Here is a 55,668-nt window from a genome sequence, read left to right as displayed (position 1 = left end):
GTGCTGATGGGGTCGGCGCTGGCCAACTGGCCGCTCTTCGGCTCCAACTGCGCCGTCCGCCGGTCGGCGTGGGAGGAGATCGCGGAGGAGATGCACCGGCACGACGCCTACGTGCACGACGACGTCGAGATCAGCGTGCACCTGGGACTCCGGCACCGGATCGTGCTCGACCGCCACCTCGAGGTCGGCATCTCGGCCCGCCCCTTCGGCGCCTTCGCCGACATGCTCCGCCGGTTCGACCGCGCTCTGCACACGCTGGCGCGGCACCCCGGGATGGGGTCGTCCCTGCAGCGCTGGACGCACCGGGTGCGCCGCACCCACCGCGACCGCCTGCGAGCGACGGCCGCGGCGCGCCGCTCCGGCTGACGACGAGAACCGACGGCGCCGCCTGACGGCTAGGGCTGGGCCGCGTCCGGCCGGGCCGCGTCGGGCTCGGCCTCCGCCGCCCGATCCTCTCCGGGCGCGGTGCGCCCCTCCTTCGGCATCGCCCAGACCGCGGCGAGCATGCCCACGGCGAGGACCGTGAGCGCGATGCAGACGAAGCGGGTGCCCTCGGCGAGGTCCGCCGGTGCGGGGACGCCGCCGCCCGCCTTCGCGTTCACGATCGCGCCGAACACGGCCACGGCGACGGCGCTGCCGATGTTCCGGGCGAAGAAGTTGGTCGAGGAGACCACTCCGCGCTCGTTCCAGTCGACGCTCGACTGCGCCCGGATCAGCGTCGGAGTCGCCACGAGCCCCATGCCGGCGCCGATCAGCACGCAGAAGCCGGCGATCTCCCACAGCGTCGAGGAGGCGCCGAGCAGGACGGTCAGCGCCGTGCCGATCACGACGAGCCCCGCTCCGAGGAAGCCCGTGTTGCGGAAGCCGATGCGCAGGTAGAGCCGGCCCGACAGGCTCGCCGCGACCGGCCAGCCGAGCGTCATCGCCGCTACGGCGAAGCCCGCGCCGAGGGCGGAGCTGCCGAGCACGCCCTGCGCGAAGGTCGGGAAGTACGAGGTGACGCCGAACGTGATCGCGCCGACGGTCACCGAGACCAGGCTGGTCGAGATCAGCACGCGCCGCGTGAGGACCCAGAGGGGGAGCACCGGGGCGGCCGCGCGCCGCTCGATCGCGACGAAGCCGGCGAACGCGAGGGCCGAGACGACGAACACGCCGACTCCGGCGGGGGAGAGCCACGGCCAGGCGCTGCCGCCCTCGAGCAGCCCGAGGATGAGCAGCGCGGTGCCCACGGCGAGCACGGAGGCGCCCGCCACGTCGATCCGCTGCTTCTCGCCCCGCGTGGTCTCGCGGAAGCTGCGGATCAGGAGGAACGCCGCCAGGAGGCACAGGGGGATGTTGACGAGGAAGATGCCGCGCCAGGCGCCCAGGTCCGAGAGCACGCCGCCGAGGGTCGGCCCGACGACCGAGGAGATGCCCCAGACGCTCGCGAGGTAGCCCTGGGTCTTCGCACGCTCGGCGACCGTGTAGATGTCGCCGGCGATGGTGATGCCCATCGGCTGGATCGCTCCGGCCCCCAGGCCCTGCAGGGCGCGGAACGCGATCAGCGCGGGCATGCTCCAGGCGAGGCCGCACAGGAGCGAGCCGACCAGGAACAGGGCGATGCCGATCAGCATGATGGGCTTGCGCCCGATCACGTCCGCGAGCTTGCCGTAGAGGGGGACCGAGACCGCCTGGGCCAGCAGGTAGATCGAGAACAGCCAGGGGAACTGCTCGAAGCCCCCCAGGTCGGCGACGATGGACGGCACGGCCGTCGAGAGGATCGTGGCGTCGAGGGCGACCAGAGCGGTCGAGATCATCAGGGACAGCAGGATCGGGCCGCGCTCCGAGCGCAGTCCGACACTCGCGCGGGTGGGGGCGTCGGTCACTCTGCCCAGGCTATTCCATAGCCGGGGGATGGAAGCGGGGCGGAGAGGATCCGCTCCGGGGCTCGGTAGACTGGCGGCATGGAACTCGTTCTCTGGCTCGTCGTGTCCGCCATCGCCGGTGTCGGCCTCGTCTCCGGAGTCGCGGCTCTCATCGCCATGACGCGGGCGCCCTGGTCGGCCGACAAGTAGCCGCCCGGCCGGCCTGGCGCCGGCACTACTCGTAGATCCGCACCACGCTCCACTGCGGCTCCGTCGACGCGACCACGTCGAGCACGAACGCTCCGCCGGTCGCGAGGTCCGTCGCCTGGAATCGCCAGCCGCCGATGCTCACCGGCGTGCGCCCGAACGTCGGCGGGAACCCCTCGAGGGGCGCCCACCACTCGCTCGTGCAGATCCACACCGTCGGCCGGTCGGTCACCCGGTAGCTCCCGCCCCGCCACTCGAGCGCGATCGGCACTCCCTCGCCGTCGGTCGAGACCAGCGCTGTCTCGTCGATCACCGCCATCGTCGTGCTCCCGTTCACTCGCCGGACCCGGTTGGCCGTTCGAACATGTGTTCGATAGTCTGCGAGTGTACGCCGCGGCGCTCGTGCTCGCCACGGCCGCGGATCGACCGGTGGGAGGCGCGATGATCGAGTGGAGTCCGCTCCAGATGCTGCGCAGCAGCGGGCAGGACGAGTGGGTGATGGTCGACGCCCTGCGCACCGGCCGGATCGGCCTGGTGCGCCGCATCGAGACCGGCCCGTACCGCGAGACCTGGTTCCGCGCGGTGACTTGGGCGGCCGAGCCGGAGAGGCGGACGCTCGTGGGCTACTCCCGCTCGATGGACACCATCGCGGCCGCCCTGTGGGCCCATCAGCCGCCGACGGCGCAGGAGAAGCCCTTCCCCGGCTACCCGCCCTCGCGGCCGTCGCCGTGACTCCTTCAGCGAGAGGGGGCCCTGCCGTCCCCGCGACGGCGGCCTCCGTGTCCGCCACGGGGGAGAATGGCCCGATGCTCCTCGCACTCGTCGGCGGCCCCACGGGGGCGTGGCGGGCGGTAGACCCCGTCGGCGGCGCCGAGGCCGGGAGCGGCAGGGGGCCGGCCGAGCTGGGGGCGTTCGTCCGGGAGCGGGAGCCGGAGCGCCCGCGCTGGGTCTGGGACGACACCGCGCGCTGGTACCCCGCACTGCTGTCGGCCGGGGTGGTCGTCGCCCGGTGCCACGACCTCCGGCTGGCCCGCGCGATCCTCCGCCGCTCGGTCTCCGCCGCCGCATCGGCTCTCGCGCGCTCGCCCCTCGACCCGTGGGACGCGGGAGCCGCGGCCCCCGCCGCGCAGGACACGCTGATCGGGTTCGAGGAGGCGGCGGGCGGCTCCGACGAGCTCGACCCCGTCCTCGAGCTGGCCCGGCAGGAGGAGGCGCTCTCCGGCGCCGCCGAGGCCGGCCGGCTCCGCCTGCTGCTCGCCGCCGAGTCCGTCGGCGCCCTGATCGCTCGCGAGATCGCCCACGCGGGGCTGCCGTGGCGCGCCGATGTGCACGACCGGGTGCTCACCGGGATGCTCGGCCCCCGCCCGCTCTTCGGCGGCCGCCCGGCCCTGCTGGAGGCGCTGGCCGTCCGTCTGCGCGACGAGCTCGGCGCGCCCGAGCTCAATCCCGACTCGCCGGCCGAGCTCCTCAAGGCGCTGCGGCGCGCGGGGCTGCCGGTCGAATCGACGCGCTCCTGGGAGCTGCAGTCCCTCGAGCACCCCGCGGTGCCGCCCCTCCTGGAGTACAAGAAGCTCTCCCGGCTGCTCACCGCCAACGGCTGGGCCTGGCTCGACGCGTGGGTGCGCGACGGACGGTTCCGGCCGGAGTACGTGGTGGGCGGCGTCGTCACCGGCCGCTGGGCGACCTCGGGCGGAGGGGCGTTGCAGCTGCCGCGGCAGATCCGCGCCGCGGTCACCGCGGATCCGGGCTGGAGCCTCGTGGTCGCGGATGCCGCGCAGCTCGAGCCGCGCATCCTCGCCGCGCTCTCGGGCGACTCGGCCATGGCCGCCGCCGGGCGGGGCCGCGACCTCTACCAGGGCATCGTCGACGCCGGCGTGATCCCCGATCGGCCGCGGGCGAAGGTCGCGATGCTGGGGGCGATGTACGGGGCGACGAGCGGCGAGGCCGGGCGGCTGCTCCCGAGGCTCGCCCGTGCCTACCCGCGCTCGGTCGCGCACGTCGAGGCGGCGGCTCGGGCGGGGGAGCGCGGCGAGAGCGTCTCGACGTGGCTCGGGCGCAGCTCGCCTCCCGGACCCGAGGGGCTCTCGGCGGATGCGGCGCGAGCGCGCGAGTGGGGACGCTTCACCCGCAACTTCGTGGTGCAGGGGACCGCGGCCGAGTGGGCGCTCTGCTGGATGGGCGAGCTGCGGGCGCGACTGCGCGCCGAGGGCGGCGCGGTCGGCCGGGCGCACCTCGTCTACTTCCTGCACGACGAGGTGATCGTGCACGCTCCCGCCGACGTCGGCGAGCGGGTCGCCGCGATCGTCCGCGAGGCGGCGGTGCGCGCCGGACGCTCGCTCTTCGGAGAGGGCGAGGTCGACTTCCCGGTCACCGTCGCCGTCGTCGACTCCTACGACCAGGCGAAGTGAGGCGCGGGATCAGTACCAGTGCGGCGAGCGGTTGTTCCAGCTCGACCACGCGTTGCAGGGCGAGCCGTAGGCGCTCTTGATGTACGAGAGACCCCAGTCGACCTGCGTCGCCGCGTTCGTCTGGTAGTCGGCTCCCGAGTTGGCCATCTTGCTCGCCGGGAGGGCCTGGGGGATGCCGTAGGCACCGGAGGAGCGGTTCAGCGCGTTCCAGCGCCATCCCGACTCGCCGTTCCACAGCGGGATGAGGCACCGGTCGACCTGGTCGGCGCCCCAGCCGAAGCGGCCGACAGCGGTGCGGGCGTAGGCCTGGGCCTGCGCGGGGGAGAGGCCGTCCGTGCGTCCGGCGTAGGTGCCGAGGGCGGCGATGGTCTTGGCGGAGCTGTTGCGCGCGCCGGTCGGGTCGTCGTCGCCGAGTTCGACCGGGCCGCCTCCGCCGCCTCCGCTGTTGGAGGGCGCTGCCGGAGCAGCGGCCGCGGCGGGAGCCGACGCGGCGCGCTGGCGGGCGGCCTCGGCCTCGGCGGCGAGGCGGGAGAGGCGCTGCTGCTCCTCGAAGGCCGACTTCGCGTCCTGGCCGTCGGCGTACTCCCGCTCGATCTCGGCGGTGGTGTTCTTGAGCGAGGCGAGCTGGGTGTAGAGCTCCTGGCTGTACTTCTCCTGGTCGGCGACCTTGGCGTCGGCCTCGGCCTGCGCGGAGCGGGCGGCCGAGAGCGCGTCGGCCGCGGCGGTGGCGAGGGAGACGCGCTCGCCCCGGGCCTGCTCGGCCTGCGCGGCGAGGGAGACGGCCTGGTTCTCGGTCGACTGCGCCGCGGTCTGGAGCCGGCTGGTCTGCTGGGTGAGCTGCGTCATGGTGCCGAGGCGGTAGAGCAGCTCGCTCGACTCGTCGCCGCCGATGAGGAGGTTGAGCGTCGCATCGGTCCCGCCGTTGCGGTAGAGCTGCGCGGCGAGACGGCCGGCCTGCTCCTTCGCGGCGTCGGCGTCCGAGCGGGCGGCGGAGGCGCGCTCCTCCAGGGCGCTCACGCGCTGAGTCGCCTCGTCGAGAGCGCTCTGCGCGGCGTCCGCCTCGGCGGCCCGGCTGATGGCGGCGTCGGTGAGGGCGGCGGCCTGGTCGCGCAGGTCGGCGAGGAAGGCGGTGATGCGGTCGACCTCGGCGGCGGTGGCGCTCTCGCTCGACTTCGCGGCCTCCACATCGGACCACGAGGGGTAGTCGGACGGGTCGTAGGCGGCGGACGCGGAGAGCGGAGCGGCGAGGGCGGCGCACAGGACGAGGACCGTGCCCGCTCCGGCGGCGACGAGGCGCCGGCGCGCCCGGGAGGGGACGCGGAGACCGAGGGGGGTGCGGGACATGCGAACCACCCTAGGCGACGGCACCCGCGCCTGTCTCGTCCTAGCTCGAGGCTCGACGGCCCCGACGGGGACGCTCGAGAGCGTATCCGCGGACGCCCCGTCCCGGCCCGTCGCCCGTGAGTTCGTCGCGGGCCGCCTCGAGGAGGCGCCGCAGGGCCTCCTCCCGCACGCCGGCGGCGATCGCGGCGAGGCGGCGCTGCGGGTGCGCGTCCTCCTCTTCCGCATGCTCGTCGGCGGTGGCGGGCAGCGAGCTCTCGTACGCGTCGAGGACGGCGGCGAGGTCGGCGCCGGACAGGCTCGAGGCCAGCAGCACGCGGTCGAGGACGTCGTCCCAGTCCTCCTCCGGGGACGCTCCGTCACCCGTCAGCCAGGCGGCCGCCTCCGCGCGGCCCTCGCTGGTGAGCGCGTGCAGGGGGAGGCCGTCGTCGGTGGACCCGGCCGAGACGACGAGGCCCCGCTCGCGCAGGCGCTCGAGCGTCGAGTAGATCTGGCCGACGTTGACCCGGGGCCGGTGCGCGGCACGGTCGAGGAGCTCGGCGTGCAGCTGGAGGCCGTAGGCGGGGCCGAGCGTGAGCAGGGCGAGCAGGCCGTCGCGGACGGACACGGTGCTCCTCCCGGCGGGCGTCTGGCGGTGTGCGGCGTCCGGCGGCGCGGACGACCCGAGTATAGGCAGGAGCCGCCCACGGCCGGTCGAGCAGGCGCGGCGAGCCGCCTTGACGGAGGTCCGCCGCTCCTGCATGATCGGGCGTGGTGGCACGTCCACCGTCATAATCGAAGAAGGCGCACCGCAGAGTGTTCCGTGGTCCGGGTCGTTGGGGAAGACGCACCGGGACGAACGGAGGACACCATGGTGGCGCAGCAGACTCGGGGTGTGCTCTTCGTGCACTCCGCCCCCCGCGCGCTCTGCCCCCACCTCGAGTGGGGGACAGGTCGCGCCCTTGGTCGTGCCGTGAACTTCGCCTGGATCGAGCAGCCCGTGCTCCGCAGCACACTGCGCGCCGAATTCGCCTGGGAGGGCCCGGTCGGAACCGGTGCCGTCATCGCGTCCGCTCTCCGCGGCTGGGCCGACGTCCGTTACGAGGTCACCGAGGAGCCCTCGCCCGGCGTCGACGGAGGCCGCTGGATGCACACGCCCGAGCTCGGCATCTTCTACGCCCAGACCGACAGCGCGGGCAACACCGTCGTGCCCGAGGACCGCATCCGCTCCGCCATGGAGCTCGCCGGCGCCGACCCCATCGAGCTGCACCGCGAGCTGCGCCTCGCCCTCGGCCAGGCCTGGGAGGACGAGCTCGAGCCCTTCCGCTACGGCGGCGACTTCGCCCCCGTCGTCTGGATGCACGGGGTCGGCTGAGTTCATTCGACGCCGCTCCTCGCGCGGCGTCGCGCAGTCGGCTCGGTCGGCTGGTCGGCTTCCGTGGAGCGGCTTGCGTCCGGCGACGCCGATCCGCTGGCACGCGGATCGGCGGATACGCCTCGCGGCAATCGTTCGCTCCCGCCTCCCTGAACCAGGCGGCCAGCGGACCCCCGTTTCGGCAGAGGCCCGCCTCGAAGTCGCGTCGTCACCTCGCGGTTGCCGCTCGCTGGCACGTCGACCAGACGGTCGGCGGAGCACCGCGTTCCGGCGGAGGGCGTCGGAAGACTCGTGGACCCGCCCGCACCTCTGTCGCGCACGACGCCGACGGCCCGAGTAATGGCGAGTCGCACGCTCCCCACGAGCGCAGCCGTCCTGATCCGAGCATCCGACCCGAGTCGCGGCGGAGCCCGCGCTCCCCTCGAGCACAGCTGCTTGAACCGAAGCTTTCTACCCGAGCCGCGGCGAAGCCCGCCGTCCCACCCGGACAGCTTCCGCAATCGGAGTATCCGACCCGAGTCGCGGCGAAGCCCGCGCTCCCCACCAGCACGGCGTGTTCACCAGCCCGCACCAGACGGCGGCGCAGATCCCTCGCGGCACGAGGCGTATCCGGGGATCCGCGTTCCAGCGGATCACCGTCGCCGCACCGCACCGGCCCTCGGGAACCCCGCCCCCCTCCCCAGCGGACGCGCCTGCGCCGCGCAAGGAGCGGCGCAGCCCGCTTTCCGCACGGTGGAGCGGGGCTACGCCCCGCTACACCGTCCGGAAAGCGGCAACAGCATTGTGCCCCCCGAACCCGAACGAGTTCGAGATGGCGACCAGCGGTCCGTCGCCGAGGGCGCGGGGGCTGGTGACGACGTCGAGGGGGATCTGGGGGTCCTGCTCGAAGAGGTTGATGGTGGGGGGTGCGGTGCGCTCGTGGAGGGCGAGCACGGTGAAGATGGCCTCGAGCGCGCCGGTGCCGCCGAGGAGGTGACCGGTGGACGCCTTGGTCGCGGACACGGCGATGTTCGGGAGGTGGTCGCCGAAGACGCGCAGCAGGGCGCGGTACTCGGCGATGTCGCCGACGGGGGTGCTCGTCGCGTGAGCGTTGACGTGGGTGACGTCGGTGAGCGCGGCTCCGGCCTGCTCGAGGGCGCCGATCATGGCGCGGGCGGCGGCGGAGCCCTCGGGGTCCGGCGCCGTGATGTGGTACGAGTCGCTGGTGACGGCGCCGCCGGCGAGCTCCGCGTAGATGCGGGCTCCGCGGGCGAGGGCGTGCTCCTCGGTCTCGAGGATGAGTGTCGCGGCGCCTTCTCCGAGGACGAAGCCGTCGCGGGAGACGTCGTAGGGGCGTGAGGCCGTCGCCGGGTCGTCGTTGCGGCGCGAGAGGGCCTGCATCGACGCGAAGGCGGCGATCGGGAGCGGGTGGACGACCGACTCCGTGCCGCCGGCGACGACCACGTCGGCGAGGCCGAGCTGCATGTGCTCGTAGGCGTTCGCGAGGGCCTCGGTGCTGGAGGCGCAGGCCGACACGTCGGTGCGGGCGTAGGCGCGGGAGGGGATGGCCATGCTGATCGCGGCGGCGGCCGCGTTGGGCATGAGCATCGGGATGGTCATCGGGAGGACCCGGCGGGGTCCGCGCTCGCGGAGGGTGTCCCACGCGTCGACGAGGGTCCAGAGGCCGCCGATGCCGGTCGAGTAGTCGACGCCCACGCGGAGCGGGTCGACGTCAGTGATGCCGGAGTCGGCCCAGGCCTCGCGGGCCGAAATGAGCGCGAACTGGCTGGAGGGGTCGAGGCGCTTCGCCTCGGGGCGGGAGAGCACCTCCTCCGGGCGGACCTTGGCCTGGGCGGCGAAGGTGACCGGGATGTCGTACTGAGCGACCCAGTCCTGCTCGAGGGAGCGGACGCCTGATTCGCCGGCGAGGAGTGCGTTCCAGGACTCCCGGGCGGTCCCGCCGAGGGGAGTGCTGGCACCGATTCCGGTGACGACGATCTTCTTGGTCATGACGAGCTTCTCTGTTCCGTGTGGGTGGGTGCCGGGCTCACCCCGGCCGACGATCGCCGGCCGGGGTGTCCGCCACGAGGACGGGGTGCGCGGGCGACGACTACTCGGACGCCTTGACGATGAAGCGGACCGCGTCGCCGACCGTCTTGAGGTTCTTGACCTCGTCGTCGGGGATCTTCACGTCGAACTTCTCCTCGGCGTTGACGACGATGGTCATCATCGAGATGGAGTCGATGTCGAGGTCGTCGGTGAACGACTTGTCCATCTCGACGGAGTCGGTGGCGATGCCCGTCTCGTCGTTGACAAGCTCGGCCAGGCCGGCGAGGACTTCTTCGTTGGACAGTGCCATGGTTCTCTCCTTGGGGGTTCTTCGGGTGTTCGTCAGTGACCGTAGGTCAGTTTAGGGGTGGGGTCGCGCCGGTCACGGGAGCACCACGACCTGCGCGCCGAACACCAGTCCGGCGCCGAAGCCGATCTGCAGCGCGAGTCCGCCGTGCAGCTCCGGGTGCTCCTCGAGCAGGCGGTGGGTGGCGAGCGGGATCGACGCGGCGGAGGTGTTGCCGGTGGTCTCGATGTCGCGGCCGATAGCGACGGTCTCGGGCAGCTTCAGCTGCTTCGCGAGCTCGTCGATGATGCGCATGTTCGCCTGGTGGGGGATGAACGCGGCGAGGTCCTCGGGCTGGACGCCCGCCTCCGCGAGCGCCTGCTTGGCGACCTTGGCCATCTCCCAGACCGCCCAGCGGAAGACCGACGGGCCGTCCTGGCGGAGGGTGGGCCATTCGGCGGTGCCGTCGCGGTAGGCCGCGAGCGGGTTGTCCATGCCGACGGTGTCCCACTTGGAGCCGTCGGATCCCCACACGGTCTTCGAGATGCCGGCGGTGTCGCTGGGGCCGACGACCGCGGCGCCCGCGCCGTCGCCGAGGAGGAAGGAGATGCTGCGGTCGGTCGACTTGACCAGCTCGGACAGCTTCTCGGCTCCGACGACGAGCACGTACTCGGCCAGGCCGGAGCGGATGAAGGAATCGGCCTGGGCGATGCCGTAGGTGTAGCCGGCGCAGGCCGCCGAGATGTCGTACGCCGGGGCGGGGTTCGCCCCGATGCGGTCCGCGAGGAGCGCGGCCAGCGACGGGGTCTGCACGGTGTTGCTGATCGTGGAGACGAGCACGACGCTGATCTGGTCCGGGCGGATGCCCGCCTTCTCGATCGCCTCGAGGGAGGCGGTGGTCGCGAGGTCGACCGCGTGGATGTCGGCGGAGGCGCGGCGGCGCTCGATGATGCCGGTGCGCTGGCGGATCCACTCGTCGGAGGAGTTGATCGGCTCGATCAGGTCGTCGTTCGGGACGACGAGGTCGCCGCGTGCCGCGCCGATGCCGAGGATCCGGGTGTACGCGCTGCCGCTGGACTGGGTGAGGGAAGGGGTCGTCATGGGGTCTCTCCTGCTAGGCGGCGTGCTCGTCGAGGAAGGCGCGGGCGGCGTCCACGTCGTCGGGGGTCGTGATGGCGATGCTCGGCACGCCCTTGAGGCCGCGCTTGGCGAGGCCGACCAGCGCGCCGGCGGGTGCCAGCTCGATGATCCCGGTGACGCCCGCGTCGGCGAAGGCCGCCATGCAGAGGTCCCAGCGGACGGGGGAGGCGACCTGGCCGACGAGCAGCTCGAGGAACGCGGCACCGGAGTCGACGACCGACCCGTCGCGGTTCGTCCAGAGACGGAGCGTCGGGTCGGAGGGGGTCAGCCCGGCGGCGACGCCGGCGAGGGAGTCGCGGGCGGGCGCCATGTAGCGGGTGTGGAAGGCGCCGGCCACCTGCAGGGGGATCACGCGGGTCCCGCGGAGCGGCTCCGCCTTGAGCGCCTCGAGCGCGTCGACCGCGCCGGCGACGACGATCTGCCCGCCGCCGTTGTAGTTGGCCGGCTCGAGGCCGAGCTCGTCGAGACGGGCGATCAGGGCCTGCTCGTCGCCGCCGAGGACCGCGCTCATCGCGGTCGGCTCGGCGGCGGCCGCAGCGGCCATGGCACGGGCGCGCTCGCGGACGAACACCAGCGCGTCGGCCTCGGTGAGGACCCCGGCTCCGGCGGCCGCGGTGATCTCGCCGACGGAGTGGCCGGCGATGCCCGCGATGCGCTCGCGCCGTCCGCCCTCGAGGAGGGCGGCGAGGCTCACGAGTCCCGCGGAGACGATCAGGGGCTGGGCGACCGCGGTGTCGCGGATGGTGTCCGCGTCCGAGACGGTGCCGTGCGCGGCGAGGTCGATGCCGACCGCCTCCGAGTGCGCGGCGACCTGCTCGGCCACGGAGGGGATCTCGAGCCAGGGGGCGAGGAATCCGGGGGTCTGGGAGCCCTGACCCGGGGCGACGACGACGATCACGGTATCCAGTCTTCCGATCTGCGCTCGCACGTGCGGCGCGTGGAGCCACTGACAAAGCACAAAGAGCTTGTCGCGGGTCTACAAGTGTTCAGGGGCGGGAGGGGTTCGGCGAGCGGAGGGCCTCAGCGTCGGGACGGCTTCCGGCGGACGGCGCCGTCCGGGTCGCTCATGGAGCCGAGGATGAGGGCGGACTGGAGGATGAGCGCCTCGCGGGCGCCCGTCGCGTCCCAGCCGATCACCTCGGCGACCCGCTTGAGGCGGTAGCGCACCGTGTTCGGGTGCACGAACAGCTCGCGGGCGGTCGCCTCGAGGGAGCGGCCGTTGTCGAGGTAGGCCCACAGCGTGGTCAGCAGCTCGGTCGAGTGCTTCTGCAGGGGCCGGTAGATCTGCGTGATGAGGCTCTGGCGGGCGAGCGGGTCGCCGGCGAGGGCGCGCTCGGGAAGGAGGTCGTCGGCGTTGACCGGTCGCGGCGCGTTCCGCCAGGAGCGGGCGACCGCGAAGCCGGCGAGGGCCGCGCGGGCGCTGCGGGACGCCTCGACCAGGGTCGGCACCTCGTGGCCGAGGACGAGGTGGCCCGTCCCGAAGCCGGGCTCGAGCGCCTCCGCGATCTCGAGGAACGCGACCGGCGGGCCGGTTTCCTCCGTGGCGTTCTCGCTCGGCTCGGCGCGGCCGATGACCAGGACGAGCCGGCTGCCCTGCACGCCGATCAGCACGTCGGCGTCCATGTGCCGCGCCGTGCGGCGCAGCTGGTCGACGTCGAGCATCTTGGGGGCGGTGCCCACCAGGACGGCGACCTCGCCGTGGCCGTGCCAGCCGAGGGCGGCGATCCGGCTGGGCAGCTCGTCGTCGGCCTCGCCCGTGAGGATCGAGTCGACGACCAGCGCCTCCAGGCGCGCGTCCCAGAGGCCTCGGGCCTCGGCGGCGCGCGCGTAGACGTCGGCCGCGGCGAAGGCGATCTCGCGCGAGTAGAGGAGGATCGCCTCGCGGAGGTCCTCCCCGCCGTTCTTGATCCGGTCCTCGACGACCTCGACCGTCACCTTGATCAGCTGCAGCGTCTGCGTCAGCGAGACGGAGCGCAGCAGCTCGCGGGGAGCGGCTCCGAACACGTCCGCCGCGATCCACGGCGTGGCCGACGGGTCGTCGAACCACGAGATGAACGAGGTGATGCCGGCCTGGGCGACGAGGCCGACCGCCGAGCGCCGACCGGGGGGCATGCTGCCGTACCAGGGCAGCGTGTCCTCGAGCCGCTTGATCGTCTGCGTCGAGAGCTCACCGGCGAGGGTGCGCAGCCAGGCGAGGGTCTGCTCCTTCGTGCGGGGAGCGCCCGGCCGGGTGGCCGGACGCTCCGCCGCAGGAGCAGGACCCCGCGCACTCGACGGTGCGGGTTCCTGCGAGAGCACGGACTCGTCCGTCAGCTCTCGCCGCCCGCGTTGCCGGTGGTGCCGGCGTTGACGTCGAGGAGGCGGTACTTCTCGATCGCCTGGACGGCGAGCGAGGGGTCGACCTCGCCGCGCTTGGCGAGCAGCTGCAGCGTCCGCACGACGACCGAGGGGCCGTCGATCTGGAAGTAGCGCCGCGCCGCCGCACGGGTGTCCGAGAAGCCGAAGTCGTCCGCGCCGAGCGTCGCGAAGTCGCCCGGGATGAACTGGCGCAGCTGGTCGGGGACCTGGTGCGAGAAGTCCGAGACGGCGACGAAGGGGCCCTTCGCGTCGGCCAGCTTCTGCGTCACGTACGGCACCTGCTCGGCGTCCTCGGGGTGGAGGAAGTTGTGCTGCTCGGCCTTGATGCCGTCGCGGCGCAGCTCGTTCCACGAGGTGACCGACCAGACGTCCGCCGAGACGCCCCAGTCCTCGGCGAGGAGCTTCTGCGCCTCGATCGCCCACGGCACCGCGACGCCCGAGGCGAGGAGCTGGGCCTTCGGCCCGTCCCACTGGCCCCAGGAGATGCGGTGGATGCCGCGGACGATGCCCTCGACGTCGACGTCCTCCGGCTCCTTCGGCTGCACGATCGGCTCGTTGTAGACCGTGATGTAGTACATGACGTTCGGGTCGGTGTGCTTCCCGCCGTACATGCGCTCGAGACCGGACTGCACGATGTGCGCGATCTCGTACCCGTAGGCCGGGTCGTAGCTCACGACGGCGGGGTTGGTCGCCGCGAGGATCGGGGAGTGCCCGTCCGCGTGCTGGAGCCCCTCGCCGGTCAGCGTGGTGCGTCCTGCGGTGGCGCCGATCATGAAGCCGCGCGACATCATGTCGCCGGCCGCCCAGATCGCGTCGCCCGTGCGCTGGAACCCGAACATCGAGTAGAAGACGTAGACCGGGATGAGCGGCTCGCCCTGCGTCGAGTACGAGGTGCCGATCGCGGTGAACGCCGCGAGGGCGCCCGCCTCGTTGATGCCGACGTGGAGGATCTGGCCCTGCGGGCTCTCCTTGTAGGCCAGGAGGAGCTCGCGGTCGACCGACGTGTAGTGCTGGCCGCGCGGGTTGTAGATCTTCGCGTTCGGGAAGAACGCGTCCATGCCGAAGGTGCGCGCCTCGTCCGGGATGATCGGGACGACGCGGTTGCCGAAGTCCTTCGAGCGGAGGATGTCCTTCAGGATGCGGACGAACGCCATGGTGGTGGCGATCTCCTGCGTCCCCGAGCCCTTCTTGCCGACCGCGTAGGCCGAGTCCTCGGGGAGGTTCAGCTGCGTGTACTTCGAGCGGCGCTCGGGGAGGTAGCCGCCGAGCGCGCGGCGGCGCTCCTGCAGGTACTCGATCGCCTCGTCGTTCTGACCGGGGTGGTAGTACGGCGGGAGGTAGGGGTTCTCCTCGAGCTGCGCGTCCGTGATCGGGATGCGCATGGTGTCGCGGAACGACTTGAGGTTGTCCAGCGTCATCTTCTTCATCTGGTGGGTCGCGTTGCGGCCCTCGAAGCTGCGGCCGAGACCGTAGCCCTTGATGGTGTGGGCGAGGATGACGGTGGGCTGGCCCTTGTGCTCCGTCGCGGCCTTCATGGCCGCGTAGATCTTGCGGTAGTCGTGGCCGCCGCGGCGCAGGCCCCAGATCTGCTCGTCGGAGTAGCCCTCGACGAGCTTCTTGGCGCGCGGGTCGCGGCCGAAGAAGTTCTCGCGGACGTAGGCGCCGTCCTCCGTCTTGTAGGTCTGGAAGTCGCCGTCGGGCGTCTTGTTCATCAGGTCGAGCAGCGCGCCCTCGGTGTCGCGGGCGAGCAGGTCGTCCCACTCGCGGCCCCAGATGAGCTTGATGACGTTCCAGCCCGCGCCGCGGAAGTACGACTCGAGCTCCTGCACGATCTTGCCGTTGCCGCGGACGGGTCCGTCGAGGCGCTGGAGGTTGCAGTTGACGATGAAGTTCAGGTTGTCGAGGCCGTCGTTCGCGGCGACCTGGAGCTGACCGCGCGACTCGACCTCGTCCATCTCGCCGTCGCCGAGGAACGCCCAGACCTGCTGGTCGGAGGCGTCCTTGATGCCGCGGTTGGTGAGGTACTTGTTCGCCTGCGCCTGGTAGATCGCGTTGATCGGGCCGAGGCCCATCGAGACGGTCGGGAACTGCCAGAACTCCGGCATGAGCCGCGGGTGCGGGTAGCTGGAGAGCCCGCCGCCCCGGTGCGACTTCTCCTGGCGGAAGCCGTCGAGCTGGTGCTCGCTCAGGCGTCCCTCGAGGAAGGCGCGCGCGTACGGGCCGGGGGAGGCGTGGCCCTGGATGAAGACCTGGTCGCCGCCGCCCGGGTGGTCCTGACCGCGGAAGAAGTGGTTGAAGCCCACCTCGTACAGCGAGGCGCTCGACGCGTACGTCGAGATGTGGCCGCCGACCCCGATGCCGGGACGCTGCGCGCGGTGCACGAGGATGGCCGCGTTCCAGCGGATCCACGCGCGGTAGCGGCGCTCGACGTCCTCGTCGCCCGGGAAGCCGGGCTCGTTCTCGGGCGCGATGGTGTTGATGTAGTCCGTGGTGGGCACCATCGGCACGCCGAGGTGGAGCTCCTTGGAGCGCTTGAGGAGGCTGAGCATGACGTCGCGCCCGCGACCCCGGCCCCGCTCCTCGACGAGCGCATCGAGCGACTCGTTCCACTCCGACGTTTCCTCGGGGTCCGAGTCCACGTGACCGACGGAATACGGGTCCTGATCGTTAACAGTCACCCTCGACCTCTCTCTGGGGGCAGATCGTGCCCGAGACATCACTCTCATGAAGCGGTGCGGATCCGCGGATCCGGGGCTCGGATGACGAGCCGCGCGCGGGCACCTCCGTCAGCCTAGCGATTCCCGTGCCCCGAACCTGGAATCGCACTGTGGTGATCCACGAGGAATGAGCGCCGACGACTGTAGGAGAGCGCCAGACGGGACGCGTCGACCGGCCCGTGATCGGGGGAGACGGGATGTTCCTTGGAGTCTGCGCGGACCGGGTCTAGCATTGCCCCTCGTGCTCGCGCGACTCTCGTGCGCACGGAAGGACATCGGACCGATGGCTCTCGAGAAGCTGACCCTGGCTCCCGACTTCGAACTCGCGAACCAGTACGGCGAGCGCATCCAGCTGGGCGACTTCCACGGGCGACGCAACGTCGCCCTGGTGTTCTTCCCCCTCGCCTTCTCCGGCACCTGCACGGGCGAGTTCTGCGCGCTGCGCGAGAACCTCTCCCTCTTCGAGCACGCCGACGTGGAGCTGATCGGCATCTCGGTCGACTCCAAGCACACGCTGCGCGCCTGGGGCGAGAAGCAGGGCTACGACTTCACGCTCCTCTCCGACTTCTGGCCGCACGGCGACGTCGCCAAGCAGTACGGCGTGTTCACCGAGGCGAAGGGCTACGCGACCCGCGCGACCTTCCTCATCGACAAGGCCGGCGTCATCCGGGACACGTTCATGACCGCCCCGGGCGAGCCTCGCTCGATCGACGCCTACCGCGCCGCGATCGACGCGCTCGCCCCCGCGCACGTCTGACCCTCCGGAGGCGGACCGCCCCGGTCGTCAGCTGAGGATGTTGACGGCCCGCGAGATCACGAGAGCCAGCAGGACGAATCCGGTGAACGCCTCGGCGATCATCAGGAGCTTCATCCGGCTCGACAGCGGCATCGTGTCGGTCGGGCTGAACGCCATGGTGTTCGTCGTCGACACCGAGAGGTAGTCGACGAAGCCGGGCCGCCAATCGGCGCGCTCGGAGGAGGTCGCGGCGACCTCGGGCGCGGTGTCGCCATAGGTGTCCTGTGGGAAGGCGAAGTCGGCCGCCGGCAGCTCCGTGCGGGGGAGTGTTCCGCGGGCGACCGGACCGCCGCGGTCGAGCTCCCAGAACAGCAGCGCGTACGCGACGACGTTGGTGACCCAGACCTGGAGCGCAGTGAGCAGCAGCGGAGGGCCGTCGGCCGTCCCGTCGACGAGGTCGATCACCACGGCGACCACGTTCACCTGGTTCGCCACGGCGAGCACGACCGCCAGGGCGATGGAGACCCCGCGCGACCAGCGCGTCTCGCTGTCGAGCCGGTGCGGGTTGACGACGGACAGCGGCACGAGCAGCGCGAGCGTGATGCCGGCGGCGACGAGGCGGACCACCGAGGTGTCGGCGCTGTGGCCGGCCACGTTCAGGGCGACGGCCACGAGGATCGCGGCGGAGGCGGGCCAGCGGCTCTCGGCGCGCCGCCTCGCCCGGGAGTCGCTGTCGGCGGTCATGTGCCGAGGCTAGTGCCCGCAGGGGGCCGCTCCGCCTGCCGTAGGATCGAGTCGATCGTCCGCGGGTGCTCCCGCGACGGGGGCCTTTAGCTCAGTTGGTAGAGCGCCACGTTTACACCGTGGATGTCATCGGTTCGAGCCCGGTAGGGCCCACCACATCCGACGATCGGACACTGCGCGTCAGCGGGACTGGCGGCGCTTGTAGGGCTTCGGCTGGCCCTTGACGATCGGGGCGCGCCCGGTCCCCTTGGAGGCCTTGGCCTTGCCTCCCGACTTCGGGGCCGCCTCCGGCTCGTCGCCGAGCGCGGCGAGCTCCTCGCGGGCCGAGGCGAGGCGCTGCCGCCCGGCCGCGGTGAGGGTCGTGGCGGCGGCACCGGGCTCGAAGAGCGGCTTGCCGAGGTCGAGCTCGACGGCGGCGACGGAGGAGTCGAGCTTCTGCCGCGAGATGCCGAGGCGCTCGGCGGCGCGCACGAAGTGCAGCTCCTCGGCGACCGCCACGAAGTGGCGCAGCTGGCTGATCTTCATCCCGAACCCTTCACGGCCGCTCCCTGCGGCACGACCACGGTACGCGGTCCGGGAGGGGGCGCCGACCGCCGGGAGCGCTACCAGGAGCAGCGGCGACCCGTCGATCCGCGCCAGAGGACCCGGCGGACATTGCCGGACGGAGGCGGGAGGCCTACGGTCGCGCCCGTGGGCGGTCCCGAAGCCGGCCACGGAGAGAGGCCGACGTGGGCGCGCTCATCTACAGCTCGATCGCGTCGCTCGACGGCTACGTGAACGACGCGGACGGCGGATTCGCCTGGGCGGAGCCGCGACCCGCCGTGCACCGCTTCATCACGGAGCGCGAGGGGCGGGTGCGCACGTACCTGTACGGGCGGCGCATGTACGAGGTCATGCGCGCGTGGGAGCAGACCTGGGCCCTCGCGGAGGAGTTCGCGTTCATCCGCGACTTCCAGGAGATGTGGCGGGCGGCCGACAAGGTCGTGTACTCGACGACACTGGAGTCGGCCGAGACCCGCCGTACCCGCGTCGAGGGCGGGTTCGACCCGGTCGTCGTCGCCGCGCAGGTCAGCGCCGCCGACCACGACGTCTCGATCGGCGGGCCGACCCTCGCCCGGCACGCGCTGCTCGCCGGGATCGTCGACGAGGTGCAGGTCTACACGGTGCCGGTGGCGGTGGGCGGCGGGACCCACTTCCTCCCGTGCGGGTTCCACGCGCGCCTCGACCTGCGCGAGGAGCACCGCTTCGCCGACGGCACGGTCTTCACGCGCTACAGCGTGCGGCGCTGAGACCGGCTACTCGGCGCCGACCAGCGCGGCGATCCGCGAGGCGAGCCGGGCGCCCTGAGCACGTCCGGCGCGGGCGGAGGCGGCGCGGACGGCCGGGTCGAGCGAGTTCGGGCCGAAGGCGCGCACCGACTCCTCGTCGGCGTAGACCACCTCGACCCGCGAGTCCGCGAGGGCGTCGAGCTCGCCGGTCGGGATCAGGCCCGCGCCGGGCGTGCCGACTCCCGGCAGCGGAGTGACGATCAGGACCCAGTCGGCTCCCGCGGCGAGGTCGGCGTTGCTGCCGGAGCGCACGCCGCCGTCCATGTAGCGGACGCCGTCGATGCTGACGGGAGGCCAGACCCCGGGGACGGCGCAGCTGGCGGAGATCGCGTCGACGAGGCCGACACCGCTCTCGCGGTCGAACACGCGCAGCTCGCCGGTGGCCGTGTCGACCGCGGTGATGAGCAGACGCTGCTCGGGCCAGTCGGCGTCGCCCACGCGGGCCGAGATGACGGCCCGGCGCGTGTCCTCGGGGAGCGTCTCGGCCTCGAGCGCGAGGGTGCCGATGCGGCGCCGCGCGTCCTGGGGCGAGGTCGCGCCCTCGACGGCCGCGGCGAAGAGGGCCTGGAGGCGCTCACCGTCGACGTCCGCTCCGATCTCGGCGGACTCCTCCTGGAGCTGGGCCTCGTACGACTCGTCGAGGCCGGTGCCGGTGCTCAGCTGCGCGGCGACCGCGGAGCCCGCGGAGGTGCCGATGAAGGTCGTCGACGGATCGAGCAGGAGGCGGGCCGCCTCGGGGGAGGCGTCTGCGAGGCCGCGGAGGACGCCGAGCTCCCAGGCGATTCCGGCGAGGCCGCCGCCGGCGAGGACGAGTGCACCAGGCATGGGGGAGGTCCTTTCGATCAGGATCAGGAGGGGGCGGGCGCTTTGGAGCGCCGCAGCACCAACGCTGTCACATCGTCGTGCGCGTCGTCTGCGAGAGCATGCAGACGCTCGAAGAGAGCGGGGTCGTCGTTGCTCCGCACCAGCTCGGCGAGACGGTCGAGCGCGTCGAGGCGCCCGCCGAAGACGTCGAGCAGGCCGTCGCTGCAGGAGAAGAGCGCGTCGCCGGGGGCGAGCACGCGCTGCTCCTCCTCCCAGGAGACGTCGGCGGCGATGCCGAGCGGGACGCCGGTGGAGGCGAGCCGCTCCGTGGTGCCGTCGGCGCGCAGCAGGAGGGTGAGGCCGTGGCCGCTGTCCACGAACGCGACGGCGCCGCTCGCGAGGTCGACCCGGGCGATCAGCGCGGTCGCGAACATCCCGGTCGCGGTCAGGTCGGGCAGGAGCTGGCGGTTGACGGCCTCGACGGCTGCCGCGGGAGGGAGCTCCGGCCGCGCCTGGAACGCGGAGCGGATCGCGGAGGCGACGATCGCCGCCGAGACCCCCTTGCCCATCACGTCGACCAGCTCGAGGGAGAGGTCGTCCCCGCTGCGGCGCCACGCCGTGTAGTCGCCGGCGACGTCGTGCAGCGGCGTGGTCAGCGAGTCGAGGCTCCACTCGCCGAGGTCGAGGCGCTGGGGCCGGAGCCGCTCCTGCGTCTCGCTCGCGCGTCCGGAGAAGGCGATCTCGCGCAGCTCCCGCTCGGCCCACCGGCCGAGGTCCTCGAGGATCTCGCGCTCCTCCTCCGAGAAGCCGCGCACCTCGCTGTCGATGATGCAGATCGTGCCGACGCGGAGGCCGTCCCCGACGACGAGCGGGCGGCCCGCGTAGAAGCGCACGTGAGGGGATCCGGTGACGACTCCGCGGTCGGCGAACCGCGGATCGGCGGTGGCGTCCTCGACGACGAGGATGTCGCCCTGCTGGACCGTGACGTCGCACATCGAGTCGGCGCGCAGCATCCTGCTCGCCCGCGCCGAGCGCTGGGGCGACTTCGTGAACTGCGTCGACTCCTCGAGGATGTTGATCTCGGCGAGGGGGACGCGCAGGAGTCGGCGGGCGACGCGGGTGATCCTGTCGAAGCGCTCCTGGGGGGTGCTCAGGCCGATCCCGAGCTCGGCGATCGCGGCGAGGCGGGCGCGCTCGGTCGGCTCGCTCACGTGCGGGTCCGGGCGAGTGCCCAGAGGTTCTGCCCGTCGACACGGCGGTAGGAGAACTCGGTGACGAGGGCGTGGATGAACGGGATCCCGCGGCCTGCCTCGTCCCACTCGTCCGGCATGTCGCGGGGGTCGGCGACCTCGGCGGGCGCCTCCTCGGCGGAGTCGTTGAGCGAGGCGCGCAGCTCGGTCGCGTCGACGCGGATCTCGACCAGGCAGATGATGTGCCGGTACGACCGGGCGTGCTGGACGATGTTCGAGGTCAGCTCGACCAGCGCGGTCTCGAACGACATCCGGTCGACCGGCGCGACGCCCGGCTCCTCGAGCCACAGCTCCTCGAGCGCCTCGTGGACGGCGGTGACGCCGTCCTCGGGCGGCGTGCGCACGACGAAGGAGCGCTCAGGCACGGTAGGCCTCCTCGACGGTCTCGGCGCTCCCGAGCAGGCGGTCGAGGTTGGACAGGCCGAGCACCATGGCGGGCTGCTCGCCGGCGGCGGCCACGCGCAGCTCGCCGCCCGCCTTCCGCGCCTCCTTGAGTCCGGCGACGAGGACGCCGAGCCCGGACGAGTCGAGGAACTCGACGGCCGCCAGGTCGACGACCACGCGGACCTCTCCCGCCTCGAGCGCGCGCAGGAGGACCGCTTCGAGCTCCCACGCCGTGGACAGGTCGAGCCGGCCGACGGGGCGGATCACCACGATGTCGGGCTCGATCCGCTCGGTGCTGATCCTCGAGCTGGGCTCCATGGTGTCCTCCTGACGGGACGGCACGCGGTTCCGCAGGGCTCGGAGACGTGGTGAGGACGCGGTCGGGGGCGCGACCGAGGGATTCCGGATCCGATGCGGGGGTGAATCGGGGAGTTCGTCCGCCTCCGACCGTACAAGGGAACGGGGCGCCCCGTGGGAGGCGTGACCGCATCCGCGCTGCGACGCGCGGTGCGCGGCCCCGGGAGGAGGCCCCGCTCAGCCCCTCGCGGCGGCGAGAGCGTCGGCGGCGAGCCGCACGGAGGCGTCCCGGCCGGTCAGCCAGAGCGGCACGGAGCGGGCGCGGAGGCCCGCCGACTCGAGCGCCGGGACCGCGTCCGCGTCCTCCTCGCCGACGAGCCAGGCGTCGAGGAGGCCGCCCCCGCTCCGGGCTCCGTAGTGCCGGCCGACGGCCTCGGCGGAGGTCTCGACGCCGATCGCTCTGAGGCAGGCGTCGGCCATGCCGCGCACCACCGCGCCTCCGATGACGGGGGAGACGCCCACGACGGGTGCGGAGGTCCGGCGGAGGGCGTCCGCGATCCCGGGCACTCCGAGGATCGTGCCGATCGAGACGACGGGATTGGAGGGGGCGACGAGCACCGCGTCGGTGTCGGCGATCGCCTCCAGCACGCCCGGGGCGGGGCGGGCGCTCTCCACCCCCTGCTGGACGAAGCGGCGCGCGGGCGCTGACGCCCGAAGCCGCACCCACCACTCCTCGAAGTGGAGGAGCCGCACGCCCTCGCCGGGAAGGTCGACCTCGACGTGGGTCTCGACGTCCTGGTCCGACATCGGCAGCAGGCGGACCCCCAGCGGCCAGCGGGCGGTGATCCGGGCGGTCGCCTCCGAGAGGGTGAGGCCGTCGCGCAGCATCGAGCTGCGGGCGATGTGGGTGCCGAGGTCGAGGTCGCCCAGGGTGAACCACGGCCAGCCGACGCCGAAGGCGGTGAGCTCGGCCGAGACCCGCTCGCTCTCGCCGGCCCGCCCCCAGCCGCGCTCCGTGTCGTTCACTCCGCCGAGCGCGTAGGTGATCGAGTCGAGGTCGGGGCAGACCTTGAGGCCGGTGAGCCACATGTCGTCGCCGGTGTTGACGACGACGGTGATCTCGCTCGCCTCGCCGCCGGCGGCCTCGAGATCGCGGAGGTGCTCGCGGACCGCCGAGGTGAAGCGGGCGCCGCCGACGCCTCCGGCCAGGATCGTGATGCGCATCCGCCCACGCTAGCGGCACCGACGGATTCCTCCCCCGGCGAGCCTTAATGCTGCGGATCCGCGCCGGAAACACCGGGGAAACGTCGAACCCCGACGATGAAGCCCTGTCCCCGGAGCCGGACGGTCCGTCATTGCCTTCGGGCCCGGCGGGGACCACAGTGGGTCCACGTCCCCGGCTCCGCACCGCCTGGTGGAGCACACCGGAGCCGGACAGGGACGCCCGAGCATGGAGGTACCGATGACCATCGTCCGCGCAGCGATCACCCAGACGACCTGGACCGGCGACAAGGAGTCGATGCTCGACAAGCACGAGCGGATGGCCCGGGACGCCGCAGCCGACGGCGCGCAGATCGTCTGCTTCCAGGAGCTGTTCTACGGCCCGTACTTCGGCATCACCCAGGACAAGAAGTACTACCGCTACGCCGAGCCCGCCGACGGGCCGATCGTGCAGCGCTTCGCGGCCCTCGCGAAGGAGCTGGGCGTGGTGATGATCCTCCCGATCTACGAGGAGGAGCAGACCGGCGTCTACTACAACACCGCGGTCGTGGTCGACGCCGACGGGACGATCCTCGGCAAGTACCGCAAGCACCACATCCCGCACCTGGACCGCTTCTGGGAGAAGTTCTACTTCCGGCCCGGGAACCTCGGCTTCCCGGTCTTCGACACCGCGGTCGGCAAGGTCGGCGTCCACATCTGCTACGACCGCCACTTCCCGGAGGGCTGGCGGGAGCTGGGCCTGAACGGCGCCCACCTCGTCTTCAACCCCAACGCCACCAAGCCCGGCCTGTCGAACCGCCTCTGGGAGGTCGAAGGCCCGGCGGCCGCGGTGGCGAACGGCTATTTCGTGCTGCAGCCCAACCGCGTCGGCCGGGAGGACAACGAGTACGGCGACCTCGCGGTCGACTTCTACGGCACAAGCCAGATCATCGATCCGCGCGGGGAGTTCGTCGGCGAGCGGGGCTCGGGCGAGGCCGAGGAGATCCTGATCCGCGACCTCGAGATGGACATGGTGCAGGAGATGCGCGACGACTGGCAGTTCTACCGGGACCGCCGGCCGGAGTCGTACACCAGCATCCCGAAGCCGTGACCGCAGACCGAGACGGGGAAGACCGATGAAGACCCTCATCACCGGCGGGACGGTCGTCAACGCGACCGGCACCGGAGCCGCAGACGTCCTGATCGACGGCGAGACCATCGCCGCCGTCCTCGCCCCCGGCTCCACGCTGCTGGGCTTCGATCTGGCGGCCCACGTCGACCGGGTGATCGACGCGAGCGGCAAGTACGTGATCCCGGGCGGGATCGACGCGCACACGCACATGGAGATGCCGTTCGGCGGCACCTCCGCCTCGGACACCTTCGAGACCGGCACGCGCGCCGCGGCCTGGGGCGGCACGACGTCGATCGTCGACTTCGTGGTGCAGTACCCGGGCGAGAGCGTCGTCGACCGGTTCCAGGCGTGGCAGGAGAAGGCGGCCGGCAACTGCGCGATCGACTACGGCTTCCACCAGATCCTCTCGGACGTGCAGGACTCCTCGCTCGTCGCGATGGACGAGCTGATGCGCGAGGGGGTGACCAGCTTCAAGCTGTTCATGGCCTACAAGGGCGTGTTCCTCTCGGACGACGGGCAGATCCTCCGGGCGTTCCAGAAGGGCGCGGAGAACGGCGCGATGATGATGATGCACGCCGAGAACGGCGCCCTCATCGACGAACTGGTGAAGCAGACCCTCGCCGCCGGGAACACCGCGCCGTACTTCCACGGCACCTCTCGACCCTGGCAGGCGGAGGAGGAGGCGACGCACCGGGCGATCATGATCGCCGACCTCACCGGCGCGCCGCTGTACGTGGTCCATGTCTCCGCGAAGCAGGCGGTGGAGCAGATCGCGCAGGCCCGCGACCGCGGCATGAACGTCTTCGGCGAGACCTGCCCGCAGTACCTCTACCTCTCGCTCGAGGAGCAGCTCGGCGCGCCGGGCTTCGAGGGCGCGAAGTGGGTGTGCTCCACGCCGCTGCGCTCGAAGGCGGAGGGGCATCAGCACCACATGTGGCAGTCGCTGCGCACCAACGACATCCAGATGGTCTCGACCGATCACTGCCCCTTCTGCATGAAGGGCCAGAAGGACATGGGGATCGGCGACTTCTCGAAGATCCCCAACGGCATCGGCTCGGTGGAGCACCGGATGGACCTGATGTACCAGGGCGTGGTGTCGGGGCAGATCTCCCTGCCGCGCTGGGTCGAGCTCACCTCGACCACCCCGGCGCGGATGTTCGGGATGTACGGGAGGAAGGGCGTCATCCAGCCCGGGGCCGACGGCGACGTCGTCGTCTACGACCCGAGCGGGCACACCTCGATCGGGATCGGCGAGGGCCGAAGCCACCACATGAACATGGACTACTCGGCCTGGGAGGGCTTCGAGATCGACGGCCACGTCGACACGGTGATCTCCCGCGGCAGGGTCGTCGTCGACGACGGCTCCTACGTCGGCACGAAGGGCGACGGGGCGTACATCCCGCGCGGTCTGAGCCAGTACCTGATCTGAGCCGGCACCCGATCCGAGCCAGCACCTGATCGAGCAGAAGGAACCCCATGGACTTCGGAGTCGTCCTCCAGACCAACCCGCCCGCCTCGCGCACCGTCGCGCTCGCCGTCCTCGCGGAGACGCACGGCTTCGACTACGCGTGGACCTTCGACTCGCACCTGCTCTGGCAGGAGCCCTACGTGATCTACTCGCAGATCCTCGAGAGGACGCACCGGATCACGGTCGGCCCGATGGTCACCAACCCCGCCACGCGCGACTGGACGGTCATCGCCTCGCTGCACGCGACGCTCAACGAGATGTACGGGAACCGCACGGTGTGCGGGATCGGACGCGGCGACTCGGCGGTGAGGGTGACCGGAGGAGCTCCGACGACGCTCAAGACGCTGCGGGAGTCGATCCACGTCATCCGCGAGCTCGCCAACAGCCGTCCGGTCGAGTACAACGGCCAGACGCTGCAGTTCCCGTGGAGCCGGGGCTCGTCCCTGGAGATGTGGGTGGCCGCCTACGGCCCGCTCGCCCTGAAGCTCGCGGGCGAGGTCGGCGACGGCTTCATCCTGCAGCTGGCCGACGTGGACATCGCGCGCTGGATGATCGGCGCCGTCAAGGAGGCGGCGGCGAACGCCGGCCGGGATCCCGAGTCGCTGCAGTTCTGCGTCGCGGCGCCGATGTACATCGGCACCGACCGGGAGCACATGCGCGACCAGTGCCGCTGGTTCGGCGGGATGGTCGGCAACCACGTGGCCGACATCGTGGGCCGCTACGGCGCCTCCGGAGCGGTGCCGCAGGCGCTGACGGACTACATCGCCGGGCGCGAGGGCTACGACTACAACGAGCACGGCCGCGCGGGCAACAGCCACACCGCCTTCGTGCCGGACGAGATCGTGGAGCGCTTCTGCGTGCTGGGCACGGCGGACGAGCACGTCGAGAAGCTCCGGGCGCTCGCCGACATCGGCGTGACGCAGTTCGCGGGCTACCTCCAGCACGACAACAAGGAGGAGACGCTGCGCGTGTACGGCGAGCGGATCATCCCGGAGCTGCGCGAGCACATCGTGGCCCGCGCATGAGACCGGCCCTCGCGCGCGGGCTCGTGCTCGGCGCCGCCGGGCTGCTCCTGCTCGCGCTGGTGTGGGAGGGCTGGAAGGCGCTCGGGCCCGAGGCCGGGGTGGTCGTCGGAGGAGTCACGGTGCTCCCGCGCACGAGCGCCATCGCGATGCCCCACCTCTGGGAGATCGCGGCCCGGCTCGGCGAGCCGGTCACCGGAGCGCGGAACGCCCCGGCGCTCTGGTCGGCCGTCGTGGGGGCGAGCGCCTTCTCGCTCGGGATCGCCGCGGTCGGCTGGGTCGTCGGCACGGTCGTGGGGCTGCTCCTGGCTCTCCTGATGCAGCGGTTCCGCACGGCGGAGTCGGCGGTGCTGCCCTGGATCGTGCTGAGCCAGACGGTGCCCCTGATCGCGATCGCCCCACTGGTGCGGCGCTGGGGGTCGCAGCTCGAGCTCGGACCGGTGACCTGGGAGAACTGGATGTCGGTGGCCCTGATCGCCTCCTACCTCGCGTTCTTCCCCGTCTCGATCGGGGCGCTCCGCGGGCTCGGCTCGCCGACGGCCCACCAGGTCGAGCTGATGCACGTCTACGGCGTCGGCTGGTGGAAGACGCTGGTGCGCCTGAGGCTGCCGGCGAGCGTGCCCTACCTGCTGCCGGCCCTCCGGCTCGGAGCGGTCAGCGCCGTCGTCGGCACGATCGTCGCCGAGGTCTCGATCGGCCTGCGCGGCGGGATCGGCCGCATGATCATCGAGTTCGCCTCCGCTGCCGGAGGCGACCCCGCCAAGCCCTGGGCGCCGATCCTCGGGGCGGTGCTGGTGGGCCTCGCGGCCGCCGGCTCCGTCGCTCTGCTCGGCACCCTCCTCCGTCCGTACCGCCGAGGGGAGCAGCCCGCATGAGTCCTGCAGGATCCGCGGTCGTCGTCGACTCCGTCACGAGGACCTTCACCACCGCCCGCGCCGCGAGCGTCACGGCGCTCCAGGACGTCTCGCTCGAGGTGGCCGCGGGAGAGTTCGTCTCGCTGATCGGCCCGTCCGGCTGCGGCAAGTCGACGCTGCTGCGGCTGATCGCCGACCTCGACGAGCCGGACTCCGGCTCGATCGCCGTGTTCGGCAAGACGGCCCGGCAGGCGAGGCTCGACCAGGACTACGGGATCGCGTTCCAGCAGGCGGGCCTCCTGCCGTGGCGCACGATCCGGGCGAACATCGCCCTGCCGCTGGAGCTGCACGGCGTCGCCGCGACCGCCCGGCGCTCGCGCGTCGACGAGCTGCTGGCGCTGGTCGGGCTCGGCGACTTCGCCGACTCCTACCCGGACCAGCTCTCCGGCGGGATGCAGCAGCGCGTCGCCATCGCGCGGGCGCTCGCCGAGAGCCCGCGCCTGCTCCTCATGGACGAGCCGTTCGGGGCGCTCGACGAGATGACCCGCGAGCGGATGCAGACGGAGCTGCTGCGGATCCGGCGCGAGACCGGCGCCGCCGTCGTCTTCGTCACCCACTCGATCCCGGAGGCGGTGTTCCTCTCGGACCGCGTCGTGGTGATGTCGCCGCGGCCGGGCAGGATCCGCGACGTCCTCCCGGTCGGACTCCCCGGAGCATCCGAGCGCGACGCGGCGGTCAGGGAGGACACGGCGTTCTTCCGCGACGTGAGCGCCGTGCGCGAGCTGCTGCACGGGGATCCCGCCGCCGTGCCGCGCGGAGTGGAGAACCGGTGAGCACGACGGCGCTGGCGCGCAGCGTGCTCGCGCCGCTCGTGCTCGGGATCGCCGCGGTCCTGCTCTGGCAGGCCGGGGTCACCGCTCTGGCGATCCAGCCGTTCGTGCTCCCGTCGCCGCTGGCGATCGGACGGGAGTTCGCCGCGAACCTCGGCTCCGTCGCCGAGGGCAGCGCGGTGACCGGCCGCAACGCGCTGGTCGGCCTGCTGGTCGGCGCGGTGCTGGCGGTCGTGGTCGCCGGGCTCTCGGCGCTCGCGCGGGTCTTCGACGGACTGGTCGCGCCGATCGTGGCCGCGGCCGCCGTCGTGCCGATCGTCGCCCTCGCTCCGGTGCTCTACACGATGTTCGGAGCGAACGCCGAGACCGCGAGGCAGCTCGTCGCGGCGCTCGCCGTGTTCGTGCCGGTGTACGTGACGACGCTGCGCGGGCTGCGGCAGGCCGCTCCGGTGCACCGCGACCTGCTGAAGGCCTACGCGGCGACCCCCTGGCAGACCGCCCGCACGATCACGCTGCCGGGAGCAGTGCCCTACGTCTTCACGGGGCTCCGCATCGCCTCCTCGCTCGCGGTGATCTCGGCGCTGGTCGCCGAGTACTTCGGCGGACCCGTGGGCGGGCTCGGCAAGTCGATCACGACGGCGGCCTCGGGCAGCGACTACGCGCTCGCCTACGCCTACGTCCTGGGCGCTGTGCTCGTCGGCCTCGCGTTCTACTGCGTGACGGCCGCGCTCGAGGCGTTCGCGCTGCGCCGCAGCCGGCTGCGCTGAGCGCGGCGCCGCGCGTCCCCGCACCCTCCTCGATCCTCCCGATTCCCGATTTCCGACTCCACCCGACGCACCATCCGCACCGCCCGCATCATCAGCGCCACCTGCACCACAGCACCACCTGCACCGCCGCACCACGGGGCGCGCCGCACCGGCGACCCCGCAGACCGCACCAGGAGGACCCGTGACCAGACGCACCCGCATCACCCTGACGACGACCGCCGCCTTCGCGGCCGTGGGCCTCGCGCTCACCGGCTGCAGCGCCTCCGGCGGCTCCGACCCGGGGTCCGACTCCGGCTCCGGCGGCCTCACGCCGGTCACCCTGCAGCTGCAGTGGGTGGCCCAGGCGCAGTTCGCCGGGTACTACGCCGCGCTCGACCAGGGCTACTACGAGGACGAGGGCCTCGACGTGACGATCGCCGAGGGAGGCGGCGACATCGTCCCTCAGGACGTGCTCGCCTCGGGCGACGCGGACTACGCGATCTCCTGGGTGCCCAAGGTCCTCGGCTCGATCGAGCAGGGGGCCGGGATCACCGACGTCGCGCAGATCTTCGAGCGCAGCGCCACCACGCAGATCTCCTTCAAGGACAAGGGGATCACCTCGCCGGCCGACCTGGCCGGGAAGAGCGTGGGCAGCTGGGGCTACGGCAACGAGTGGGAGCTGTTCGCCGGCATGCAGAAGGACGGCGTCTCCCTCGACGACATCTCGCTGGTGCAGCAGCAGTTCGACATGAACGGCTTCCTCGCGGGCGACATCGACGCGGCCCAGGCGATGACCTACAACGAGTACGCCCAGGTCCTCGAGACCGTGAACCCCGCCACAGGCGAGCTGTACCGGCCGGACGACCTGAACGTCATCAGCTGGAACGACATCGGGACCGCGATGCTCCAGGACGCGATCTGGGCGGACGCGGGCAGGCTCGCCGACGACGACGCGTACGCCGCGCAGACGGTCGCCTTCATCAAGGCCTCGATCAAGGGCTGGATCTTCGCGAAGGACGACCCGCAGGCGGCGGCCGACATCGTCACCGCGGCCGGATCCACGCTCGGCACCAGCCACCAGCTCTGGATGACCAACGAGGTCAACAAGCTGATCTGGCCCTCGACGAGCGGCGTCGGGATGATCGACGAGGCCGCGTGGCAGCAGACGGTCGACATCGCGAAGGAGACGGAGAACGAGACGGGGGCGACGATCATCAGCGCGGACCCGCCCGCCACCGCCTACTCGAACGAGTACGTCGAGAAGGCGCTCGCGGAGCTCGCCGACGAGGGAGTGGACACGAGCGGTGCCGACTACGCGCCGATCGACGTGACGCTGGAGGCCGGCGGCGCCTGAGCCCGGACTCCGCCCCTCCCGGCTCCTCCCGGCCCCTCCCGCCCCGGAGGGGGCCGGGAGGGGTAGGCTCGACCCTCGTGACTACTTTCAAGAAGACGCCGTTCACCGTGAACGTGCGCGACCTCGTGAGGCGGCCGGGCGAGATGCGCGAGCACCGCCTCGAGCTCGAGGCGCCGGAGCAGTTCGGCGAGGGGATCGTCGCGGTCCGCAAGGGATCGGCCGTCGATCTCGACGTCCGGCTCGAGTCCGTGCACGAGGGGATCCTGGCCAGTGTCGAGGTGTCGGCGAGGGCCGACGGCGAGTGCAGCCGGTGCCTGACCGACATCTCCCTGCCTGTCGATGTCGAGTTCCAGGAACTTTTCGCGTACTCTTCTGACGAAGCTTTCGACTATGAGGTTCACGACGACCACGTGGATCTTGAACCTCTGGTCAGGGATGCGGTGGTTCTGTCGCTGCCGTTCCAGCCGGTCTGCCGGCCGGACTGTCCGGGCCTCGACCCCGTCACGGGGGAGCGGCTGGCCGATTCCTCCACGCCCGAACCCGAGGCGCCGCGCGACTCCCGGTGGGCCGCGCTCGCAGGGTTGAGCGAGGGGGACGGCGGGGCCGCAGCGCCCGGAGCTTCCACCGACAGAGCTTCCGCAGACAGCGGTGAGGGCGCGACCGCCCGCACCGAATCCGACTAGAGGTAGAGAAGAGAGAATCATGGCTGTTCCCAAGAGGAAGAAGTCCCGCGCGAACACCCACGCCCGTCGTTCGCAGTGGAAGGCCGAGGTCCCCACCCTCGTCAAGACCATCGAGAACGGCAAGGTCGTCTACAGCCTTCCCCACCGCGCCAAGGTCGTCGAGGACTCCGCGGGCACCGCGCTGTTCCTCGAGTACAAGGGCCGCAAGGTCGCCGACGTCTGATCCCGCTCCTGGTCCGCACGGCGCGGGGCGCACCGCCCCTCGACGAACGGACCGCGGTCCATGGTGAACCAGACCTCCGCACGACCCTCCAGCGACGACCGGTCGCGTCTGGAGGCCACGCTCGGCGTGAGCCTCGACGGTGAGCTCTTCGAGCTCGCCCTGACGCACCGGTCGTTCGCTTTCGAGCACGGCGGCATCCCGCACAACGAGCGCCTCGAGTTCCTCGGCGACTCGATCCTCGGGCAGGCCGTGACCGTCATGCTCTACACCGAGTACCCCGCCCTCAGCGAGGGCGACCTGGCCAAGCGCCGGGCGAGCCTCGTCTCGACCGTCGCGCTCGCCGAGATCGCCCGCGGCATCGGCCTGGGCGAGTTCCTCCGCCTCGGACGCGGCGAGGAGCTGACCGGCGGCCGCGACAAGGCGTCGATCCTCGCCGACACCGTCGAGGCCATCATCGGCGCCGTCTACCTGGGCACCGGGCCCGACGCGGCCCGCGACCTGGTGCTGCGCCTGATCGCCCCTCTGCGGGCCGATCCGCTCCGCTTCGGCGTCTCGATGGACCCGAAGACGAGCCTCCAGGAGGCGGCCGCCGAGCGCGGTGCGCCGGCCCCGCGCTACGAGATCGCCGCCACCGGCCCCGACCACAACAAGGTGTTCGTCGCCACCGTGATCGTCGGCGGACTCGTCACGGCCCGCGGCGAGGGGACGAGCAAGAAGGCGGCCGAGATGGCCGCCGCGCTCGACGCGTGGACGCGTCTGGCGGCCCCCGGCGCACCCGCCGCTCCCGCGGTCTCGGACTGACCGTGCCCGAGCTGCCCGAGGTCGAGGTGGTGCGGGCGGGCCTCGCTCCCGCGGTCACCGGCTCCCTGGTGACCGGCGTCGAGATCGTCGACGAGCGCTCGCTGAAGCGGCACGTGCATCCGCACGGGACCTTCGAGCGCCTGCTCGTCGGGCGCCGGCTCGAAGCGGCGGTGCGGCGCGGGAAGTTCCTCTGGCTGCCCGCGGGCCGCGACGAAGCGCTGCTGGTGCACCTCGGCATGAGCGGTCAGGTGCTGCTGCGCACGGCGGATGCGGCGCTGCCGCGGCTGGCGCGCATCCGGATCGGGATCGAGCACCCCGAGCACGGCGAGCTCGCCCTGCACTTCGTCGACCAGCGGATCTTCGGCTCGATGGCGGTCGACGCTCTGGTGCCGACCCCGGACGGAGCGCCGGGCGGCTACGCGGGCGAGGAGGCCCGCGGAGGCGGCTGGCTGCGCGCCGTGCCCTCGCAGGTCGCGCACATCGCCCGCGATCCGCTCGACCCCTCCTTCGACCTGGGCTCGGTCGTCGCGTCGCTGGCGAGGAGGAGCAGCGGGATCAAGCGGGCGCTGCTCGACCAGACGCTCGTGAGCGGCATCGGGAACATCTACGCGGACGAGTCGCTGTGGGCGGCGGAGCTGCACCCGGAGCGGCCGAGCTCGTCGCTCGGCGAGGCGCGCATCCGCCGCCTCTTCGCCGAGGTGCGCTCGGTGCTCGAACGGGCGCTGGCCGAGGGCGGCACCAGCTTCGATGCGCAGTACGTGAACGTGAACGGTGCCTCCGGCTACTTCTCGCACAGCCTGCACGCCTACGGGCAGACGGGGAAGCCGTGCGCCCGGTGCGGCGCGGCGATCGTGCGGGTGCCGTTCATGAACCGCTCCTCGCACCTCTGCCCGCACTGCCAGCAACTGCCGCGCTGACGCGCCGGGAGGCGCCGCCTCAGGCGGCGGCGTCGGCGGGCGCCGGAGCGTACCGGGAGTGGACGACGAGCTCGCCCAGCAGCGTCGCGACGAGCGTGATGACGGCGGCTATCGCGAGGCCGAGCCAGAGCCCGACCAGCAGGGCGAGCGCGCCGACTCCGGCACCCGCGGCGATCAGGACGATCGCGGCCGCGCGGCGGAACCACGGCTGACCGGAGCCTCCCGCCAGGCGGGAGTCCGCGGCGAGGCCGGTGATCGTCGAGGTCACGACGACCGTCGTGACGTCCTTGACGGCGAGGTGGCGGGCGGTCGCGGCCTGGAGGCCCATCGCCCCGCCCAGCACGCCGGTGACGGTGAAGGCGAGCGGCTCGGGGTGCTCGGGCACGACCGCGAGCACGATCGCCAGGACGCCGAGCAGGATGCCGACCACCGCGAAGAGCCAGGTCGAGCGCGAGGTCCAGCCCTTCTTCACCGGGCGGAGCACCCGGCCGCCGATCACGGCGCCGATCATGAAGGCGCCCAGCGCGATCAGGGGCCCGACCACGGGCAGGTCGGCCGCGCCGGAGAGGGCCATGCCGAGGATGACGACGTTGCCGGTCATGTTGCCGGCGAAGACGCGGTCGAGCCCGAGGTACCCGACGGCGTCGATGATGCCGGTCGAGAAGGTGAGGGCGAGCATCAGGCCGAGGGTCGCGCCCTCGGAGCGGGTGCGCAGGCGTCGGAACACAGGAGTCCTGTCGTCGGGGGCGGGTCTGGAGAATCGTGGCACACGCGTGCACATGCTCGAAACACGGCGAGGTTAGGGTCGGACGGCGCGGACGGGCCGCGCGGGAGGTGGACGCGCATGCGGTGGACGGAGTGGGCGGTGCAGCCCGGTGAGGGAGTGCCGCCGGGGGTCGACTACCTGCCGGCCGAGCCGGGGTCGGTGCTGTGGGGGCGCCTGCCGTGCGCGGCGGACGCGCCCGTGCTCACCGTCGACTCGGGGGCCGAGGTCGTCATCGACACGCTCAGCCACGAGGGCGTGCTGGAGGACCAGGGCCGCGATCCGGTCGCCTTCTTCGGCCGCCACGGAGTCGCTCCGGAGGGAGTGCTGCGCGACGCGGTCGCGCTCGCCGCGGACGGGCCGTTCCGCGACGGCGAGACGGACGGGCCGCACGTGGTCACGGGGCCGATCGCGGTCCGGGGAGCGCTGCCGGGGGACCTGCTCCGGATGACCCTCCTCGAGGCCGAGCCGCGCGTGCCGTACGGAGTCGTCTCGAACCGGCACGGCCGCGGGGCGCTGCCGGGCGAGTACCCGCTGCAGGAGGGGCCGTTCAGCGTCTTCGCGCGCGTCGACGAGGACGCGCAGGGCGGTCTCCGCGGCGTGATCCCGCTGGTGCCGGGAGGAGAGCGGGCCGCCCGGTTCCCGCTCCGGCCGTTCCTCGGGATCATGGGCGTCGCCGTCGCAGGGGAGGAGCGCCCGCACTCCGTGCCGCCCGGTGCGCACGGGGGCAACATCGACATCGCACTGCTGACCGCCGGAACCAGCCTCTACCTTCCCGTGCAGGTCCCGGGCGCGCTCGCGTACGTCGGCGATCCCCACTTCGCGCAGGGCGACGGCGAGGTGGCGCTGACGGCGATGGAGGCGAGCCTGCGCGTCCGGGTGCGCCTGGAGGTCGTCCCGCGCGCCGAGGCGATCGCGGCGTTCGGGGAGCTGCTCGGGCCGATGGGGGAGACCGGTGAGTTCCTCGTGCCCACCGGGATGGACGAGGACCTGGACGTCGCCGTGCAGAAGTGCGTCCGCGCGGCCATCGCGCTGCTGGCGGCCCGCTACGGGATGGACCCGGCTCACGCCTACGCCTACCTCAGCGCGGCGACCGACTTCGACATCTCGCAGGTCGTCGACCTGGTGAAGGGCGTGCACGCCCGCGTTCGGACGGCCGACTTCGATGACTGACCCGCGGGTGACGACGCTCGAGGGCGACCTGCCGGACGGGCTGGTGGACGCGGTCCTGGCGTACGAGGCGGCGCTCGGGGCTGACGACGTCGCGGCGCTCGCCGACGCGTTCGTGGACGCGCCGACGACGCTCCGGGGCGACGCCTCCGGACTGCTCGTCGGACACGCGGTGATCACCGGCTTCCGGGGTCGTCGCGGCGGGGCACCGGTGCGGGAGCTGGTGGAGCTGCACGTGCGGGCGGTCGATGCGGGCACGGCGCTCGTGGTGAGCGTGAACGCTCCGGCCCGTGGCGGGCGCGGGCTCGTCACGCAGCTGTGGTCGCGTGAGGGCGGGACCTGGAGGGTGCGCGCCGCGCAGGTGCAGGCGCCCTCGCCCGCGCTGGACCCCCGCGTCTGGCGCGCCGTCGGCGCGCCGCTCGTGCCGGCCGCCGGCTCCGGGACCCTCGACGGACTGGACGTCGCGGTCAAGGACCTCTTCGCGATCGAGGGCCAGCGGATCGGCGCGGGAGTGCCGGCCCGCCTCGCTTCCGCGCCGATCGAGGCGGCGACCGCTCCGGCCGTCGCGCAGCTGCTCGCAGCGGGAGCGTCGGTGCGCGGGATCGCTCAGACCGACGAGTTCGCGTACAGCATCGCCGGCCGGAACTCCGGCTACGGGACGCCGCCCAATCCAGCCGTGCCCGGAGCGATCCCGGGCGGATCGTCGAGCGGACCGGCGACTGCCGTGTCGCTCGGGCAGGCCGCCGTCGGGCTGGCGACCGACACGGCGGGATCGATCCGGGTACCCGCCTCCTATCAGGGCCTGTGGGGGCTGAGGACGACCCACGGTGCGGTGCCCGTCGAGGGGCTGCTGCCGCTGGCGCCGAGCTTCGACACCGTCGGGTGGCTGACGCGGGACCTCGGCACGCTGAGGCGGGTGGCCGAGGTCTGCCTGCCGTCCGGCTCGCCGGTCCGGAGTCTCGCGGTGGCGCCGGCACTGCTGGGCGGAGTGGACGCGGCCGTCCGGGCGGCGTTCCGATCGGCGGTCGGGAGGATGAGCGCCGACGAGGTCGAGCTGCCGCCCGTGGCGGAGATGCTCGAGGCGTTCCGGCTCGTGCAGGCGGCGGAGGCGTGGCGGTCGAGCGGCTCGTGGGTCGCGGCGCATCCGGGAGTGCTGGCGGCGGACGTCCAGGCGCGCTTCGACGCGGCCTCGCTCGTCGACGAGCAGACGGAGGCGGCCGCGCGGGCGCGAGTCGCGGGGTTCCGGGAGGCGCTCGACCGTGCGCTCGAGGGGCGGGTGCTCCTCCTGCCGTCGACGTCGTCGGTGGCGCCGGCCCTCGATGCGTCGGCCGAGGCGATCGACGCGGCGCGGACGGCGACGCTCGGCCTGACCTGCGTCGCCGGGATCGGCGGGTATCCGGCGCTGTCGGTGCCGCGGTTGAGTGTCGGCGGCGCTCCGGTGGGGCTCTGCCTGGTGGGACCGCGGGGGTCGGATCTCGCGCTACTGGAGCTGGCCGGCACGCTCTGAGAGGGGCCACGCCCGGAGCTCGTTCTCTCCCTCGTCGTGAATCGAGCGGAAGCCGTGACCCGCTCTCCCGCTCGCCGCCTCTCCCTCTCCCTCTCCCTCTCCCTCTCCCTCTCCCTCTCCCTCTCTCTTTCTCTTTCTCTCCCTCCGTCCCTCCGTCCCTCGTCGTGGATCCGAGGCGGAAGCTGCGCCGTCGCGCCCGAGTCGCTGCGGTGATCGCTGTCCTCGGGTGCGATCTCAGCGGTGAGCACGGGCGCCGAGCCCGGAGGGTGGAACGGGCCCGGGTGCAGCAAGTGCGGGCTCGGTGGACCGGTTCGTCGGCGGGCGCGTCGGACGACCGGCTTCCACGGCTCGGCCCTCGGCTGAGACAGGCCGCCGGCTCGGACCCGCGCGGCGCGAGCACGCCTGCTGGAGCACGCCTGCTGGAGCACGCCTGCTGGAGCACGCCCGCTGGAGCACGCCCGCAGGAGCGCGGCTCCTTCCGCCGTCAGAACGGGGGCGGCGCATCGCTGAAGCTCGGCCTGCGCTGCGGCGGGGCTGGCGGCGCGGGCGGATCGGGTGGACGGGTGACCACGCGGCGGCCCGTGGGGTGGTCCAGTCGGCCGATCCGTCGGGGTGGAGCGTGTAGGTCCAGCGGTCGCCGTGGCGGACGTGGTGGTGGGCGACGCAGAGCGACGCCAGGTTGTCGAGGGCGGTGGCGTCTCCGTGACGCCACTCGAGCGTGTGGTCGGCCTCGGCGGTCGCCGCGGGCCGGGTGCAGCCGGAGAAGCGGCAGGTCCGGTCGCGCAGCTGGAGGGCGAGGCGCATCCGCGGGGGAGGGAGGCGGTGCGTGCGTCCGACGGAGACCACGGCGCCCGTGCTCGGATGGGTGAGCACCGGGGTGACGGCCGAGTCTGCTCCGAGGAGCTCGCGCGCGACGCCGGCCGGGATGAGGCCGTAGCCGTCCAGTTCCGCGGGCGTCTCGTCCCGCCCGGGCGCGGTGCTCGCGGCGAGGGTCAGACGCACCTCGGCCCTGATGCCGCGGACGGCCGTAAGCGGCCGCTCGTCTCCCGGCGCTGTCCCGGACACGTCGCCGTCGCAGAGCATGTCGACCAGGGCGTCGGCCCGCAGCTGCGCGAGCGTGCGCTCCTCCGCTGCACCGCTCCCGTCGCCGTTCCCGTCGCGGAGGGTGCGGGCGATCCGGTCGAGCCGCGCGAGCGCACCGAAAGCGGCCGGAGCGGGGAGGGTCGCGCAGAGCGTGGCCGTGCCGTCCTGCTCGGGCGAGACCCGGACCGACCGGTCCTCCCGAGCGCGGGCGTGCCGGTCGGCCAGAGGACTCTCGTGGAGTTCGTCCCGCAGCTGGGCGAGGCGTCGCCGCAGCTGGGTCGGCGTCATCGAAGCGGCCAGTCCCGCGGCGCGCTCGTCGAACTCCGGGAGGGAGGCCGGCGGCAGGGTGGCCGCGACTCCGCAGATGATCTGCCCCGCCTCCCAGCGCAACCGCGCCTCGGCCAGCGCGGCGCGCGTGCAGGGCAGGTGGTCGACCAGTAGGCGGGCGTGCTCGAGCTCGCGCGCGGCCACACCCTCGGACACGGCGAGTGCGACGGCGAGCTCGGCCCGGACCGAGCGCTCCACGAGGTCGCGACTCGGCGGGAGACCCGCCGCGCGCGAACGCCTCCGGGCGACGCAGAGCAGCCGTGTACGCCTCGTGCAGCGCCTCGGCGGAGGCGAGGTGGAGCGGAGCCGCCGAGCGGGCGAGCAGCGCCGCGCGGTCGCCGAGGGCGCGGACCTCCTCGAGTCCCTGCCGCATCCCATCCGCCATACCCGTATTGAACCAGCGACCACCGACACGCAGGCCGCAGGTGCGTCTGATCGGGAGAACCCGCTCGCCGGACGGCCCTGTGGAGGAGGCTCGCCGCACCAGCGGACGTCGAGCCGGCTCCGATCAACCGGATCAGGACGATCCGCACAGGACCGACGTCGCCGTCAGCAGGACCACGAGGACGCCGATGACGACGAGGAGAGCTCCGCCCGCGGCCGTCAGGAACGGCGACTGCCCCGAAGGCCGGGCCCGTTGCCCGTGCTTCCGCAGCTGATCCCGGGCCCGCGCAGAGATCCGCTCGCTCTGAGTGATGAACACCACACCGAAGATGATCGCGATCGACGCCTAGGTGAGGGCGACGATCCGGTCCTCGATCACCGTCCGGAGGTCCTTCCCTCCACCACGGCCCTCCTGCCGACCAGCGTCTCGCGACCCTCCCCGACACCCCCGCCACACCGCGAAACACCGGCGAAACGTCCGTCGCATAGGCTCTCCGGGTGAAACGACTGTTTCTCTCCCGCTCGTGAAGAGGTGGCCCATGACCGCGCCCGCACCGTTCCTCCCCGTCGATCCGCCGCCGCGCCTGCTGATGGGGCCGGGCCCGATCAACGCGGATCCGCGCGTCCTGCGTGCGATGTCGGCGCAGCTGGTCGGGCAGTACGACCCGTTCATGACGGCGACGATGACGGAGACGCAGGAGCTGTACCGGCAGGTGTTCCGCACCCGCAACGAGAAGACGATGCTCGTCGACGGCACGAGCCGTGCGGGCATCGAGGCGGCGCTGGTCTCGATGCTGGAGCCGGGCGACCGCGTGCTCGTGCCGGTCTTCGGGCGGTTCGGGCACCTCCTCCGAGAGATCGCGGAGCGGTGCGGCGCGGAGGTGCACGTGATCGAGGCCGAGTGGGGGCAGGTCTTCCCCGTCTCGGCGATCGCCGAGGCCCTGGCCCGGGTGAAGCCGAAGATGCTGGCCGTGGTCCACGGCGACACGTCGACCACCATGGCGCAGCCGCTGGAGGAGCTCGGCGCCCTCTGCGAGAAGCACGGCGCCCTCTTCTACACCGACGTCACCGCCTCCCTCGCGGGCAACGCCTTCGCGACCGACGAGCTCGGGCTCGACGCGGTCACCGCGGGGCTCCAGAAGTGCCTGGGCGGCCCGTCCGGATCGGCTCCCGTCACCTTCTCGGAGAAGGCCGTCGCGGTGATCGAGTCGCGCAAAAGCATCGAGGCGGGGATCCGCGACGAGGGCGACACTGTCAGCGCCCGCCGCGTCCGCTCCAACTACTTCGACCTCGGCATGATCTTCGACTACTGGGGGCCGCGCCGACTCAACCACCACACCGAGGCGACCACGATGCTCTACGGCGCGCGCGAGTGCGCCCGCATCGTCGTCGAGGAGGGCCTGGACGAGACGGTCGCCCGCCACGCGCTGCACGGGTCGGCGATGCTCGCCGGAGTCCGCGGCCTCGATCTCGAGGTGTTCGGCGACGTCGGGCACAAGATGACGAACGTCGTCGCGGTGCGCATCCCGCAGGGCGTGAACGGTGACGCGGTGCGCGGGGAGATGCTCGCCGACTTCGGCATCGAGATCGGGACGTCCTTCGGGCCGCTGCACGGGAAGGTCTGGCGCATCGGCACGATGGGCTACAACGCCCGGACGGACGCGGTGCTGACCACCCTGGCGGCGCTGGAGGCGGTGCTGCGCCGTGCGGGCGCCTCCGTGCCGGTGGGCGGCGGAGTCGCGGGCGCGTACGAGGTCTACGGGGCGGCACGCGCATGACCGGCACGACCACGGACCCGGCCACCACGACCGCGCCCCCCGCCGCCACCGCCGCCCCCGCCCTCGACGCCGCCGCGATCATGGCCCGCTGCGACGAGCTCGCCGCGGTCTCCTCCAGCCGCGACGGCATCGAGCGGGTCTACCTCTCGCCCGAGCACGCCCGGGTGAACGCGATGGCCGCGCGTTGGATGACCGAGGCGGGCATGCGCACCTGGCAGGACGCGGCCGGCAACCAGTGCGGCCGCTACGAGGGCGCGACTCCGGGACTCCCGGCGCTCCTGCTCGGCTCGCACCTCGACACGGTGCCCGACGCGGGCCGCTACGACGGGATCCTCGGCGTGATGCTCGCGATCGCCGTGGTGTCGCGCCTGCACGGGGCGGGCCGGCGCCTGCCGTTCGCCGTCGAGGTCGTCGCGTTCGGCGACGAGGAGGGCACCCGCTTCGGCACAGCGCTCCTCGGCTCCCGCGCCCTCGCCGGCACCTGGGACGAGCACTGGTGGGAGCTCGAGGACGCCGACGGGACGACGCTCGTCGAGGCGTTCCACGAGTTCGGGCTGGACCCCTCGCGCATCCGCACCGCCGCGCGCGACGCGCAGGACGTCCTCGCCTACCTCGAGGCGCACATCGAGCAGGGCCCCTACCTGGAGGAGGCGGACCGCGCCCTCGCCGTGGTCTCCTCGATAGCGGGCGCCCGCCGCTTCGCACTCACCCTCACCGGCAAGGCCGGGCACGCGGGCGGAGTTCCGCTCGACCGCCGCCGCGACGCGCTCACCGGGGCGGCCGAGGCCGTGCTCGCGGTGGAGCGCATCGCGCGGGAGCAGGGCGTGATCGCCACGGTCGGCCGGCTCGAGACCTTCCCGGGCGCGGTCAACGTCATCCCCGGCCGGGTCGAGTTCAGCCTCGACCTCCGCGCCGAGACCGACGCCCAGCGCGACGCGGCGTGGGACGCCATCGAGCACGCGATGTCGGAGTCGGCGTCGCGCCGCCGTCTCGCGCTGACGGTGGAGGAGACCCATTCGGCCCCCGCGGTCGTCGCCTCCTCTCGGCTGCAGGACGTCGTGCGCGCGGGCATCCGCGCGACCGGGGACGCGGAGCCGATGGTGCTGTTCTCCAAGGCCGGCCACGACGCGATGGCGGTCGCCGACCTCGCCGAGTACGCGATGCTCTTCCTCCGCTGCGAGGGCGGCGTCAGCCACCACCCGGACGAGAACGTGACCGAGGCCGACGTCGCGACCGCGCTCGACGCGTTCGAGGCGGCCGTGCTGGCGCTCGCCGACGGGACGCCGACCGCGTGACCCCCGCCCCGGCCCCCTCGACGAGCATCGGCCACCGCATCGATGCCGGCTACGCCGCGCTGTCGCGGCAGGAGCAGCGGGCGGCCGACTTCATCCTCGACCACCTCGGCGACCTGGCCGTCTACACGGCGACCGAGCTCGCCCAGCACAGCGGAGTGTCCAAGGCCACGGTCTCGCGGCTGTTCCGCCGCCTGGGGTTCTCGAACTCGCAGGAGGTGCGCGAGCACGCCCGGGCGCTGCGGTCCTCCGGTGTGCCGGTCGGTCCCGCGCAGGGACAGGGGGATCCGCTCGCCGCGCACCTCGAGAGCGAGCGGGCGAACCTGGCCCGGCTGGCCGCCGCGTTCGGCGACGGGCGGCTGGAGGAGGCGGTGCGGCTGATCGCGGGAGCGCGCGAGGTCGTCGTGATCGGACTGCGCAACAGCTACCCGGTGGCGCTGCACCTGCGCCAGCAGCTCGCCCAGGCGCGCGGACGCGTCCGGATCGCCCCGCAGCCCGGCCAGTCGCTCGGTGAGGAGCTCGAGGGGCTCGGAGCCGAGGACGTCGTGGTGCTGGTCGGCTTCCGCCGCCGCCCCGCCTCCTTCGCCGCCCTGATCGGGACGCTCGCCGCTCGCGAGGTGCCCGTGGTGCTCCTCGCGGATCCGCCCGCCCGGCGCTACGCGGAGCACGCGGCGGTCTGGCTGGAGTGCCCGGTCGACAGCGGCACGGCGCTGGACAGCTACGCGGCGGCGATGAGCGCGGTCGCGCTCGTGGCGTCCGGAGTGCTCGGCGCGTCCCCGAGGGAGTCGCGCGAGCGGATCGCCGGGATCAGCACGGCCTACGCGGAGCTCGCCGAGCTGGAGGACCGGCCGTGAGCGAGGCGGCGGAGCTGATCCGCGCGCACGCCAAGGACCCCGTCGGGCAGGCCGACCCGACTCCGGCCCTCGGCCGGGCCGAGCTGATCACCCCCACCTGCGGCGACCGGATCGAGCTGCGCGTCGACGGCGGCGCGGAGCAGGTGCGCCTCGCCTGGAGCGGGCGGGGGTGCGAGGTCTCGCGGGGATCCGCGTCGCTGCTCGTGGACGGTCTCGACGGGCTGCCGGCGTCGGACATGCGGGAGCGGATCGACGCGTTCCTCGCGGCGATGGCGCACCGGGAGGGTGCACTCGCCGGCGAGGAGCAGGCGCTGCTCGCGGTGGCGGGCAACCCCGTCCGCTCCGTCTGCGCGACGCTGGCCTGGCGGGCGCTGGCCGCCGCCCTCGACGACGCAGGCCTGGCGTGAACCGCTCAGTCCGGCCCGTCGCGGTCGGCTCCCGACCACAGATCGCCGCACTCCACCCCGCGCGCGCCCCTCGCGCGGAGCAGGTCGCGCGCGCCGGAATCGCCGTGCACGCCCTCGAGGAGCTCCGGCCAGTGGTCCCGTCCCAGCAGCACCGGATGACCGGGCCGACCGCGGAAGACCGCGCGGGCGAGCACGTCCGGCGCGACCGGCGCCTCCGCGAGCAGCCGGGCCCCCACGCTCGGCGGCTCCTCGGGCAGGTCGACCAGGGCGACCAGCGCGGCGACGCCCTCGGCCGCGGCGAGACCCGCGCGGAGCGACGCCGAGAGGCCGCTCTCCCACTCCGCCGCGACGACCACGTCCGCGGACGGCGGCACCAGGAGGCGCGCCCGTCCGGCCTCCGCGCCCAGGACCACGAGCACCCGCTCGCAGCCCACCGCGCGGAGCCTCTCGACGGCTCGCTCCACCCAGGGAACTCCCGCCGCGTCGCACCGCAGCGCCTTCGGGCCGCCCGCCCGGCGCCCCGCACCCGCCGCGAGCACCAGCCCGACGAGGTCCCGACTCCCGACCAGATCCATCCGACCATCGTGCCGCAGGCCGAGCCCCTGCTCCGCCGGACGAAGGAGACCGCATGACCGACACCCGATCCGAGACCGCCCGCGACGTGCTGCTCGCGTGCCTCGCCGTCCCCCGCTGGGCCGACGAGGTCGCCTCCGGCGCGCCCTACCCGTCGGCCGACGCGCTCGCCGACGCGGCCGAGCGGGCCGCGCGCACGCTCACCGAGGAGGAGGTGGAGGCGGCGCTGGCCGACCACCCCCGGATCGGCGAGCGGCACGCGGGCGCGGGGCGCTCCTCCGCGTTCTCGGCCGCGGAGCAGGCGGCGAGCCGCACGGGCGACGAGGAGCTGACCCGGCGGCTGCTGGCCGGCAACCGCGCCTACGAGGAGCGGTTCGGGCGCGTGTTCCTCCTCCGCGCGGCCGGCCGCGACCGGGCCGAGGTCGTCGCGGAGCTGGAGCGGAGGCTCGGGCTCGACGACGAGACGGAGGCCCGCATCGTCGCGGAGCAGCTGCGGGAGATCACGGTGCTGCGCGTCCGCGGCCTCGACGACGGGCGCCTCGTCCGGGCGGAGGCCGCACGATGAGCGGGCACGCCAGCCGCGTCACCACCCACGTGCTCGACGCCGTCCGCGGCCGCCCCGCGCGAGGGGTCCCGGTGGCTCTCGACGCCCGTGTCGGCTCCGGCTGGGAGCGCCTCGCCGAGGCCCGCACCGACGACGACGGCCGCGTGGCGGCCTTCGGGCCGGAGCGCCTGGCCGCCGGGGTCCACCGGGTCGTCTTCGACACCGGCGCCTGGTTCGCCGCCTCGGGCACCGAGTCGTTCTACCCCGAGGTCGTCGTCGCCTTCCGCCTCGACGACGAGGAGGCGCACTTCCACATCCCGCTCCTGCTCAGCCCCTTCGCCTACTCGACCTACCGGGGCAGCTGATGCAGCTGCAGGACGTCCTCGACGCGCCGCAGCTGCGGCTGCGCGTGCTGGTCGCCGGCGACGGAGCGCTCGCCCGGCCGGTCGACGGCATCTTCACGACCGATCTCCTCGACCCGCGCCGCTACATCTCGCGCGACCAGCTGGTGCTGACCGGTCTGGTCTGGCGTCGGGACGCCCAGGACAGCGCGGCCTTCGTCGCCGCGGTCGCGGACTCGGGTGCCAGCGCTCTGCTCGCCGGCGAGGGGCTGCTGGGCTTCGTGCCGGACGACCTCGTCGTCGCCTGCCGCGAGCACGACGTCCCGCTGATCGCCGTGCCGGCCGATGTGTCGTTCGGCGCGATCACGGCGCACCTGTCGAACGCTCTCGCCGGCGACCGCGTGGCCCGGCTGACGGCCGCCCTCGCCCGCCAGCGGGAGCTGCTGACGGAGGTCTACCGGGGGCAGCAGCTCGACGAGCTCGTCACGCGCACCTCGCGCGAGCTCGGACTCCCCGTGTCGGTGCTGACCGCCACCGGCCGGACCGCGGCCTCCGCCTCGCCCCTGGGGCTGGGGGAGATCGAGCGGGTCGTGCACGCGGCGCTCACGGCCCGGCGCAGCCCGGTCGTGGTCGCGGACGCCCGCGGCGGCGCCCTGTCGGTCCTCACCGTCGCCGGAGCGGGCGAGCACCGCGCCACCTCCTGGCTGGTCGTCGTCGGGGGCGACTGGAACGACTGGCCCGCCGCAGTGCTGGACGCCGTGACCGAGCTCGCCGGAGTCGTGGGGGTCTACCGGCTGCAGCGGGAGGCGGCGCTCTCGGCCGACTCCGCTCTCGCCGACCGCCTGCTCGAGCTCGTGGAGGAGGACAGCGAGCAGCCCGAGGCCGCGGTGTACCTGCGGCAGCTCGGACTCGGCGGCGCCGGGCGGTGCGCCGTGGTCGCCGCCGAGTTCGAGGGCGACGCGCCCCCGGACCTGGCGCGCCGTGTCCTGGTCGACGCCGCCGCGCACCTGGGCCGCGCCGTGGTCGGACGCGACGCCCAGGGCTGCGCGGTGGCGGTGCTGCCCACCGAGGCGACCGATGCGATCCCCACCGGCGCGGATCCGCTCGCCGTCGTCACCTCGGCGCTGCGACGAGCGGGAGCCGCGTGGCCGGGCGCCGTGCTGCGCGTCGGGACGAGCGCCGCGACTCCGCTGCCCGCGCTCGGCGGCGCCCTCCGCTCGGCACGCTACGGGATGCTGCTGCCGGGCTCTCCGGGCGACGACGCTCCGGTGCGGGTCAGCGACTCCGGGGAGGTCACCTCCGCCGTGCAGCTGCTGAGCGCGGTCCCCGACCACCTGCGCTCGGTGTTCGTCGAGCTGGTGCTCGGGCGGCTCGTCGAGCACGACGCGCGCTACGGCTCGCAGCTGGTCGCCACGCTCGCGGCGTTCCTCGACTGCGGCGGCTCGTGGGTGCGCACGGCGGAGCAGACGCACCTGCACCTGAACACGGTGCGGTACCGCATCGCGAGGGTGGAGGAGCTGACGCAGCGCGACCTGTCGGACACCGCGGACCGCGCCGACCTGTTCCTGGCGCTGCGCCTGCGCTGACGGCCGAGTGCGCGCGGTCCGCACCGCGCCGCCCGGGCCGGCCCCGTCACTCCGGAGCCACGATCCGCCTGCCCCGGACGTGCACCGCGGCGATCGCCGGCTCGCGCAGGGTCATCAGCAGGGCGAAGAGCAGCTGGGCCGTCGCCTCCTCCTCGTCGTCCGCGCGGATCCCGTGGGCGAGGACGTCGGCGAGCGGCTCCCACCGGTCGGGCTCGATGCGGAGGAAGTCCGCGTCCTTCCCGGGGTCGAGGCTGCCGAACCGCTCCTCCTGGTCGAGCGCCCGCGCGCCGGCGAGCGTCGCCGTGAACAGGAGCTCGGCCGGATGCAGGGCGACGGCCGCGTCGCCGGGCTCCGAGAGGTGCACCTTGAAGGCGTCGTTCGCCACTCGCGCCAGCAGCCACTCGTCGCCCGCGCCCACGTCCGAACCGAGGGCGACGGTGACCCCCGAGGCGACGGTCCGGCGCCAGGGCATGGTGCCGGAGCCGAGGAACTGCTGCGAGGTCGGGCAGTGGGCGATCGAGGTGCCGGTCTCCTCCATCCGGTGCAGCTCCGCGTCCTGGCAGTGCACGGCGTGAGCGAGGATCGTGCGCGGCCCGAGGAGGGAGGAGCCGCCGCGCGCGGAGCCGGGCAGGAAGAGCCCGTCGTAGGTGTCGAGGTAGCTGCGGGTGCCGTACGCGCCGAGCACGGCGGCGATCTCGCCGTCGCCGGGCCGGTCGTTCTCGTTGAGGTGGCTGTGCACGTAGACGCCGCGTCCGCGGACGTCGTCGTAGAGGTCGCCGAGCGCTCCGAGGGTCCGGGGAGTGACGGACAGCGAGAACCGCGGGACGAGCGCGACCTGCAGGAGCGGGTCCCTCCCGTGCCAGCGGTCGATCTCCTCCGACGCGAGCGTCAGCGCCTCCTCCTCCGAGGTGATCAGGGGCGCCGCCGAGGCCGGGCCCGTGGTCTGGATCCCTCGCCCCGACACGATCCGCAGCCCCGCCTCGCGGGTGCGCTCGAAGAGGGCGTCCTGCGCGGCCGGGAACGCGGAGCCGAAGACCATCGCGGCGGTCGTGCCCGCGGCCACCCGCCGCCGGGTGAAGGCTCGCGCGACGACGTCGGCGAACTCCGGGTCGGCGAGCCGCGCCTCCGAGGGGAACACCGTCCGGTCGAGCCACTCGAGCAGCTGGCCGCCGCCGAAGCCGTCGGTCGAGAACGTCTGGGGGAAGTGCACGTGCGCGTCGACGAAGCCGGGCAGCAGGATCGACGCGGCGTCGCCGGAGACCGGCAGGAGCGCGAAGCGGTCCGGCAGCTCGCGGTACGGACCGACCCAGGCGATCGTGCCGTCCTCGTCCACGGCGAGAGCGCCGTCCGGGATCGACACCAGCGACTCCCGCGCGGTCGCGAGCGTCGCACCCCCGGCGACGTGCAGCACGTGCCCCCGGTGGACGCCCCCGGCGCCGGTCACACCAGGCCCGTGTAGGCGGTCCAGGCGGATCCCGCGGGCGGCGCGTCGTCGCGGGTGACGCTCGCCTGGATCAGCCCGTAAGGGCGGTCGGCGGCGTGGAAGACCTCGTTGTCGTTCTCGACGCCGAAGGGCGAGAGGTCGTAGACGAAGTGGTGCTTGTTCGGCGCGGAGATCCGGATCTCGACGATCTGCGGGTACTCCTCCAGGACCGCCTTCCCCATCTCGAAGAGCGTCTGCTGGAGGGCGAGGGAGTGCACGGTCGCGAAGCGGCTCGTCATGAGCGCCTTGACGCCCGCGTAGACCGCCTCCCAGTCCATCGCCGCGATCTCGTCCTCGCTCAGGGCGAAGCGCCACTTCGCGACCAGCGAGGTCGCCATCACCCGGTCGTTCGTCGGCTGGAGGACCGTGTACGGGTCGGTGAGGAAGCCGTGGAACTCGCTCCCCGTGGACTTCAGGATCGTGAGGTCCTTGAAGCCGCCGGTGATCCACATCCGCCGCTCCTCGCCCGAGCCCTCGACCGTGACCGACGCGATCCGCGTCTCCTGGCCCTTCCGGACCCAGGTGTGGTCGTGCTCGCGCCCGTCCACCAGCACGCGCTCCCAGGCGAACTCCTCGATCTCGATGCGGGCGCCGTGGACGGGCTCGTAGCCGTCGACGAAGTGGCGGGCCAGCTCGAGGCCGTAGGGCTCGATCGAGCGCAGGCCCTTCTCCTTGGCGAAGGCGTACGCCGTCTGCTTCTGCGTGTCCGTGGGCAGGACGGCCGACTGGTCGCCCTCTCGGTGCGCGGCCTCGAAGTCGCCGCGGAGGGCCGTGGAGACGTTGACGTCGTGGATCTCATGCCGCGGGGTCTCGCGGTAGATCCGCACGACGCGGTTCTCGGCCTTCCCGTACTGGTGGTCCCCGAGGATGATCGACATGTCCGCTCCTGTCCGTTCCGTGCGGCCGGGCCCGGTCACGCGGTGGTGACCGTCCTGCTCGCGGCTCCTGCGAGCCCGTCTGCCAGCCTCGCGCCTGCCGGGGGCTCCGCGCACCGGCGGAGCATCCCGAGGAGCCGCCGCCGGGACTCCGAGTCTTGTGCGATCCGCCCGCTCCGCGGCTCCGACCCGCCTCCGTTCACACGCTCGAAACCTGCCGATGACACGGCGGCGCTCGGCGTGAGCGGTCGAGCTCCCCGAGGTGTCGTCATGGAGGCGGGGGATCGGCGGGTCGAGGTCAGGGGCGGGTGAGGAGGCGCCCGGCGGGCGGGACCGTCGCGGCGGTGACGCGGCGGCCGCCCACCCAGGTGGCGGCGACGGCGCCGCGGAGGACGCGGCCCTCGTAGGCCGAGACGGGGTTCCGGTGCGAGAGGGCGTCGACGTCCACGCGCCACTGCGCCTCCGGGTCGAACGCGACCAGGTCGGCGTCGGACCCCGCGTGCAGCAGGCCCTTCTGGCCGAGCCCGGCGAACGCGGCGGTCGCCGTGGACATCCAGGCGACGACCTGCTCGAGCGGGATGCCCCGCTCGCGGGCCCCGGTCCAGACCGCGCGGAAGCTCAGCTCGAGTCCCGAGATCCCGCCCCAGGCGACGCCGAAGTCGCCGCCGGCGGGGAGCTTCAGCTCGGCGGTGGCGGGGGAGTGGTCCGAGGCGATGATGTCGATCGTCCCGTCGAGCAGCCCCTTCCAGAGCAGCTCGCGGTTGCGCTCGTCGCGGATCGGCGGGCAGCACTTGAACTGCGTGCCGCCGTCGGGGATCGAGCCGGCGTCGAAGGTGAGGTAGTGCGGGCAGGTCTCGGCGGTGATCGGCAGCCCCTCGGCCTTGGCCTCGCGCAGGAGCGGCAGCGCGTCGGCGGAGGAGAGGTGCAGGATGTGCGCGCGGCAGCCGGTCTCGCGGACGGCCTCGATCACGTGCAGGATCGCGCTGCGCTCGGAGGCGGGCGGGCGGGAGTCGACGAACGCGCCGTAGGAGGCGCCGGGCTCCAGCGCGCTCGCCTCCAGCTCGGCCGGGTCCTCGGCGTGCACGATCAGCAGTCCGTCGAAGGCGGCGATCTCGCGCATCGCCTCGACGAGCTGCTCCCGGCTCAGGTGCGGGAACTCGTCCACTCCGCTCGGCGAGAGGAAGCACTTGAAGCCGAAGACGCCCGCGTCGTGGAGCTCGCGCAGCGTGCCGAGGTTCGACGGGATCGCCCCGCCCCAGAATCCGACGTCCACCTGCGCCTGCGGCCCGGCGGCCGCGCGCTTGGCCTCGAGCCCCGACACCGTGGTGGTCGGCGGGATCGAGTTCAGCGGCATGTCGATGATCGTGGTGACGCCCCCGGCGGCGGCCGCGCGGGTGGCGGAGGCGAAGCCCTCCCACTCCGTGCGGCCCGGCTCGTTGACGTGCACGTGGGTGTCGACGATCCCCGGGATCAGGACCTGGCCCTCGGGGAGGACGATCTCCTCCGTGGTCCGCCAGGGGGCGTCCCGCTCGCCGACCGCGACGATCAGGCCCTCGGCGATCGCGATGCTGGCCGGACGCCGGCCGTTCTCGGTCAGCACGTCGGAGGCGCGGATCACGAGGTCGAGGAAGGGAGCGTCGTCAGGCATGGATCGACCCTATACTCGGCATGTTTCCTGCGTGTGAGCGCCCGTCGGCGGCTCCGCCCGGCCTCCCCGCAGCCCCGGCGCCGTCGCCTCCCGTCCGAGAAGAGGAGGCCGTCGTGCTCGACATCGCCGACCCCCTGCTCGAGCGCGTCGAGGCGGGCGGGAGCGTCGCGGTCATCACGGTCACGCACGTCTTCGGCTCGGCTCCCCGCGCTCTCGGCTCCTCGATGGCGGTGGACGCGGAGGGGCGCGCGATCGGCTCGATCTCCGGCGGCTGCGTCGAGGCGCAGGCGTACGCGCTGGCCCAGGAGGTGCTCGGCAACTCGGGCAGCGCGTCCGAGCACTTCGGCTTCGACGACGAGGCGGCCTTCGCCGCGGGCCTGTCCTGCGGGGGGCAGCTGCGCGTGTTCGGCCAGGTCGTCGACTCCGGCTCCACCGCGGTCCTCGCCGAGCTGCGCGCCGCCCGCGCCGGCAGCTCGGCCGCGCTGGCGATCGTCGTCGGCGGCCCGGAGGAGCTGATCGGCCTCGTCCTCACCGGAGCGACGCGCCTCCAGGACGTCGTCGGCCCGCACCTGGACGAGGACACCGCCCGCCGCATCCTCGCCGAGCGCGAGGCGCGCCTGGCCTCCGGCCGCTCGGCCACGGTCGAGACCGCCTGCCGGAGCGCCGAGCTCGAGATCGCCTACATCGTGCACGCCGAGCGGCCGCGCCTGCTGATCTACGGCGCCGTCGACTTCTCCGCCGCGCTCTGCTCCGCCGGATCCCTGCTCGGCTACCGCGTGACCGTCTGCGACGCGCGTCCGGTGTTCGCGACCGCCGAGCGCTTCCCCGGCGCCGACGAGGTCGTGGTCGAGTGGCCGTCCGACCACCTCGCCCGCGCCGAGGTCGACTCGCGCACCGTGATCGCGGTGCTCACGCACGACGAGAAGTTCGACATCCCGCTGCTCGAGACCGCGCTCGCGCTCCCGGTCGTCTACGTCGGCGCGATGGGATCGCGGCGCACCCACGAGCGGCGGCTGCGGCTGCTGCGCGAGGCGGGAGTGACGGAGGAGGCGCTCGCCCGCCTGCACTCGCCGATCGGCCTGGACATCGGCGCGTCGACGCCGGAGGAGACGGCCGTGTCGATCCTCGCGGAGGTCCTCGCTGCGCGCACGGGGACGTCCGGGGAGCCGCTCGCGGGGCGCTCGGGCCCGATCCACGCGGCGCGCTGAGCCGCACGTCCTCCCCTGACGGCGCGCCGTCGTGATCGCGCCGGCCTGCTCGCACTCCGGCGGGAAACGGCCGCGAAACACCGCGCTGCCATGCTCGGGGCATGCAGCGCCACGTCCTCACCGGAGCCCACGTCGCCACCGTCGACGCGCACGGGACCGAGCACCCCGTCGGCCACGTCGTCGTCGACGACTCCCGCATCGTCGCCGTCGGAGCCGGCGACCCTCCGGCGTGGGCCCTCGACGGACGGTCCCCGACGGGCCTGCCGGCGCAGGAGGCGATCGCGCTCACGCGGGTCGACGGCCGCGGCCACCTGCTCACTCCCGGGCTCGTCAACACGCACCACCACCTCTACCAGTGGCTCACCCGCGGCTGGGCGCAGGACTCGATCCTCTTCGACTGGCTCGTCGCGCTCTACCCCGCCTGGTCCCGCATCGACGCCGACCTGACCCGCTCCGCCGCCCTCGGCGCGATGGGCGTCCTCGCCCGGTCCGGCTGCAGCACCGTCGCCGACCACCATTACGTCTTCCCGCGGGGCTCCGGCGACATCGTCGGCGGCATCGTCGACGCGGCCGGCACCCTCGGCCTCCGGCTGCACGCGACCCGCGGGTCGATGGACCTCGGCGAGTCCCGGGGCGGCCTCCCGCCGGACTTCGCCGTCGAGACCACGGCGGCCGCGCTCCAGGCCAGTGGAGAGGCGGTCCAGCGGTACCACGACGCCTCCGCCGACGCGATGGTGCGGGTCGCGATCGCCCCGTGCTCGCCCTTCTCGGTGACCACCGACCTGCTGCGCGAGTCGGCCGTCCTCGCCCGTCAGCTCGGGGTCCGGCTGCACACCCACGGCTCCGAGACCGTGGAGGAGGACGCCTACACGCGGGAGGCGTTCGGCCTCTCGCCCACCGACCACCTGGAGTCGCTCGGCTGGCTCGGCGATGACGTCTGGATGGCGCACTGCGTCCACCTCGACGCCGACGCGATCGCGAAGTTCGCGGCCACGGGCACCGGAGTCGCGCACTGCCCGTCCTCGAACGGCCGGCTCGCGGCGGGCATCGCGCCGATCCCGCAGCTGCTGGCTGCGGGAGCCCCGGTCGGCCTCGGCGTGGACGGCGCGGCGTCGAACGAGTCCGGTCAGCTCGGCTCCGAGATCCGCGCCGCGGTGCTGATGAACCGCCTGCGCGCCGGCGCCGACCGGATGAGCGCCCGGCAGGCGCTCTCGGTGGCCACCATCGGCGGGGCCCGGGTGCTCGGCCGGCAGGACGAGATCGGCTCGATCGAGGTCGGCAAGCTCGCCGACCTCGCGGTCTGGCGGATCGACGGGATCGAGCACGCGGGCATCGCGGACCCGGTCGCGGCGCTCGCACTCGGAGCGCAGCCCCCGCTGAGCCTGCTCCTGGTGCAGGGTCGCCCGACGGTGCGGGAGGGACGGCTGGTGAACGCGGACGAGGACGCGATCGCCCGCGAGGTCGCCCGCGCGAGCACGGAGCTGGCGTCGCGCGTCTGAGCTGCGGCAGCCGATCGGCGCTCAGCCCGTCGTCGTTCAACCGGGCGGCGCCTCCGCCTCGACGGACGCGACCGGGGCGGCGTCCGGGTGCAGGAGCCGCCAGATCCGGTCGCGGGAGAGCGGCAGCTCGGTCGGCCGCACGCCGATCGCGTCGCGGACGGCGTTGGCGAGTGCGGGGGCGACCGGGTTGTAGGGCGCCTCGCTCATCGACTTCGCGCCGAACGGCCCGAGCTCGTCGGCGGTGTCCGCGAAGAGCACCTCGGTCTCGGGCACGTCCGCCATCTGCGGGATGTGGTAGTTCCGGAGGATCGCCGTGGTCACGGTGCCCTCGCCGTCGAGGATCACCTCCTCGTACAGTGCCGAGCCGATCGCCTGCGCCACTCCGCCCTCGACCTGCCCGCGGCACTGCGCCGGGTTGATCACGAAGCCGGCGTCGGCCGCCTGGACCGACTGCAGGATCCGCACCTCGCCCGTCGGCTCGTGCACCGCGACGCGGAAGCCCTGGACGTTGAACGCGAGCGAGCGCTGAGCGCCGTCCTCGCTCCCGGTCGCGGTGACCGGTCCGCCGGCCGCACGGACCAGATCGGCGAACGCGACCCGGGTGCCGTCCGGAGCGAGCAGGCCCTCGTCGTCGGGCTCGAAGGTCTCGTCGTGCCCGGTCAGCCGCTTGGCGAGCGCCTGCAGCTCGGCGAGGAGGCGCGTCGCGGCCGAGTGGACGGCCTTGCCCGCGACCACCGTGCCGGCGCTGCCGAACGCTCCGGTGTCGTAGCGGGCCGCGTCCGTGTCGGACTGGCGGATCCGCACCCGGTCGGCCGAGGCGCGGAAGGCGCTCGCGACCAGCTGCGTGTGCACGGTGGTCGTCCCGTTGCCGAACTCGGCCGTGCCGACGCCGATGGTCAGCACTCCCTCGGCGTCGACGGTGACGGTCGCCTCCGAGAAGTGGCCCCGCGGTGGGATGGTGGCGATCATCGCCAGTGCCGTGCCCTGCCCTGTCCGCCACCCCGGTCCGTCGGGGGCGGGGGAGCCGCCGCCGCCGGCCAGTGCCGCCTCGGTGAGGTCGAGGCACTGGTCGAGCCCGTAGGAGGCGAAGCCGATGTCGTCGCCCTCGACGTGCGTGACCACCAGCGGCTCGCCCGGGCGCACCGCGTTGATCCGCCGCAGCTCGAACGGGTCGATCCCGAGCTCGCGGGCGAGATCGTCCATCGCCGACTCGATGCCGAAGATCACCTGCCCGAGGCCGTAGCCGCGGAACGCCCCCGAGGGGAGGTTGTTCGTGTAGACGGCCTGCGCGTCGACGCGCTTGCTGGGCGCGCTGTAGACGGCGACCGACTCCGAGGTGCCGTGGAACATCACGCCGGGTCCGTGGTTGCCGTAGGCGCCGGTGTCCGAGAGCACGTCCACGGCGAGGGCGGTCAGCCGTCCGTCGCGCCGGGCGCCGAGCGTGACGCCGACCCGCATCGGGTGTCGGCAGGGGGCCATCGTGAACTCGTCGCTCCGGGTGAACTCGAACTGCACGGGCCGGCCGGTGGCGAGCACGGCGAGGGCGACGACGTCCTCCGTCAGGATCTCCTGCTTGCCGCCGAAGCCGCCGCCCACCCGTGCCGTGAAGACGCGGACGGTCGACGGATCGCGGTCGAACAGGCGCGCGATCTCGTCGCGCACGAGGAAGGGCACCTGCGTCGAGGTCCGCAGCACCAGCTCTCCGCCCTCGAGCCAGCCGATGGTGCCGTGGGTCTCGAGAGCCGTGTGCGCGACCCGGGAGGTCGAGTACCGGCCCTCGACGACCACGTCGGCCTCCGCGAGTCCGGCGGCCACGTCCCCGTGCTCTCCGTGGAGCTCCGCGACGACGTTCGCCTCCGGCCGGGCGATGCGCGAGGCGATCGGATCCTTGTCGGCGTGCAGGAGCGGCGCGCCGGGGGAGCGCGCCTCCTCCGGGTCGAAGACCGCGGGCAGCACCTCGTAGTCGACTTCGACGGCGCGGCAGGCCGCCTCCGCCTCGGCCACCGACTCCGCGACCACCACGGCCACGCGCTGCCCGCGGAACCGGACGACGGTGTCGAGCATGCGGGTGTCGTCCGGGTCGTCGAGCCGGGACTCGTGGCGGGCGGTGGAGTAGAGGACGTCCGGGACGTCCTCGGCGGTGAGGACCGCGACGACGCCCCGCATCGCGCGGGCGGCGGCCGTATCGATCGAGCGGATGCGCGCGTGGGCGTGCGGGCTCTGGACGACCTTCAGGTGCAGCAGGCCGGGGACGGCGACGTCGAGGGTGAACGGCTCGCGGCCCTGGACGATCCGCCGGCCGGCGGGCGCGCCGAGCGAGCGGCCGACCCGGGACTCCTCGGCCGACGGGCGACCGGTGCGGCGGACGGGGGTGAGACCCGACGGCGGGGCCGCGTGCCGTCCGCGGACCGAGGCCTCCGTGCGATCCGCTCCGGACGGCTCGGCCGCGTGCGCGCCGTGCCCGGACGCGCAGGCGCCCGTCACGGCCTCGCGGATGGGGCGGTAGCCCGTGCACCGGCAGAGGTTGCCCTTCATCAGCCGCGGCACGTCCTCGGCGCGGACTCCGTCGAGCGCCGTGGCCGTGACCACCATGCCGGCCGTGCAGAAGCCGCACTGGAACGCGCCGGCCTCGACGAACGCCTCCTGCACCGCGCTCGGCTCCTCGGGCGTGCCGAGGCCGGCCGCTGTCGTCACCTCGCGCCCCTCGACGCGGTGGGCGGGGTAGAGGCAGGAGTGGAACGGCGTCCCGTCGACGAGGACGGAGCAGGCGCCGCAGTCACCGGCGTCGCACCCCTTCTTCACCTCGAAGTGCTCGTGGTCGCGGAGGAGGGTGCGCAGCACCTGGCCGGGGCGGGGGGAGGCGTCGACCGGCTCCCCGTTGACGGTGAACCTCATCGGGCGCCTCCGGTCAGCTCGGTGCGGATCTCCTCGGCGAGCACGCGGACGACGGCGTGGCGCCAGTCGGCGGCTCCGTGCGGGTCGGTGAACCAGGTCGCGACGCCGTCGACGGCCGCGGCGAGCTCGGCCGAGGAGGGAACGGCGGCGAAGCGGAGCCGCTCCGGCCGGACGGTCGCCGCGGTGATCGTGAGCACGAACGCGCCGTCGGTGTCGAGGCGGCCGATGACGACGGCGCCGGAGCGTCCGAGAGGGGAGAGCGCCGTCTTGCGGAACGCGGTGCGCGCCCGGAGGGAGGAGAGCGGGAACTCGATCGAGCGGATGACGTCGTCCTGGGCCAGGGAAGTGGTCATGTTGCCGGTCACGAGCTCGGCGACCGGCACGGCGACGTCCGAGCCGTCGGCCCGCCAGACGAGGGCGGTGGCGTCGAGCGCGGCGGCGAGGCTGATCATCGGTCCTGCGGGCAGGGCGTTGGCGATGTTGCCGCCGACAGTGGCGACGTTCCAGATCTTGAAGGAGCCCAGCAGTGCCGTGCAGCACTGGAAGAAGAGCGGATGGGCGGTGTCGCCCGCGTCGGGCATCGCGGCGAGCTCGCTGAGCGTGCAGGTCGCCGCGATCGAGAGCCCGGCGTCCGTGCGCACGATCGGCTCCCACGCGAATCCCTGCAGGTCGAGGAGCTCGTCGAGGTGGTCGTGGGGGAGGGAGAACACCCAGGAGCCGCCTCCGATGACCGCTGAGCGCGGCCCGCGGCCCGCCAGCTCGGAGCGCTCGCGCACCACCCGGACGCGCTGGATCGTGTTCAGGTCCATGCCGCGCCTCCGTCCCGCGCCCGTCGGGCGTCTCCCCCCAGTGAACCCCACCCGTGTGACGCCCGTGTTTCCCCACCCCGTCCTGCCGCGGCTCCGTGCGGGTCGGTGAACCAGGTCGCGACGCCGTCGACGGCCGCGGCGAGCTCGGCCGAGGAGGGAACGGCGGCGAAGCGGAGCCGCTCCGGC

53 protein-coding genes and 1 tRNA gene (1 of these 54 only partly in view) are annotated in these 55,668 nt (G+C 73.3%); 29 read left to right on the top strand and 25 right to left on the bottom strand.

Annotation, left to right across the window (positions count from 1 at the left end; genetic code table 11):
* Positions 1-366: the end of a glycosyltransferase family 2 protein gene (locus C5C10_RS07835; RefSeq protein ID WP_104223456.1), read on the top strand. 411 nt of this gene lie to the left of the window's left edge; only the last 366 of its 777 coding nucleotides appear in the window; its start codon lies off the left edge, out of view; its stop codon occupies positions 364-366.
* Between the two features lie 29 nt (positions 367-395).
* Here the strand turns inward: C5C10_RS07835 and C5C10_RS07830 are convergent, their stop codons facing one another.
* Positions 396-1,796, bottom strand: a complete 1,401-nt coding sequence (locus tag C5C10_RS07830) for an MDR family MFS transporter (protein ID WP_104328976.1) — start codon at positions 1,794-1,796, stop codon at positions 396-398.
* 283 nt (positions 1,797-2,079) lie between these two features.
* The gene (locus C5C10_RS07825) at positions 2,080-2,364 is read right to left on the bottom strand and encodes a hypothetical protein (protein ID WP_146082123.1); all 285 of its coding nucleotides are present in this window, start codon (positions 2,362-2,364) and stop codon (positions 2,080-2,082) included.
* A gap of 128 nt (positions 2,365-2,492) precedes the next feature.
* Between C5C10_RS07825 and C5C10_RS07820 the strand changes: the two genes are divergently transcribed.
* Both C5C10_RS07820 and C5C10_RS07815 read left to right on the top strand, forming a co-directional pair.
* Positions 2,493-2,783: a hypothetical protein gene (locus tag C5C10_RS07820; RefSeq protein ID WP_146076962.1), complete on the top strand. Its 291-nt coding sequence runs from the start codon at positions 2,493-2,495 to the stop codon at positions 2,781-2,783.
* Between the two features lie 74 nt (positions 2,784-2,857).
* Positions 2,858-4,459, top strand: coding sequence for a bifunctional 3'-5' exonuclease/DNA polymerase (locus C5C10_RS07815; protein WP_104328956.1), 1,602 nt, complete (start codon positions 2,858-2,860; stop codon positions 4,457-4,459).
* 9 nt (positions 4,460-4,468) lie between these two features.
* Here the strand turns inward: C5C10_RS07815 and C5C10_RS07810 are convergent, their stop codons facing one another.
* Positions 4,469-5,803: a hypothetical protein gene (locus tag C5C10_RS07810; RefSeq protein WP_104267569.1), complete on the bottom strand. Its 1,335-nt coding sequence runs from the start codon at positions 5,801-5,803 to the stop codon at positions 4,469-4,471.
* Positions 5,804-5,843: 40 nt separating this feature from the next.
* Positions 5,844-6,407 (bottom strand): PadR family transcriptional regulator, encoded by a 564-nt coding sequence (locus C5C10_RS07805; protein WP_181073416.1) that lies wholly within the window; start codon positions 6,405-6,407, stop codon positions 5,844-5,846.
* 243 nt (positions 6,408-6,650) lie between these two features.
* Between C5C10_RS07805 and C5C10_RS07800 the strand changes: the two genes are divergently transcribed.
* Complete coding sequence (locus tag C5C10_RS07800) at positions 6,651-7,154, top strand: DUF3145 domain-containing protein (RefSeq protein ID WP_104226674.1); 504 nt, start codon at positions 6,651-6,653, stop codon at positions 7,152-7,154.
* A 753-nt stretch (positions 7,155-7,907) separates the two neighbouring features.
* On the opposite strand, the gene C5C10_RS07795 is transcribed toward C5C10_RS07800, so the two are convergent.
* The 6 genes from C5C10_RS07795 to aceE form a co-directional block, all read right to left on the bottom strand.
* On the bottom strand, positions 7,908-9,143 hold the full coding sequence (locus tag C5C10_RS07795; RefSeq protein WP_104226673.1) for a beta-ketoacyl synthase: 1,236 nt from the start codon (positions 9,141-9,143) through the stop codon (positions 7,908-7,910).
* Positions 9,144-9,243: 100 nt separating this feature from the next.
* Positions 9,244-9,492 (bottom strand): acyl carrier protein, encoded by a 249-nt coding sequence (locus C5C10_RS07790; RefSeq protein ID WP_104223463.1) that lies wholly within the window; start codon positions 9,490-9,492, stop codon positions 9,244-9,246.
* Positions 9,493-9,564: 72 nt separating this feature from the next.
* On the bottom strand, positions 9,565-10,569 hold the full coding sequence (locus C5C10_RS07785) for a beta-ketoacyl-ACP synthase III (protein WP_104328955.1): 1,005 nt from the start codon (positions 10,567-10,569) through the stop codon (positions 9,565-9,567).
* 13 nt (positions 10,570-10,582) lie between these two features.
* Positions 10,583-11,506, bottom strand: coding sequence for an ACP S-malonyltransferase (locus C5C10_RS07780; RefSeq protein ID WP_104226672.1), 924 nt, complete (start codon positions 11,504-11,506; stop codon positions 10,583-10,585).
* 122 nt (positions 11,507-11,628) lie between these two features.
* Positions 11,629-12,795, bottom strand: coding sequence for a CdaR family transcriptional regulator (locus C5C10_RS07775; RefSeq protein WP_181027189.1), 1,167 nt, complete (start codon positions 12,793-12,795; stop codon positions 11,629-11,631).
* 122 nt (positions 12,796-12,917) lie between these two features.
* A complete protein-coding gene (gene aceE, locus C5C10_RS07770; protein WP_104328954.1) occupies positions 12,918-15,644 on the bottom strand; it encodes a pyruvate dehydrogenase (acetyl-transferring), homodimeric type in 2,727 nt (908 codons plus the stop codon).
* Positions 15,645-15,966: 322 nt separating this feature from the next.
* Here aceE and C5C10_RS07765 point away from each other — a divergent pair, with 322 nt between their 5' ends.
* Complete coding sequence (locus tag C5C10_RS07765; protein WP_104238203.1) at positions 15,967-16,440, top strand: peroxiredoxin; 474 nt, start codon at positions 15,967-15,969, stop codon at positions 16,438-16,440.
* A 27-nt stretch (positions 16,441-16,467) separates the two neighbouring features.
* Here C5C10_RS07765 and C5C10_RS07760 read toward each other — a convergent pair whose 3' ends face one another.
* A complete protein-coding gene (locus C5C10_RS07760; protein ID WP_104328953.1) occupies positions 16,468-17,163 on the bottom strand; it encodes a hypothetical protein in 696 nt (231 codons plus the stop codon).
* An 80-nt stretch (positions 17,164-17,243) separates the two neighbouring features.
* Here C5C10_RS07760 and C5C10_RS07755 point away from each other — a divergent pair.
* Positions 17,244-17,319, top strand: a tRNA-Val gene (locus tag C5C10_RS07755).
* Between the two features lie 24 nt (positions 17,320-17,343).
* On the opposite strand, the gene C5C10_RS07750 is transcribed toward C5C10_RS07755, so the two are convergent.
* Positions 17,344-17,688 (bottom strand): LysR family transcriptional regulator, encoded by a 345-nt coding sequence (locus C5C10_RS07750; protein WP_104223469.1) that lies wholly within the window; start codon positions 17,686-17,688, stop codon positions 17,344-17,346.
* Positions 17,689-17,891: 203 nt separating this feature from the next.
* Here C5C10_RS07750 and C5C10_RS07745 point away from each other — a divergent pair, with 203 nt between their 5' ends.
* A complete protein-coding gene (locus C5C10_RS07745) occupies positions 17,892-18,452 on the top strand; it encodes a dihydrofolate reductase family protein (RefSeq protein WP_104226668.1) in 561 nt (186 codons plus the stop codon).
* Positions 18,453-18,458: 6 nt separating this feature from the next.
* Here C5C10_RS07745 and C5C10_RS07740 read toward each other — a convergent pair whose 3' ends face one another.
* The 5 genes from C5C10_RS07740 to cofD form a co-directional block, all read right to left on the bottom strand.
* Positions 18,459-19,316 (bottom strand): patatin-like phospholipase family protein, encoded by an 858-nt coding sequence (locus tag C5C10_RS07740; protein WP_104309538.1) that lies wholly within the window; start codon positions 19,314-19,316, stop codon positions 18,459-18,461.
* Positions 19,317-19,339: 23 nt separating this feature from the next.
* The gene (locus C5C10_RS07735) at positions 19,340-20,506 is read right to left on the bottom strand and encodes a PP2C family protein-serine/threonine phosphatase (protein WP_181073415.1); all 1,167 of its coding nucleotides are present in this window, start codon (positions 20,504-20,506) and stop codon (positions 19,340-19,342) included.
* Positions 20,503-20,910, bottom strand: a complete 408-nt coding sequence (locus C5C10_RS07730) for an ATP-binding protein (protein ID WP_104223473.1) — start codon at positions 20,908-20,910, stop codon at positions 20,503-20,505. The genes C5C10_RS07735 and C5C10_RS07730 overlap by 4 nt, the downstream gene beginning before the upstream one ends.
* Positions 20,903-21,247, bottom strand: a complete 345-nt coding sequence (locus C5C10_RS07725) for an STAS domain-containing protein (RefSeq protein ID WP_104328951.1) — start codon at positions 21,245-21,247, stop codon at positions 20,903-20,905. Before C5C10_RS07725 ends, C5C10_RS07730 begins: the two co-directional genes overlap by 8 nt.
* Positions 21,248-21,463: 216 nt before the next feature.
* Complete coding sequence (cofD, locus tag C5C10_RS07720) at positions 21,464-22,450, bottom strand: 2-phospho-L-lactate transferase (protein ID WP_104328950.1); 987 nt, start codon at positions 22,448-22,450, stop codon at positions 21,464-21,466.
* Positions 22,451-22,688: 238 nt separating this feature from the next.
* Here cofD and C5C10_RS07715 point away from each other — a divergent pair, with 238 nt between their 5' ends.
* The 11 genes from C5C10_RS07715 to mutM all read left to right on the top strand — a co-directional run bounded on the left by C5C10_RS07715 (position 22,689) and on the right by mutM (position 32,456).
* A complete protein-coding gene (locus C5C10_RS07715) occupies positions 22,689-23,537 on the top strand; it encodes a nitrilase-related carbon-nitrogen hydrolase (protein WP_104223476.1) in 849 nt (282 codons plus the stop codon).
* Positions 23,538-23,562: 25 nt separating this feature from the next.
* Positions 23,563-24,987 (top strand): dihydropyrimidinase, encoded by a 1,425-nt coding sequence (gene hydA, locus C5C10_RS07710; protein WP_104234202.1) that lies wholly within the window; start codon positions 23,563-23,565, stop codon positions 24,985-24,987.
* A gap of 47 nt (positions 24,988-25,034) precedes the next feature.
* Positions 25,035-26,051: a TIGR03842 family LLM class F420-dependent oxidoreductase gene (locus C5C10_RS07705; RefSeq protein ID WP_104226663.1), complete on the top strand. Its 1,017-nt coding sequence runs from the start codon at positions 25,035-25,037 to the stop codon at positions 26,049-26,051.
* The gene (locus tag C5C10_RS07700) at positions 26,048-26,923 is read left to right on the top strand and encodes an ABC transporter permease (RefSeq protein WP_104226662.1); all 876 of its coding nucleotides are present in this window, start codon (positions 26,048-26,050) and stop codon (positions 26,921-26,923) included. Before C5C10_RS07705 ends, C5C10_RS07700 begins: the two co-directional genes overlap by 4 nt.
* Positions 26,920-27,735, top strand: a complete 816-nt coding sequence (locus tag C5C10_RS07695; protein WP_104226661.1) for an ABC transporter ATP-binding protein — start codon at positions 26,920-26,922, stop codon at positions 27,733-27,735. Before C5C10_RS07700 ends, C5C10_RS07695 begins: the two co-directional genes overlap by 4 nt.
* On the top strand, positions 27,732-28,499 hold the full coding sequence (locus C5C10_RS07690; RefSeq protein ID WP_104234206.1) for an ABC transporter permease: 768 nt from the start codon (positions 27,732-27,734) through the stop codon (positions 28,497-28,499). The genes C5C10_RS07695 and C5C10_RS07690 overlap by 4 nt, the downstream gene beginning before the upstream one ends.
* A 181-nt stretch (positions 28,500-28,680) precedes the next feature.
* Positions 28,681-29,832: an ABC transporter substrate-binding protein gene (locus C5C10_RS07685; protein ID WP_258060478.1), complete on the top strand. Its 1,152-nt coding sequence runs from the start codon at positions 28,681-28,683 to the stop codon at positions 29,830-29,832.
* 143 nt (positions 29,833-29,975) lie between these two features.
* Positions 29,976-30,515, top strand: a complete 540-nt coding sequence (locus C5C10_RS07680) for a DUF177 domain-containing protein (protein WP_104226701.1) — start codon at positions 29,976-29,978, stop codon at positions 30,513-30,515.
* A gap of 19 nt (positions 30,516-30,534) precedes the next feature.
* A complete protein-coding gene (gene rpmF / locus C5C10_RS07675; protein ID WP_104223482.1) occupies positions 30,535-30,738 on the top strand; it encodes a 50S ribosomal protein L32 in 204 nt (67 codons plus the stop codon).
* Between the two features lie 60 nt (positions 30,739-30,798).
* On the top strand, positions 30,799-31,539 hold the full coding sequence (rnc, locus tag C5C10_RS07670) for a ribonuclease III (RefSeq protein ID WP_104250952.1): 741 nt from the start codon (positions 30,799-30,801) through the stop codon (positions 31,537-31,539).
* Between the two features lie 2 nt (positions 31,540-31,541).
* Positions 31,542-32,456, top strand: a complete 915-nt coding sequence (gene mutM / locus C5C10_RS07665) for a bifunctional DNA-formamidopyrimidine glycosylase/DNA-(apurinic or apyrimidinic site) lyase (RefSeq protein WP_104255744.1) — start codon at positions 31,542-31,544, stop codon at positions 32,454-32,456.
* Positions 32,457-32,475: 19 nt separating this feature from the next.
* Here mutM and C5C10_RS07660 read toward each other — a convergent pair whose 3' ends face one another.
* Positions 32,476-33,183, bottom strand: a complete 708-nt coding sequence (locus tag C5C10_RS07660; RefSeq protein ID WP_308470741.1) for a YoaK family protein — start codon at positions 33,181-33,183, stop codon at positions 32,476-32,478.
* 117 nt (positions 33,184-33,300) lie between these two features.
* Here C5C10_RS07660 and C5C10_RS07655 point away from each other — a divergent pair, with 117 nt between their 5' ends.
* Both C5C10_RS07655 and C5C10_RS07650 read left to right on the top strand, forming a co-directional pair.
* Positions 33,301-34,392, top strand: coding sequence for an acetamidase/formamidase family protein (locus tag C5C10_RS07655; protein ID WP_104247529.1), 1,092 nt, complete (start codon positions 33,301-33,303; stop codon positions 34,390-34,392).
* Entirely contained in the window at positions 34,385-35,896 is a 1,512-nt protein-coding gene (locus tag C5C10_RS07650; RefSeq protein ID WP_104328949.1) for an AtzH-like domain-containing protein, read from the top strand. The genes C5C10_RS07655 and C5C10_RS07650 overlap by 8 nt, the downstream gene beginning before the upstream one ends.
* A 234-nt stretch (positions 35,897-36,130) precedes the next feature.
* On the opposite strand, the gene C5C10_RS07645 is transcribed toward C5C10_RS07650, so the two are convergent.
* The gene (locus C5C10_RS07645) at positions 36,131-37,504 is read right to left on the bottom strand and encodes an HNH endonuclease signature motif containing protein (protein WP_181073414.1); all 1,374 of its coding nucleotides are present in this window, start codon (positions 37,502-37,504) and stop codon (positions 36,131-36,133) included.
* Positions 37,505-38,229: 725 nt separating this feature from the next.
* On the opposite strand from C5C10_RS07645, the gene C5C10_RS07635 reads away from it, so the two are divergent.
* The 4 genes from C5C10_RS07635 to C5C10_RS07620 are packed head-to-tail and all read left to right on the top strand — an operon-like array spanning position 38,230 to position 42,021.
* Complete coding sequence (locus C5C10_RS07635; RefSeq protein ID WP_258060477.1) at positions 38,230-39,468, top strand: alanine--glyoxylate aminotransferase family protein; 1,239 nt, start codon at positions 38,230-38,232, stop codon at positions 39,466-39,468.
* Entirely contained in the window at positions 39,465-40,763 is a 1,299-nt protein-coding gene (locus C5C10_RS07630; protein WP_104326771.1) for an allantoate amidohydrolase, read from the top strand. Before C5C10_RS07635 ends, C5C10_RS07630 begins: the two co-directional genes overlap by 4 nt.
* Entirely contained in the window at positions 40,760-41,614 is an 855-nt protein-coding gene (locus C5C10_RS07625) for a MurR/RpiR family transcriptional regulator (RefSeq protein ID WP_219812189.1), read from the top strand. The genes C5C10_RS07630 and C5C10_RS07625 overlap by 4 nt, the downstream gene beginning before the upstream one ends.
* Positions 41,611-42,021, top strand: coding sequence for an iron-sulfur cluster assembly scaffold protein (locus tag C5C10_RS07620; protein ID WP_104260556.1), 411 nt, complete (start codon positions 41,611-41,613; stop codon positions 42,019-42,021). Before C5C10_RS07625 ends, C5C10_RS07620 begins: the two co-directional genes overlap by 4 nt.
* Positions 42,022-42,026: 5 nt before the next feature.
* Here C5C10_RS07620 and C5C10_RS07615 read toward each other — a convergent pair whose 3' ends face one another.
* Entirely contained in the window at positions 42,027-42,596 is a 570-nt protein-coding gene (locus tag C5C10_RS07615; RefSeq protein WP_104234583.1) for an NTP transferase domain-containing protein, read from the bottom strand.
* A gap of 53 nt (positions 42,597-42,649) precedes the next feature.
* On the opposite strand from C5C10_RS07615, the gene uraD reads away from it, so the two are divergent.
* From uraD to C5C10_RS07600, 3 genes are read left to right on the top strand one after another with little or no spacing between them, the layout of a single operon-like run.
* Positions 42,650-43,159 carry a 2-oxo-4-hydroxy-4-carboxy-5-ureidoimidazoline decarboxylase gene (gene uraD, locus C5C10_RS07610; RefSeq protein ID WP_104234584.1) on the top strand — a complete coding sequence of 170 codons (510 nt, stop codon included), beginning with the start codon at positions 42,650-42,652 and terminating at the stop codon, positions 43,157-43,159.
* A complete protein-coding gene (gene uraH / locus C5C10_RS07605; RefSeq protein ID WP_104223494.1) occupies positions 43,156-43,503 on the top strand; it encodes a hydroxyisourate hydrolase in 348 nt (115 codons plus the stop codon). Before uraD ends, uraH begins: the two co-directional genes overlap by 4 nt.
* Positions 43,503-45,065, top strand: a complete 1,563-nt coding sequence (locus C5C10_RS07600; protein WP_104226647.1) for a PucR family transcriptional regulator — start codon at positions 43,503-43,505, stop codon at positions 45,063-45,065. Before uraH ends, C5C10_RS07600 begins: the two co-directional genes overlap by 1 nt.
* Positions 45,066-45,111: 46 nt before the next feature.
* On the opposite strand, the gene C5C10_RS07595 is transcribed toward C5C10_RS07600, so the two are convergent.
* The 3 genes from C5C10_RS07595 to allB form a co-directional block, all read right to left on the bottom strand.
* Entirely contained in the window at positions 45,112-46,509 is a 1,398-nt protein-coding gene (locus C5C10_RS07595; protein ID WP_104328947.1) for an amidohydrolase family protein, read from the bottom strand.
* Positions 46,506-47,426, bottom strand: coding sequence for a factor-independent urate hydroxylase (gene pucL / locus C5C10_RS07590; protein ID WP_104328946.1), 921 nt, complete (start codon positions 47,424-47,426; stop codon positions 46,506-46,508). The genes C5C10_RS07595 and pucL overlap by 4 nt, the downstream gene beginning before the upstream one ends.
* Positions 47,427-47,721: 295 nt before the next feature.
* Positions 47,722-49,071 (bottom strand): allantoinase AllB, encoded by a 1,350-nt coding sequence (allB, locus tag C5C10_RS07585; protein ID WP_104328945.1) that lies wholly within the window; start codon positions 49,069-49,071, stop codon positions 47,722-47,724.
* Between the two features lie 113 nt (positions 49,072-49,184).
* On the opposite strand from allB, the gene C5C10_RS07580 reads away from it, so the two are divergent.
* Positions 49,185-50,279: an XdhC family protein gene (locus C5C10_RS07580; RefSeq protein WP_104328944.1), complete on the top strand. Its 1,095-nt coding sequence runs from the start codon at positions 49,185-49,187 to the stop codon at positions 50,277-50,279.
* A 101-nt stretch (positions 50,280-50,380) separates the two neighbouring features.
* Positions 50,381-51,778 (top strand): 8-oxoguanine deaminase, encoded by a 1,398-nt coding sequence (locus C5C10_RS07575; RefSeq protein WP_104328943.1) that lies wholly within the window; start codon positions 50,381-50,383, stop codon positions 51,776-51,778.
* Between the two features lie 36 nt (positions 51,779-51,814).
* Here C5C10_RS07575 and C5C10_RS07570 read toward each other — a convergent pair whose 3' ends face one another.
* Complete coding sequence (locus C5C10_RS07570; protein ID WP_104328942.1) at positions 51,815-54,673, bottom strand: molybdopterin cofactor-binding domain-containing protein; 2,859 nt, start codon at positions 54,671-54,673, stop codon at positions 51,815-51,817.
* Positions 54,670-55,482: an FAD binding domain-containing protein gene (locus C5C10_RS07565; RefSeq protein ID WP_104328941.1), complete on the bottom strand. Its 813-nt coding sequence runs from the start codon at positions 55,480-55,482 to the stop codon at positions 54,670-54,672. The genes C5C10_RS07570 and C5C10_RS07565 overlap by 4 nt, the downstream gene beginning before the upstream one ends.
* Positions 55,483-55,668: the final 186 nt, after the last annotated feature.

This window comes from Rathayibacter sp. AY1A3 (genome assembly GCF_002930975.1).
GTDB lineage: Bacteria > Actinomycetota > Actinomycetes > Actinomycetales > Microbacteriaceae > Rathayibacter.
Note: the sequence above shows the minus strand (reverse complement) of the source record. Positions and strands in the feature narration are given on the sequence as shown.

Coding starts and splice junctions, on each gene's coding strand:
- uraH (WP_104223494.1), top strand. CDS start 43,156: ATGAGCGGGCACGCCAGCCGCGTCACCACCCACGTGCTCGACGCCGTC.
- hydA (WP_104234202.1), top strand. CDS start 23,563: ATGAAGACCCTCATCACCGGCGGGACGGTCGTCAACGCGACCGGCACC.
- C5C10_RS07800 (WP_104226674.1), top strand. CDS start 6,651: ATGGTGGCGCAGCAGACTCGGGGTGTGCTCTTCGTGCACTCCGCCCCC.
- C5C10_RS07830 (WP_104328976.1), bottom strand. CDS start 1,796: ATGATCTCGACCGCTCTGGTCGCCCTCGACGCCACGATCCTCTCGACG.
- C5C10_RS07785 (WP_104328955.1), bottom strand. CDS start 10,569: ATGACGACCCCTTCCCTCACCCAGTCCAGCGGCAGCGCGTACACCCGG.
- C5C10_RS07705 (WP_104226663.1), top strand. CDS start 25,035: ATGGACTTCGGAGTCGTCCTCCAGACCAACCCGCCCGCCTCGCGCACC.
- C5C10_RS07570 (WP_104328942.1), bottom strand. CDS start 54,673: ATGAGGTTCACCGTCAACGGGGAGCCGGTCGACGCCTCCCCCCGCCCC.
- cofD (WP_104328950.1), bottom strand. CDS start 22,450: ATGCGCATCACGATCCTGGCCGGAGGCGTCGGCGGCGCCCGCTTCACC.
- C5C10_RS07630 (WP_104326771.1), top strand. CDS start 39,465: ATGACCGGCACGACCACGGACCCGGCCACCACGACCGCGCCCCCCGCC.
- pucL (WP_104328946.1), bottom strand. CDS start 47,426: ATGTCGATCATCCTCGGGGACCACCAGTACGGGAAGGCCGAGAACCGC.
- C5C10_RS07740 (WP_104309538.1), bottom strand. CDS start 19,316: ATGCCTGGTGCACTCGTCCTCGCCGGCGGCGGCCTCGCCGGAATCGCC.
- C5C10_RS07765 (WP_104238203.1), top strand. CDS start 15,967: ATGGCTCTCGAGAAGCTGACCCTGGCTCCCGACTTCGAACTCGCGAAC.
- C5C10_RS07635 (WP_258060477.1), top strand. CDS start 38,230: ATGACCGCGCCCGCACCGTTCCTCCCCGTCGATCCGCCGCCGCGCCTG.
- C5C10_RS07760 (WP_104328953.1), bottom strand. CDS start 17,163: ATGACCGCCGACAGCGACTCCCGGGCGAGGCGGCGCGCCGAGAGCCGC.
- C5C10_RS07795 (WP_104226673.1), bottom strand. CDS start 9,143: ATGACCAAGAAGATCGTCGTCACCGGAATCGGTGCCAGCACTCCCCTC.
- uraD (WP_104234584.1), top strand. CDS start 42,650: ATGACCGACACCCGATCCGAGACCGCCCGCGACGTGCTGCTCGCGTGC.
- C5C10_RS07600 (WP_104226647.1), top strand. CDS start 43,503: ATGCAGCTGCAGGACGTCCTCGACGCGCCGCAGCTGCGGCTGCGCGTG.
- allB (WP_104328945.1), bottom strand. CDS start 49,071: ATGCCTGACGACGCTCCCTTCCTCGACCTCGTGATCCGCGCCTCCGAC.
- rnc (WP_104250952.1), top strand. CDS start 30,799: ATGGTGAACCAGACCTCCGCACGACCCTCCAGCGACGACCGGTCGCGT.
- C5C10_RS07655 (WP_104247529.1), top strand. CDS start 33,301: ATGCGGTGGACGGAGTGGGCGGTGCAGCCCGGTGAGGGAGTGCCGCCG.
- C5C10_RS07815 (WP_104328956.1), top strand. CDS start 2,858: ATGCTCCTCGCACTCGTCGGCGGCCCCACGGGGGCGTGGCGGGCGGTA.
- C5C10_RS07790 (WP_104223463.1), bottom strand. CDS start 9,492: ATGGCACTGTCCAACGAAGAAGTCCTCGCCGGCCTGGCCGAGCTTGTC.
- rpmF (WP_104223482.1), top strand. CDS start 30,535: ATGGCTGTTCCCAAGAGGAAGAAGTCCCGCGCGAACACCCACGCCCGT.
- C5C10_RS07810 (WP_104267569.1), bottom strand. CDS start 5,803: ATGTCCCGCACCCCCCTCGGTCTCCGCGTCCCCTCCCGGGCGCGCCGG.
- C5C10_RS07725 (WP_104328951.1), bottom strand. CDS start 21,247: ATGGAGCCCAGCTCGAGGATCAGCACCGAGCGGATCGAGCCCGACATC.
- C5C10_RS07650 (WP_104328949.1), top strand. CDS start 34,385: ATGACTGACCCGCGGGTGACGACGCTCGAGGGCGACCTGCCGGACGGG.
- C5C10_RS07695 (WP_104226661.1), top strand. CDS start 26,920: ATGAGTCCTGCAGGATCCGCGGTCGTCGTCGACTCCGTCACGAGGACC.
- C5C10_RS07565 (WP_104328941.1), bottom strand. CDS start 55,482: ATGGACCTGAACACGATCCAGCGCGTCCGGGTGGTGCGCGAGCGCTCC.
- C5C10_RS07700 (WP_104226662.1), top strand. CDS start 26,048: ATGAGACCGGCCCTCGCGCGCGGGCTCGTGCTCGGCGCCGCCGGGCTG.
- C5C10_RS07680 (WP_104226701.1), top strand. CDS start 29,976: ATGCGCGAGCACCGCCTCGAGCTCGAGGCGCCGGAGCAGTTCGGCGAG.
- C5C10_RS07820 (WP_146076962.1), top strand. CDS start 2,493: ATGATCGAGTGGAGTCCGCTCCAGATGCTGCGCAGCAGCGGGCAGGAC.
- C5C10_RS07750 (WP_104223469.1), bottom strand. CDS start 17,688: ATGAAGATCAGCCAGCTGCGCCACTTCGTGGCGGTCGCCGAGGAGCTG.
- C5C10_RS07715 (WP_104223476.1), top strand. CDS start 22,689: ATGACCATCGTCCGCGCAGCGATCACCCAGACGACCTGGACCGGCGAC.
- C5C10_RS07575 (WP_104328943.1), top strand. CDS start 50,381: ATGCAGCGCCACGTCCTCACCGGAGCCCACGTCGCCACCGTCGACGCG.
- C5C10_RS07615 (WP_104234583.1), bottom strand. CDS start 42,596: ATGGATCTGGTCGGGAGTCGGGACCTCGTCGGGCTGGTGCTCGCGGCG.